The organism is Pseudomonas sp. SJZ080 (assembly GCF_007828295.1).
In the GTDB taxonomy this organism is placed as follows: Bacteria; Pseudomonadota; Gammaproteobacteria; order Pseudomonadales; family Pseudomonadaceae; genus Aquipseudomonas; species Aquipseudomonas migulae_A.
The window spans coordinates 57322-113320 of sequence record NZ_VIUK01000017.1 but is presented as its reverse complement, the minus strand read 5'-3'; the positions used below and the strand labels follow the sequence as shown (position 1 = coordinate 113320).

Sequence of the window (55999 nt, the reverse complement as noted above, 5' to 3'; positions counted from 1 at the left end):
AACTCGCCGTGCTGGGGCCTGGACAACCGCACCGTAGCGATTCGCGTGCCGACCGGTTCTTCCGATGCCGTGCGTATCGAACACCGCGTTGCGGGCGCCGATGCCAACCCGTATCTGCTGATGGCTTCGGTCCTGGCAGGCGTGCACCACGGTCTGACCAACAAGATCGAGCCGGGCGCACCCGTGGAAGGCAACTCCTACGAGCAGAACGAGCAAAGCCTGCCGAACAACCTGCGTGATGCATTGCGCGAGCTGGACGACAGCGAAGTCATGGCCAAGTACATCGATCCGAAATACATCGATATCTTCGTGGCCTGCAAGGAAAGCGAGCTGGAGGAGTTCGAACACTCCATCTCCGACCTTGAGTACAACTGGTATCTGCATACCGTGTAAGCGGTTGCAGCAAAAACAACGCCGCCGGCTGTTAAAAGCCTGCGGCGTTTTTTTATGGCTGAACACAAACCCTGTGGCGAGGGATATGGAACATCTGCCCGCTCTGCGTACAATGCCCGCTGCCCCGCAGGAGACTCCAATGACGCGCACCGCCACCGTTCGCAAACCCCGCGCCCGCAGCCAGGCCCGGATCGATTCGATACTCGATGCCGCCCGCACGTTGCTGGCAGCCGAAGGTGTGGCCAGTCTGTCGATCTACAGCGTCGCCGAACGCGCGGAGATCCCGCCCTCCTCCGTCTACCACTTCTTTGCCAGCGTCCCGGCACTGCTCGAAGCCCTGACGGCCGACGTCCACGCCGCGTTCCGCGCGTGCCTGCAAGCGCCCATCGACCACGACGCCCTCGACGGCTGGCGCGACCTGTCGCGGCTGGTGGAACAACGCATGCTCGAGATCTACGACGAAGACGCCGCCGCCCGACAGCTCATTCTTGCCCAGCACGGCCTGACCGAAGTTACCCAGGCTGACCGTCAGCACGACATCGAACTCGGCGACCTGATGCACAAACTGTTCGATCATCACTTCGAATTGCCGAAGCTGCCGACGGACGTTGATGTGTTTGCGCTGGCGATGGAGTTGGGTGATCGGGTGTATGCGCGCTCGGTGCAACAACACGGACAGATCACGCCACGCATGGCCGAGGAAGGAATGCGGGTGTTTGATGCCTACCTGGGACTGTATTTGCCGCCCTATCTGCCCAAGCGTGTTTTGCCAGGCTGATTTCCTTGCTGGCTTCGCTGGCCCCTTCGCGAGCAAGCCCGCCCCCACATTTGATTCTCAGTGAACACAGCATTTGTGTACGGCGCAGATCAACTGTGGGAGCGGGCTTGCTCGCGATGGCCGCGCCGCCGACCCGGCTGATTCACACGCATAAAAAACCCCGAAGGGCTCACGCCCTTCGGGGTTGTGTGCACTGCACGCGATCACAACTTGGCGATCGACACCTCGGTGGATTTCACAAACGCAATCACTTCGCTGCCGACCACCAGTTCCAGCTCCTTAACCGAACGGGTGGTGATCACCGAAGTGACGATGCCGGAAGCGGTCTGAACGTCGATCTCCGACAGCACGTCGCCCAATACGATTTCCTTGATCGAGCCTTTGAACTGGTTACGAACGTTGATGGCCTTGATAGTCATGATGTTGATTCCTGTCGTTGGATGAGGCTTGAGTTATTGAGCCCAACGCAATTGCGTAGGCAATGGTGAAACAGGTTCCGGTGCCGGCGGTTCGCCGGGCAGCGCGAGGACGCGATTGAGGACTTCGGTTTCCAGCGCCGCCAGCCGATGCGAACCCCGAACCCGAGGACGTGGCAGTTCCACGTGCAGGTCGAGGCCGACTTCGCCCTCTTCGATCAGGATCACCCGATCGGCAATCGCCACCGCTTCGCTGACATCGTGGGTCACCAGCAACACGGTAAAACCGTGCTGCTGCCAGAGCCGCTCGATCAGCTGCTGCATTTCAATTCGGGTCAGGGCATCCAGTGCGCCCAGCGGTTCGTCGAGCAACAGCAAGCGCGGTTGATGGATAAGCGCGCGGGCCAGCGCCACCCGTTGCTTCTGGCCACCCGACAGCGCCGCGGGCCATTCATTGGCGCGGTCTGCCAGGCCGACTGACTCCAGCGCTTCCAAGGCTTGCGGACGCCAGTTGCCCTTGAGCCCGAGGCCGACGTTGTCGATGACCTTTTTCCATGGCAGCAAACGCGCTTCCTGGAACATCAGCCGGGTGTCTTCCCGTGCATCGCTCAGCGGTGCGGAACCGGCGAGCAATTCACCCCCCGTGGGTTTGTCGAGACCGGCGAGCAAGCGCAGCAAGGTACTTTTACCGCAACCGCTGCGCCCCACCACGGCGACGAATTGGCCGGCCGGAATGTGCAGATCGATCTCACGCAGCACCCGCCGCGCCCCGAAGGTTTTTTGCAGCTTGCGCACCACCAGCGGAATCCCGCGCAGCAGGCGTGGAGGTTGTTGAGCCGTCATGCTGCACCTCCCTTGGCAACCTGATACGCCGGATGCCAGCGCAACCACACCCGTTCAAGTCCACGGGCCGCAAGGTCGGCGAGTTTGCCGAGCACCGCGTACATCAGGATCGCCAGCACCACCACATCGGTCTGCAAAAACTCCCGGGCGTTCATCGCCAGATAGCCAATGCCGGAGCTGGCGGAAATGGTTTCCGCCACGATCAGCGTCAACCACATAAAGCCCAGTGCGAAGCGCACGCCGACCAGAATCGAAGGCAACGCCCCCGGCAGGATCACCTGACGGAACAGGCTGAAACCGGACAGGCCATAACTGCGCGCCATCTCCACCAGCGCCGGGTCGACGTTGCGAATGCCGTGGTAAGTGTTGAGGTAGATCGGGAACAAGGTGCCCAACGCCACCAGAAAAATCTTCGCCGACTCGTCGATGCCGAACCACAGGATCACCAGTGGAATCAGCGCCAGGTGCGGCACGTTACGGATCATCTGCACCGAACTGTCGAGCAGGCGTTCACCCCATTTCGACAGGCCGGTGATGAAGCCCAAAGCCAGGCCAATACCACCACCGATGATGAAGCCCAGCGCTGCGCGCCAGCCGCTGATCGCCAGGTGAGTCCAGATTTCACCGCTGCGTACCAGGCTCACGCCGGCTTCGATCACCGCGATCGGCGCCGGCAGAATCCGCGTCGACAACCAGCCCGCCGACACCGAGAACTGCCACACCGCCACCAGCAAAATCGGCAACGCCCAGGGCGCAAGGTTATGGATGATTCTGTTCATGGTGCGCCTCAGCTCTGGGACGCGGCTTTGGGAAGAATGTCGTTGGCGACCATCTCGCCGAACGGACTGACGTAATTCGCACCTTTGGGCAGTTCCGGCCGTTCGATGTCGAGGTGCGGGAACAGCAATTCCGCGACTCGGTAGGACTCTTCGAGATGCGGATAACCAGAGAAGATGAAGGTGTCGATGCCCAGGTCCGCGTATTCCTTCACGCGGGCGGCCACGGTCGGACCATCGCCAACCAGTGCAGTGCCGGCACCGCCACGCACCAGACCGACACCGGCCCACAGGTTTGGGCTGACTTCCAGATTGTCGCGGCTGCCACCATGCAATGCCGCCATGCGTTGCTGGCCGACAGAATCGAAACGCGCCAGGGAAGCCTGGGCGCGAGCGATGGTGTCGTCGTCCAGGTGCGAGATCAGACGGTCTGCCGCGGCCCAGGCTTCAGCATTGGTTTCACGAACGATCACATGCAGGCGAATCCCGAAGCGCACCGTGCGGCCGAGCTTCGCGGCCTTGGCTCGAACCTGTTCGATTTTTTCAGCGACAGCAGCTGGTGGCTCGCCCCAGGTCAGGACCATTTCCACTTGCTCTGCCGCAAGGTCTTGCGCCGCTTCCGAAGAGCCGCCGAAGTACAGCGGCGGACGCGGTTGCTGGATCGGCGGATAGAGCAATTTGGCGCCCTTCACGCTGATGTGCTGACCGTCGTAATCAACGGTTTCGCCTTCCAGCACGCGACGCCAGATGCGGGTGAACTCCACCGAGGCTTGATAGCGTTCTTCGTGCGTCAGGAACAACCCGTCGCCGGCCAATTCTTCAGGATCACCGCCCGTCACCAGGTTGAACAACGCACGACCGCCGGACAGACGATCCAGCGTGGCGGCCTGACGTGCTGCCACCGACGGGGAAATGATCCCGGGGCGCAGGGCGACGAGGAATTTCAGACGCTGGGTCACCGGGATCAGCGACGCTGCCACCAGCCACGAGTCTTCGCACGAACGGCCGGTGGGAATCAGCACCCCGCCGAAGCCCAGGCGATCCGCCGCTTGCGCGACTTGTTGCAGGTAACCGTGGTCGACGGCGCGAGCGCCTTCGGCGGTGCCAAGGTAATGGCCGTCGCCGTGGGTAGGCAGGAACCAGAAGATATTGAGGCTCATGGAGTGGTCTCCTTGGGGAATCGAATTACTGCGCTTTGGCAACGGCTGCCGGTGGCGTCCAGATCACGTCTTTGATGCTCAGCTGTTTCGGAATCAGCTTGAGCTGGAAGAAGCTGTCGGCAATTTTCTGCTGGGCGGCGACCACTTCAGGGGTCAGGAACAGTGCGCCGTAGCCCTGGCGTTTCACCGAGGTCAGGGTGATGTCCGCCGGCAGGCCGAGCAGAGGCGAAACCTGTTTGGTCACGTCTTCCGGGTTGGCCTTGGACCACTCGCCGACGGCGCGCACTTCTTCCACGAGGGTCTTGATCACCTCAGGATTTTTCTGTGCGTAAGGTTTGGTCGCCAGGTAGAACTGGTGGTTGTCGACGATGCCCTGGCCATCGCGCAGGGTGTGCGCTTGCAACTGCTGTTCGGCGGCTGCCTGGTACGGATCCCAGATCACCCAGGCATCGACACTGCCACGTTCGAACGCGGCGCGGGCATCGGCCGGCGGCAGGAAAACGGTCTGGATGTCGGTGTATTTGAGGCCGGCGTCTTCGAGCGCGCGGACCAGCAGGTAGTGAACGTTGGAGCCTTTGTTGAGCACGACTTTCTTGCCCTTGAGGTCCTTCACCGATTTGATCGGCGAGTCCTTCGGCACCAGGATCGCTTCGCTGTGCGGCGCTGGCGGTTCGTAGGCGACGTAGAGCAGATCGGCGCCCGCCGCTTGGGCAAATACCGGAGGCGTTTCACCGGTGACACCGAAATCGATGGAGCCGACGTTCAAACCTTCGAGCAGCTGCGGGCCGCCGGGAAATTCAGTCCATTGCACGTCCACGCCTTGGTCGGCGAGGCGTTTTTCCAGGGTGCCTTTGGCTTTGAGCAGCACCAGCGTGCCGTACTTCTGATAACCGATTCGAAGGGTCTCGGCTTGAGCTTGAGTAATGGCGCCGAAGGACACAGCCGCAGCAAACAGAGCGACCAGACCACGACGCAAAATGACAGTGCGCATAGCGCTCTCCTTTTTGCAGTTGGGTTTTGGCTGCACCTGCTTGGCCGTTGACGGCTGAGTAAGGTGAGTACTTCAGAATTCAGGTGTGGCTTAAATGCTCCAGCGAGCACTCAACAGACGTTCGTTCAACAGGTTCGGATCGAGCGGCTTCGGCCGTCGGGCCATGGCGCTGAAAAACAGCTCCAGGGATTCGTTCAGTCGTTCTTCAAGTTCTGGCGCCAGTTGCGCTTGCGCGCTGCCTTCGCCGTAAGCGATCTGGCTGTCCACAGCGAAAATTCCGTGGAGCATTTCCTGGGCCTTCAACGCCGACAACACCGGCTTGAGCGCGTAATCCACCGCCAGCATGTGAGCGATGCTGCCGCCGGTGGCCATCGGCAAAACCACTTTGTGCGCCAGGGCGCGTTCGGGCAGCAGGTCCAGCACGGTTTTCAGTGCGCCGGAGAACGACGCCTTGTAAACCGGCGTGGCGATCAGCAGGCCATCGGCGTTTTCAATTTGTTGCAGCAGGTCGATCACCTTCGGGCTATCGAATCGCGCGTGCAGCAAGTCTTCAGCCGGGAAGTCCCGCACCTGATAACTCACCACTTCCACACCCTGCTCCTGCAACCAGCGCTGGGAGCGCTCCAACAGCACCCCGGAACGGGAGCGTTGGCTGGGACTGCCACCAAGTGAGACGACCAACATTCAGACGATTCCTTGAGCGGTATTGGCGATTCGCCGTGTGCGATCTCGCTTCGATGGAGAGACCTTAACAGGTGATTTATATATCTTTAAATCATATTTATTCATTTGGTTATGCATTTAAGAGATATGCAAAACCCTTTCTTCCGGGCAAAAAAACAGGCCATGAAAACGGCCTGAAATTCCCCTGCTTTATGGATGCCGTTGGATCTGAATCGTGTGGTGTCTGATAAGCCGTCTTCGCGAGCAAGCCCGCTCCCACATCAGATCGCGGTCAACCTGTGGGAGCGGGCTTGCTCGCGAAGGCGATTTCAGCCACACCCGAAAACTATCGGGTCACTTGTTCGGCTGTGGCGTCAAACGCAGGTAAGGCTTCACCGCGCGATTCAAATTCCCTGCTTTATGGATGCTGTTGGATCTGAATCGTTTGGTGTTTGATATGCCGTCTTCGCGAGCAAGCCCGCTCCCACATTAGATCGCGGTCAACCTGTGGGAGCGGGCTTGCTCGCGAAGGCGATTTCAGCCACACCCGAAAACTATCGGGTCACTTGTTCGGCTGCGGCGTCAAACGCAGGTAAGGCTTCACCGCGCGATTCAAATTCCCTGCTTTATGGATGCTGTTGGATCTGAATCGTGTGGTGTCTGATAGGCCGTCTTCGCGAGCAAGCCCGCTCCCACATCAGATCGCGGTCAACCTTTGGGAGCGGGCTCGCTCGCGAAGGCGATTTCAGCCACACCCGAAAACTATCGGGTCACTTGTTCGGCTGTGGCGTCAAACGCAGGTAAGGCTTCACCACGCGATAACCTTTTGGAAAGCGTTTCTTGATTTCCTCCGGGTCCTGCAGCGACGGCACGATCACTACTTCTTCACCGTCCTTCCAGTTGGCCGGGGTGGCCACCTTGTAGTTGTCGGTGAGTTGCAGCGAGTCGATCACCCGCAGGATTTCATGGAAATTACGGCCAGTGCTCGCCGGGTAGGTGATGGTCAGCCGAACCTTTTTGTTCGGGTCGATCACGAACAGCGAGCGCACGGTCAGGGTGTCGTTGGCGTTGGGGTGGATCAGGTCGTACAGGTCCGAGACCTTGCGGTCAGCGTCGGCCAGGATCGGGAAGTTGACGACGGTGTTCTGGGTTTCGTTGATGTCCTCGATCCACTTGTGGTGCGAGTCCACCGGGTCTACGGACAGCGCGATGGCCTTGACGCCGCGCTGGGTGAATTCGTCCTTGAGCTTGGCGGTGAAGCCCAGCTCGGTGGTGCACACCGGGGTGAAGTCTGCCGGGTGGGAGAACAGCACGCCCCAGCTGTCGCCCAGCCATTCATGGAAACGGATGGTGCCGGCGCTGGAATCCTGCTCGAAATCGGGGGCGATGTCGCCGAGTCTGATGCTCATGGTGGGCTCCTGATGAGTGTGTTGTAGAACTCAACTGTAGCTCGTGTTTGGGATTCTATAAAAAGAATAAATATCGCGATTATTAGATCTTAAAAGAATATTAAAGATCTGTTCACTGGACCTTCAAAGCCATCGCGACGACTATCACTTCCAAGGTTCGAGAAGGCCTTGAGTCGCTGCAAAGGGCGTTCCAGGACGGGATTACGGGGGTGACCCCGCCCTGGAAACGCAAAAGCCCCGCCCGGCGTGATGCCGGGCGGGGCTTTTTTTCAGCGGTTACGCGAGCGCTATTACAACAGCGGGATCGAGTAGCTGACGATCAGGCGGTTTTCGTCCTGGTCGCGTTGACCTGGAACATCGTTACGCCACGAAGCGTTTTTCCACATCAGGCCCAGGTTCTTCAGCGGGCCTTCCGGTACGACGTAACCGATGGTCAGGTCGCGTTCCCACTCGGAACTGTCGGAGCCGTTCTCGCGACCGTTGGAACCGACGGTGTCGATGTTGTCGCCACGCAGATAAACCACACCGGCAGTCAGGCCCGGTACGCCGACTTTGGCGAAGTCATACGAGTAGCGAGCTTGCCAGGTGCGTTCGCCGGCACGGGCGAACTTGGCAATCTGCATGTCGGTAGTGATGTAAGCCGACGAGCCGTCGCCCTGGTTCAACCAAGGGAAATCGCTGTTACCGTTGCTGGCCTGATAGCCGCCGCCGAAGGTGTGACCGGCAACGGTGTACAGGAACAGGCCGCTGTACAGGTTGTTGTCGACCTTGCCTTTACCACTGGCGAAACCAGTGTCATTACCAGTGGTGTAGTAAGCCGAATCGTGACCGTTGGCACCGTCATCGGAGCTGTTGAAGTAACGGAAGTCAGACTTCAACACGCCCGGACCGATTGCCCAGTTGTGCACCAGACCCAGGAAGTGCTGCTTGTAGAAATCTTCCAGATTGCCGTAGTAGTACTGGGCAGTCAGGTCTTTGGTGATTTTGTAATCACCACCACCATAGATGAACTTGTTGCTGTCACGACCGGCTGCGGTGTGAGCGTTGGCACCCGCAATCGACAACTCTTCGTTGTTGCTGGAGTTACGGCCCTTGGCGTGCTCGATCTGACCACCGACCAGTGTCAGGTCCTTGATGTCGTTCGAAGTGATCTGGCCACCCTGGAAGGTTTGCGGCAGCAAACGACCGTCGTTGGTCACGATAACCGGCAGTTTTGGCTGCAGGGTACCCAGCTTCAGTTCGGTCTGGGAGATCTTGGCTTTGGCAGTCAGGCCCAGGCTGGAGAAGTTATCAACCGCTTCACCGTTGGATTTGCTTGGGAAAACGGTGCCGCCGTACGAAGTTGCAGTTGCGCCGTTAGTACCGCCCCCGGAATCCAGACGCACGCCCAGCAGGCCGATAGCGTCGATACCGAAACCGACAGTGCCTTGGGTGTAGCCGGAGGTGAAGCGCAGATCGAAGCCTTGGCCCCATTCTTCGTTTTTGCTCTGAACGCCGGACGCAGTGGCGGCAGCGTGGTCACGGTTATCCGTGTTGATGTAGAAGTTACGCAGCCCCAAGGTAGCCTTGCTGTCTTCGATGAAACCGGCGGCGCTTGCCTGCTGCGCCAAAACCCCTACGGCCACAGCCATGGCCAAGGTGGACTTGTTCATTGTTTCGCTCCTCTCTTTTCTAATTTTTTCGGTCCTGAGTCGAATGCCCTGGATCCTGAAATGTGCGTGTACCGCTGACCGCTATCCGCGCGCCAATCGACCGATGCGTCTAAATCAAGGGTCGACGGCGGCGAATGGGCCGGCATGGTAAACGTAAAAAAATCATCTCATTCTTTTTTCATGCCGTTCTGGAATAAAAAAAAGCATTTTAATTGCTACGGGACACAAGGTATCGGCCCCGGCGGGATGCACTTTAGGGCTTTATTTTAAAAGCTAAAAAGAATAATAAATTACTAAGCAATACCCAATTAGCATATGAAAAAAAACGCAAAAAAAGCCCCGCCAACCGGCGAGGCTTTCTTGCGAAGCTTTTACAGGAAGCTGTAGGTGTAGTTGAAGATCAGACGGGTCTGGTCCTGGGCGTTAATGTTGGGAGTGTCACCACGGTAAGTGCCGTGACGCAGCGTTGTCCCGAATCCTTTCAAGGCGCCCGTTTGAATCACGTAATCCACACGCAGGTCGCGTTCCCACTCGGTCTGGTCTTTACCAATGCCGTTGGCCGCTTTGATGTTCTCGCCGCGCAGATAGGCAGCCGAGGCTTTCAAGCCCGGAACCCCCAGAGAGGCGAAGTCATAAGTGTACTGGCCGAAAGTGGTGTTCTCGCCGGCACGCACGAAGCCGTTGATCATGGCGTCGGTGAACAGGTAGAAGCTCGAGCCGCCAGCGCCTTCATTGCGGCCATTGCCATCGACCACGTTGCCCTGGTTCAGATAAACGAAACCACCGTCATCGCTGACACGCTGGTGACCGACCAGGAAGGCGTTGCCACCCAGGGTGTAGGTGAACATGGCGCTCCAGGTCGTGTTATCAACCTCGCCCGGCGTCTTGGCATAACCACCGTTGTTGTTGAAGCGATAACCCGCATCACCATTCTTGCCGTCGGAACTGCTGTCAAAGTAGCGCAGGTCGGTCTTGAAAGACTGGTTGTTGCTGATCGGGAAGACGTGCACGAGGCCGAAGAAGTTTTGCTTGTAATAGTCTTCCAGATTCGCGTGGTAGTACTGCAGCGTCAGGTCTTTGGTGACCTTCCAGTCAGCACCGGCGTAACGGAACTGGTTGCTTTCTTTCGCATTGCCAATGGTAGAGACAGCCAGGCCGGTGGTGTTGGACGAGGCACGACCCGCTGCATGCTCAAGTTGACCCAGGTTGAACGTAAAGTTGTCGATCTCCTTCGATGTGATGGTGCCACCTTCAAAGGTCTGTGGAAGCAAACGGCTGTCGTTCGCGACCAGAATCGGCATGTTGGGTTGCAGCGCGCCACCCAGATGGGCCTCGGTTTTCGAGATGCGCGCCTTCACGTTACCTGCTACACGGCTCCATGGGTCAGATGCCGAGCCGTCAGTGTCGCTGGGGAAGAATGTGTTGCTGTCCGGGTGATGACCGCGACCGCCGTCCAGATGGATGCCCACCAATGCCTGGGCGTCAAAACCAAAGCCCACCACGCCTTGGGTAAAACCGGACAGGTAATCGAACTTGAAGCCCTGAGCAGTTTCTCGCTGATTGTTGGCAGGAGTAGAAGCACCCTCACGGGCATCGGCGTTGTAATACATCGTGCGAGAACTGACGGATGCCTTGCTGTCTTCGATGAAACCGGCGGCGCCTGCCTGCTGCGCCAAAACCCCTACGGCCACGGCCAAGGCCAAGGTGGACTTGTTCATTGTTAAGCTCCTCTCGTTTCTAATTCTTGTAGTCCTGGCCCCGAGTCAAACGCCCGGGATCCTAGGATTGGCGATTAGCGCCAGACCGTGACCCACAAGTCAATCGTAACTATGTGTGTCTACGACCATGGTCTAACCCCCGCCAATTCGGTCCATGCAGGTTTACGAGCGCGTCATAAACCTAAAAAGAAGTGTTCGTTTCTTTTTCATACCCTTTGGGAATTGGCTCATTGAAAAAACGCTTCATAAGCTAATTCCCAAAAGGTATTTATTTGTATTTTTTTAGATCGATTAGATTTAAAGCATCCGCATTCAATCTCATCGAAGGCAACGCCATGACGACCAAGCGCGCACTATCCAAGTCAATTGTTACAGTTTGTGTATCGGTATTATTTTCTTTTTCTGCCCATGCCGCGAACCTCACCGTGGGTTATCAAACCGGCATAGACCCCAGCAAAGTCCCGCAAGCCGATGGCCTCTACGAGAAAACCATCGGCCAGAAAATCGACTGGCGCCGTTTCAACAGTGGCCCGGAAGTGGTGACGGCGATTGCCTCGGGTGATGTGCAGATCGGCAACCTCGGTTCAAGTCCGCTGGCTGCGGCCGCTTCGCGCAATTTGCCAATCGTCGCGTTCATCGTTTCTGCCCAGATCAACGCTGCTGAAGCCCTGGTGGTGCGCAATGGCAGCGGCATCGATAAACCGGAAGATCTGATCGGCAAGACCTTCGCCACGCCGTTCGTTTCAACCTCTCACTACAGCTTGCTCGGTGCCTTGAAGCACTGGGGCCTGGACGCCTCGAAAGTCAAAGTGGTGAACCTGCAACCGGCGGAAATTGCAGCCGCCTGGAAGCGCGGCGATATTGATGGCGCGTTCGTCTGGTCGCCTGCGCTGGGGGAAATTCGCAAGACAGGCAAGACCTTGACCGACGCCGCCCAAGTCGCCCAATGGGGCGCACCGACCTTCGAAGTCTGGGTTGCGCGCAAGGATTACGCCGAGAAGCATCCGGACGTCGTGGCCAAATTCGCCAAGGTTACCCTGGACTCCTTCGCCGATTACGCCGCGCATAAAGACAGCTGGACCGCTGATTCGGTACCGGTGCAGAAAATCGCCAAACTGACCGGTGCCAATGCCGCCGATGTGCCGGAACTGCTGGCCGGCTCGGCCTTCCCGGACGCCAAGGCACAACAGACCACCGCGCTGCTGGACGGCGGCACGGCGAAGGCGATTGGTGAGACGGCGAAGTTCTTGAAGGAGCAAGGCAAGGTAGAGACGGTGCTGCCGGATTATTCGCCGTATGTCAGCGCGAAGTTCGTCACCGAGTAATTTGGGCGGTTGCTTTGCAACCGATCGCCAGCAAGCCGGCGCCTACAAGGAATCACCTGAATCCTGTAGGAGCCGGCTTGCTGGCGATGGGCGCGACACGGTTACAGGGCTTTTTCGAAGATCTTCGAATTACGCTGATAGTTGTACAGCGACGCCCGCGCCGATGGCAGACGCTCGACGCTGCTCGGCACGAAACCACGCTCACGGAACCAGTGGGCAGTCCGGGTGGTGAGGACGAACAGAGTCTTCAACCCCTGAGCCCGGGCGCGGGTTTCGATCCGCTCAAGCAGCTCATCCCCACGACCACCATGGCGGTACTCCGGGTTCACCGCGAGGCACGCCAGCTCCCCCGCATCCGAATCGGCAATCTGATACAGCGCCGCGCACGCGATGATCATGCCTTCGCGCTCGACCACGCTGAACTGCTCGATCTCGCGCTCCAGCACTTCGCGCGAACGACGCACCAGAATTCCCTGCTCTTCCAGCGGGCTGATCAGGTCCAGCAAACCGCCGACGTCTTCAATCGCGGCCTCGCGCACCACCTCGAATTGCTCCTGCGCCACCAGCGTACCGCCACCGTCACGGGTGAACAGCTCGGTCAGCAGTGCACCGTCTTCGACGTAACTGACGATATGACTGCGCGCCACGCCGCCACGGCAAGCTTCAGCCGCGGCATCCAGCAATTCGCCCTGATAGTTATTGCCCAGACGCTGCAAATGCGCCGGCACTTGCTGCGGACGCAGTTCACGAACCAGACGACCGTTTTCATCGATCAACCCCAGGTCGGCGCCGAACAGCAGCAGTTTATCGGCCCCCAGGTCGATGGCCGCACGGGTCGCCACGTCTTCACACGCGAGGTTGAAAATCTCACCCGTCGGCGAGTAGCCCAACGGCGACAACAGCACGATGGAGCGCTCGTCCAGCAGGCGATTGATGCCTTTGCGGTCAACCCGGCGCACTTCGCCGGTGTGGTGATAGTCGACGCCTTCGAGTACGCCGATCGGCCGTGCGGTCACCAGATTGCCGCTGGCCACCCGCAGGCGCGAGCCCTGCATCGGCGACGAGGCCATGTCCATCGACAGCCGCGCTTCGATGGCAATGCGCAGCTGGCCGACCGCATCGATCACACACTCGAGGGTCGCCGCATCGGTGATGCGCATCCCATGGTGGTAATGCGGGGTCAGGCCGCGCGCGGCCAGGCGGGTTTCGATCTGCGGACGGGAACCGTGAACCAGCACCAGTCGCACGCCGAGGCTGTGCAGCAGCACCAGGTCGTGAACGATGTTGCCGAAGTTCGGATGTTCCACGCCGTCACCGGGCAGCATGACGACGAAGGTGCAATCACGGTGGGCGTTGATGTAAGGCGAAGCGTGACGAAGCCAATTAACGTATTCGGGCATGAACCTGGGCCTGTAATAAATAGCAGCCAAAAAATGGGCGAAGCAGAAAACGCACAGCGGGCTGATGGTTATCGTCGGAACAGGCTTGGCGACACGCGAGCTCTCCTCATGAATACGGGTTTAAACATCGGTTATTTACGTAACCTGTAGGAGCCGGCTTGCTGGCGATCCAGACGCTGCGGTCCATCAGGTGAATCGCGTTATCGTTCATCGCCAGCAAGCCGGCTCCTACACAGGTCACATTTTGGCCGGTGTCAGGCAGTAATGTTCAATCAACTGCCTTAATAGATGCACGGTAGGCTGCAAACGTGACATTTCGAGGTATTCCCCGGGTTGGTGCGCGCAGGCAATGTCGCCCGGGCCCAACACCACTGTTTCGCAACCAAGACGCTGAAGATAAGGCGCTTCGGTGCCAAACGCCACTGCTTCGGCGCGATGACCGGTGAGCTTTTCCGCAATGCGGACCAACTCGGCATCTTCGTCCTGCTCGAAGGGCGGCACTTCGGGGAACAGTGGCGCGTAATCGATCTTTACCTGATGGCGCTCGGCGATCGGGTCGAGCTTCTTCAGAATCTCCGCACGCAGCACCTTGGGGTCCATGCCCGGCAGCGGACGCAGATCGAATTCCAGCGAGCACTGACCGCAGATGCGGTTGGGGTTATCCCCGCCATGGATGCAACCGAAGTTCATGGTCGGCGTCGGTACGCCGAACTGCGGATTACGGTATTCGCGTTGCCACAGCAGACGCAATCCACGCAATTCGCCGATGGCATCGTGCATGGCTTCGAGGGCGCTATGACCGAGGCGCGGGTCCGAGGAGTGGCCGCTCTGACCGAGGATGTCGATGCGTTCCATCATGATGCCTTTGTGCATGCGGATCGGCTTCAACCCGGTCGGCTCGCCGATCACCGCCGCCCGACCCAATGGACGTCCTGCTTCGGCCAAGGCACGAGCCCCGGACATCGAACTTTCTTCATCGCAGGTGGCAAGAATCAGCAACGGCTGCTTGAACGGCCGGTCGAGCAAGGGCAGGACGGCTTCGATGGCCAGGGCGAAAAAACCTTTCATGTCGCAACTGCCCAAACCGACCCAGCGGCCATCGACCTCGGTCAGCTTCAGCGGATCGGTCTGCCACAACGCGCCATCGAACGGCACAGTATCGCTATGCCCCGCCAGCACCAGGCCACCGGGGCCGGAACCAAAACTGGCCAGCAGATTGAATTTTCCGGGGCTGACCTGCTGGATATCGCAGGCAAACCCCAGGTCGCCGAGCCACGTCGCCAGCAAATCAATCACCGGACGGTTGGATTGATCGAGGCTGGCCTGGGTACAACTGACCGACGGCGCGGCAATCAGCGCAGCGAACTGATCTTTCATGGACGGCAAAGACATCGCTGACTCCAACTCGCGAATTGAAGTCCATCATAGAACCATCCGGCGACAGGAATAAACCGTCGCGGCGCGGAGTGTCGGCCAGTCCTGTACACTGCACGACCTTGGCAGCCACACATTCCCCCGGCTGCGCTCCCGATCCTGGATTTTCCGGCCATGCAGAAAGAAACCGAAATCAAACTCCGCGTCAGCCGCGAAACCCTCGCCGCCCTGCGCGAGCACCCGCTACTGAAAAAACGCAACAAAAGTGGCTGGGAACGCCGTGAACTGATGAACCAGTACTTCGACACGCCTGAGCGTGACCTGGCCCGCGCCAAGGTTGCCCTGCGCCTGCGCCGCGATGGCGAAGAAGTGATCCAGACGCTCAAGACCCGTGGCCAGAGCGTTGCCGGTTTGTCCGAGCGTAACGAATACGACTGGAACCTGCCCAAAGCCAAGCTCGACGTGAAGAAACTCGACGGCGAATGCTGGCCTGAAGAGTTGGCCGAGCTGGACAAGAAAACCCTCAAGCCGATTTTCACCACCGACTTCGTGCGTGAACGCGCCGAAATCGCCTGGGGCCGTGGCAAGACCAAAGTGGTGATCGAAGCCGCGCTGGACCTGGGCCACGTTGTCGTCGGCAAACAGAAAGAAGAAATCTGCGAACTAGAGCTGGAGCTTCGCGAAGGCGAACCGGCCGCGCTGCTGGAACTGGCCGCCGAACTGGCTGCAACCCTGGCCCTGATGCCCTGTGACATCAGCAAGGCCGAGCGCGGTTATCGTTTGTATGACGCCAACAGCTACTCGCTGAGCCTGGCGGCGCCGCAAATCACTGCCGAAACACCGCTGGACGACGCGTTCGCCGCGCTGAGCTGGCACTTGCTGAGCAGCAGCCAGCGCCTGGCCGAGCAATATCGCTTCAATGGCCATTGGCGCCTGTTGCAGGACTGGGTCGAAAACCTCGCTGAATTGCGCGCGTTGCTGAGCAGCCTGGGCCAGGCCGCCCCGCGTCAGTCGACACACGACCTGCGCCTCGCGCTGGATGCGTTGCTCGAAGACTGGCGCCCACTGGTGCAAGCCGGTCAGGACGACGAAGACGTGCGTAAAGCCGCGCCGGAGCAGTTCCTCGAAGAACTCGAAGACCCGCGCTGGGGCCAGTTCTCGCTGAACACTTCGCGCTGGTTGCTGGCCCGCACCTGGGCGGCCGATCGCAATGTTCGCGGCAATCGCCAGGGCGCTGCGCAGTTGGGCAGCTGGTTGCCACGCCTGTTGGGTGAAGAAGCCACATCACTGCAATTGCAGCGTTACCAGCAGCAGCCGGAAGATCTGGCCGAGCAACTGCCGCGCATCGAGCGCATCCAGTCTTGGCTGCACCACGCCCGCCACGTGCTGGAGATCCCGGAAATGGATCGCCTGTACGGCGAGTTGAAGCAGCTTGCTCTGTTAGCGAACGAGCCGATCACCGATGAGTCGCTGGATGCACGCAAGCAGCAGGCGATTGCGGTTTATCAGAATCGTGCCTGGAAGATGTTGCTGCGCATGTAATACCGCTTTCGCGAGCACGCCCGCTCCCACATTTGACTTCGTCGTACACAGAGATTGTGTTCACTGAAAATCAAATGTGGGAGCGGGCTTGCTCGCGAAGAGGCCCGCACACTCACCACGAAACCCTAGACCGGCAAACTGGTGGTCGACTTGATCTCCGACAACGCCACAATCGAGTTCACCTCCTGAATCCCCGGCACCATCGACAGCTTCTCGAAGAAAAACCGCTCATACGCCTCGATGTCCGCTGTCACAATCCGCAGCAAGAAATCCACCGACCCCATCAGCACATAACACTCCAGCACCTCGGGAAAGCCGCGAATCGCCTCGGTGAATTCGGTGAAGTTCGAGCGTCCATGGGCGTTGAGTTTGACCTCGGCAAAAATCTGCGTGTTAAGCCCGATCTTCTTCCGGTCCAGCAGCGTCACCTGCCCACGAATGATCCCCTCCTCCTTCATCCGCTGAATCCGCCGCCAGCAGGGCGATTGCGAAAGCCCCACCTGTTCGGCGATCTGTGCGCTGGAGAGCGAAGCGTCCTCTTGCAGCAACGCGAGAATCTTGCGGTCGTAGCCATCCAGCTCGCTTTGCATAAAAAAACCTGTAATTGATATTTTGTTGAATTACACGATTCGATAGATCGCCAATAACCCCCATCATAGATAAGAAATACCCGGCATCGAATGTAAAAATTCCTCCACTGATTTTGGAGACCGATCATGCCGCATCTCGAAGCCGTGAACACCCCGCCCACCCGAGCCGATGTCTGGAACGTCAGCAATGTCCACTGCGGCGTCCACTATCAACTGCTGGCCGAGGCCGAACCGGATCTGCTGTGCCGTGCGCTCAACCTGTTCGCGTTGCAATGCCTGACGCCGCAACAGGTCAACGTGCAGCGCATGGACGATTTGCTGTCGATCGACATCGTTATCGACGGGCTGAGCTGGCACCGTGCGCAAGTGATTGCGGAAAAATTACGTAACCTGATCAGCGTCTGTTCGGTTGAACTGCAAGCGGCTGATTCTGCGTGGGTTGACGCGACTCAGGCGACAGGCTGAAAAAAGCCGATACGGCTTCGTCGGGTAGTGGCCCAACGGTCAGCGGGTCCACGACTATCCTTTGCGAACTGTTGTTCACGAGGAGCCCGCATGTCCGTTCAACTTGCCATTCAGGACCGCTGGCTGGATCTCAATGATTTGCTGCGCGAACTGGTCGCCCAGGGCTTTATCAGCCAGGACTCGGCCGAGCACGCGCTCAACGCCCGCCGTCGTCACGCCACCCATGGCCAGATGCACCCGCTGGAGTTCATCGCCAGCCAGCAGCTGGACGATCTCAGTCGTCCCGGTAAACACCTTGACCTGGAAAGCCTGACCCTGTGGCTGTCGCAGCAGGCCGGCCAGCCCTACTTGCGCATCGATCCGCTGAAAATCAACGTCGCGGCCATTACGCCGCTGATGTCCTACGCCTTCGCCCAGCGCCACAAGATTCTCGCGGTGTCCATTGATCGCGACGCGGTGACCGTGGCCAGCGCCCAGCCTTACGTCAAAGGCTGGGAAGCCGACCTGACCCACGTTCTGAAGCTGCCCATCAAGCGCGTGGTGGCCAACCCGATAGACATTCAGCGCTTCAGCGTGGAGTTTTTCCGTCTGGCCAAATCGGTCAGCGGCGCGACCAACAACGATCAACAGACCAGCACCCTGGGCAACTTCGAACAACTGCTCAACCTCGGCGCCAGCGACCAGGAGCCGGACGCCAACGACGCGCACATCGTCAACATCGTCGACTGGTTGTTCCAATACGCCTTCCAGCAGCGCGCCAGCGATATCCACATAGAACCCCGTCGCGAGCAAGGCACGGTGCGCTTTCGCATCGACGGTGTGTTGCACAACGTCTATCAATTCCCGCCGCAAGTGACCATGGCCATCGTCAGTCGCCTGAAGAGCCTGGGACGGATGAATGTCGCGGAAAAACGCAAACCCCAGGATGGCCGGGTGAAAACCAAAACCCCGGACGGTGGCGAAGTCGAGCTGCGACTGTCGACGTTGCCAACGGCGTTTGGCGAAAAAATGGTCATGCGGATCTTCGACCCGGAAGTGCTGCTCAAGAACTTCGATCAGCTGGGCTTTTCCGCCGATGATTTGCGCCGCTGGCAGGACATGACGACTCAGCCCAACGGCATCATTCTGGTGACCGGGCCGACCGGTTCGGGCAAGACCACCACGCTCTACACCACCCTGAAAAAACTGGCGACGCCGGAGGTCAACCTCTGCACCATCGAAGACCCGATCGAGATGGTCGAGCCAGCGTTCAACCAGATGCAGGTCCAGCACAACATCGACCTGACCTTCGCCGCCGGTGTGCGCGCACTGATGCGACAAGACCCGGACATCATCATGATCGGCGAGATCCGTGATCTCGAAACCGCTGAAATGGCAATCCAGGCCGCGCTCACCGGTCACCTGGTGCTCTCGACGTTGCACACCAACGACGCGCCCAGCGCCATCAGCCGCCTGCTGGAACTCGGCGTGCCGCATTACCTGATCAAGGCGACGGTGCTTGGCGTCATGGCGCAGCGACTGGTCCGTACGTTGTGCCCGCACTGCAAGGCACCACTGACACTGAGTGAAGAAGACTGGCAAACCCTGACCAAACCCTGGCAGGCACCGCTACCGGGCAACGCCCAGCGCGCCATCGGTTGCCTGGAATGCCGCGACACCGGTTATCGCGGCCGCGCCGGGGTCTACGAAATCATGCAACTGACGGATGGCCTCAAAGCACTGATCAACCCCGACACCGATCTGCTGGCGATCCGGCGTCAGGCGTTCAAGGAAGGCATGCGCAGCCTGCGACTGTCGGGCGCGCAGAAAGTCGCCGCGGGGCTGACGACGATCGAGGAGGTGCTGCGGGTGACACCGCAGAGTGAGCAGAAGTAGCTACGCGGCGCGGTGTATTTATCGATGTGAGGCCCAACCACCCAGCCGCACGAAACGTGCGATCCGCGCAGCAGCGCAATTTACACACTCCGGTAAACGGTGAAGCCAACCACCAGGAGACACGCCAGCCCCAATGCACCAAAACGCCAAGGCTGGCGCAACATCCGCCGACGCCAGCCGGGAATGCATAGCCCAATCAACAACGTGGGGAGGCCAATGAACATAAGGAGCAAAATGTTCATTACGGTGACGTAAAGCAGTGCGTCAATAGACAAGGGAAGCATCCGTGCATCGAAAACAATCAGCCATGGTGCCAAACAAAACCTGCTGGCTCCAACGTGTTCAGCAAGTCACCGGCAAGGGACAGTTGTGCGAGCGACAGGGCTGACGATCCATCCGGGAACTCCATTGGGTAATTGGCAATCAAAGCCCACGTAGTTAACCCAGTGGAGTCACCCATCATGCGTTTCAAACTTGCTGTCGCTACCATCGCCGTGTTGTCCCTTCCAGTCGGTTCGGCGATGGCCGACAGCTTTTGGCGTAACGTCATCTCGTCCGGTGCAACCACCGGTTCGACTTACCTGACGTTCAAGGATCACAAGCTGATCATTGCCGCACAGGACGATGCCGGCAGCTTTGTTGCCAGTGACGGCGGCATCCGCGGCCCGTATCTGGAAGCCGCGATGCAAAAGGTCCGCGCCGACAATCCTGGCCTGCAGGCCACGGACATGGAGCTGGCGAATGCGATCCTGGCGAAGAATGCCGTCGCTTCCGAGTAAGCTTTTCAGCTGAACAAAAATGCCGCTCATATGAGCGGCATTTTTTTGTGAACCCGATTTAATGCGGGAGCGGGCTTGCTCGCGAAAGCGGTGTACCAGTCGACATCATTTTTGAATGTCAAACCGCTTTCGCGAGCAAGCCCGCTCCCACATTTGATCGGCGTCGCCCTCAGCGGTAATCGTCCACGGGCACGCACGCGCAAAACAGGTTCCGATCCCCGTAAACGTTATCCACCCGATTCACCACCGGCCAATACTTGTGCGCCTTGGTGTGCGCGTCCGGTGTCACCGCTTGTTCGATACTGTACGGCCGCTCCCAAACCCCGGTGATGTCGGCCAGCGTGTGCGGTGACCGTTTCAGCGGGTTGTCCTCGACAGGCCAGTTGCCGTTCTGCACCTCGGTGATTTCTGCGCGAATGCTCAGCATCGCCCCGATAAAGCGGTCGAGCTCAGCTTTCGACTCACTTTCGGTCGGCTCGACCATCAAGGTCCCCGGCACCGGAAACGACATGGTCGGCGCATGGAAGCCATAGTCCATCAGACGCTTGGCCACGTCCTCTTCGCTGATGCCGGTCAGTGCCTTGAGTGGCCGCAGGTCGAGAATGCATTCGTGAGCCACCCGCTCGTTGCGCCCGGTGTAGAGCACCGGGAATGCACCGGACAAATGTTGCGCCAGGTAATTCGCAGCGAGGATCGCCACCTCGCTGGCATCTGCCAGTTGCGGTCCCATCATGGCGATGTACATCCAGCTGATCGGCAGTATGCTCGCGCTGCCCCAAGGCGCCGCGCTGACTGCGCCGTTCTGCGGCAGCGGCCCTTCAATCGCCACCACCGGGTGATTGGCCACGAACGGCGCCAGATGCGCCCGCACACCAATCGGCCCCATCCCCGGCCCGCCACCACCATGGGGAATGCAAAAAGTCTTGTGCAGGTTCATGTGGGAAACGTCTGCACCAATGTCTGCCGGCCGCGCCAACCCGACTTGCGCATTGAGGTTGGCGCCATCCATGTACACCTGGCCGCCATGGCTGTGGATAACTTCACAGATCTCACTGATGCCTTCCTCGTAAACGCCGTGGGTCGATGGGTACGTCGCCATCAGGCAGGCAAGTTTATCGCCCGCCTCGGCAGCCTTGCCTTTCAGGTCGTCCAGATCGACGTTGCCTGCCTCGTCACACTCGACGATAACCACGCGCATTCCAGCCATTTGCGCCGAGGCCGGGTTGGTGCCGTGGGCTGATGACGGAATCAGGCAGATATCTCGCGCACCCTGATGACGACTCTCGTGATATTTGCGGATCGCCAGCAACCCGGCGTATTCGCCTTGGGCGCCGGAATTGGGCTGCATGCAGATCGCATCGAAACCGGTGATCGCGCAGAGCCAGCGCTCCAGCTCTTCAATCATCAGCGCATAACCGGTCGCCTGCTCCTTCGGCACAAACGGGTGCAGGTTGGCGAATTGCGGCCAGGTGATGGGGATCATCTCGCTGGTGGCATTGAGCTTCATGGTGCAGGAGCCCAGCGGGATCATGGACTGGTTGAGGGCCAGGTCCTTGTTTTCGAGCTGCTTGAGGTAACGCAGCATCTCGGTTTCGCTGTGATGTGCGCTGAACACCGGGTGACGCAGGTAAGGCGAGGATCGTTGCAGTCCGTCGGGGATGCCGGAAGGAAGCGTTTCAGCGTCGAGGTCGTCGACATTCAGTCCATGGTCGGCACCGAGGAATACATCGAACAGCTTCGCCACAGTGCTTTCGTCAGAGGTTTCGTCGAGGCTCAGCCCCAACTGACCGCGTCCGAGAATGCGCAAATTGATTTGCGCGGCCTGGGCGCTTTCGATGATCGCCGTCTGGGTGCCGCCCACCTCCAGCGTCAAAGTGTCGAAAAAGTGCGTGTTGAGGCGCGGAATGCCGTGGCGCTCCAACCCTGCAGCGAGGATGCACGTCAGTCGATGAACCCGCTGGGCGATGCGTTTCAGCCCTTCCGGCCCGTGATAGACCGCATAGAAACTGGCAATGTTGGCCAGCAGCACCTGGGCGGTGCAAATGTTCGAATTGGCCTTCTCCCGGCGAATGTGTTGCTCACGGGTTTGCAGGGCCATACGCAAAGCGGTGTTGCCGCGAGCATCTTTGGATACGCCGATGATCCGCCCGGGAATCGCCCGCTTGTATTCATCACGACTGGCAAAAAAAGCCGCGTGCGGTCCGCCGTAGCCCATGGGCACGCCGAATCGCTGGGATGAGCCGAACACCACGTCGGCGCCCAACTCTCCTGGCGGCGTCAGCAACAACAGGCTCAACAGATCGGTCGCGACGCAGGCCAGTGCTTGTTGGGCATGCAGGTGATCGATCAACGGACGCAGGTCGCGAATCTCGCCGTGGGTGTCGGGGTATTGCAGCAGCGCGCCGAACACCTGGTGCTGTTTCAAGTTATCCACAGCGTCGATGATAAGCTCGAAACCGAAACCTTCGGCACGGGTCTGCACCACGGAAATGGTTTGCGGATGACAATTCTCATCCACAAAAAACAGATTGCTCCTGGACTTGGCGACCCGCTTGGCCAGGGCCATGGCTTCTGCCGCCGCCGTGGCTTCATCCAGCAGCGAGGCGTTGGCCAGCTCCAGGCCAGTCAGATCGATAGTCAATTGCTGGAAATTCAGCAACGCTTCGAGTCGGCCTTGGGCAATTTCCGGTTGATACGGCGTGTAAGCGGTGTACCAACCGGGATTTTCCAACACGTTGCGCAGGATAACGGCGGGCGTGATCGTCCCGTGGTAACCCATGCCGATCAGGCTGGTCCAGACCTGGTTCTGCTCGGCGTAACCACGCAGTTTGGCCAGCGCGGCTTCTTCGTCGAGGGCGGGCGGCAGGTCGAGCGCCCGGTTCAGGCGAATCCCCGGCGGCACCGTCTGCTCGATCAGCTCGACGCGGCTGCCGACGCCTAGGCTGTCGAGCATCGCCTGCTGCTCGGCGGCATCAGGCCCGAGGTGGCGGCGAAGGAAGGCATTGGGGTCGCGTAACTGGCTCAGGGACGGCAACTGGGACATGACGGGCTCTCTCTTGACTGGCGCTCAACGTCGATGCAGCTCGGTCAAACCAGCATAGCTCTCCTGCGCGCGGCATGGCGTCTTAGGACGCGGCCCATCCCTGAAGCATACAAAACACGCAAGACTTTGAGGCTCTTTCATTCCAGCGATATATGCATCGCCGATAGTTATAAATAGTTATTCTTACTCGCCAAAAATAAAACCCTTCGTAAGTACTCGCGCAACGGCGCTTGCAAACAGGTGAAAAACCAACACTTATTAAAACAGCCAAACTCTTAAAAAACCAATCGCGATAGATAGAATCAAACCATAGCCAATAGATCTATAGCGCAATAATCCGCATGCTATGTTTGTTGAGGACTGGGCAACGGAACCAAAAAGCCACTACCCAGTTACAAACAACTCAAGCTACGCTTTATTCGAAATGAAATGGAGTTCAAAAATGAGCCAGCAAATAATCTTGTTCATCGAAGAAGATCAACTGATTGCCCAAAAAGAAAACGGCTACAGCCTTTATCTAGCCAAAAAGGTAAATGAAGATTTTACTGTTATCTGGCAATCAAAAGGCGCGGTGGCCACCACCCGCAATCCTAGCTATCAGTACAAAAACACGTTCGATATCACGACACCGTCCTTCAATGTCAACTTTACGAACGATTCGGTCAAACAAGGCGATGTCACCTTTACCTCCGGTGGTAAAAACCTGCCCATCACTACCGGCCAAACGACAACGCTCGATGAATACGGTGTTTTTTCACCAGCCAGAAACGGCGGCGTGAAATCAGAAATTCTTATCAACAACGAACTGAAAGGCAATCCCCACGAGATACTGCTGGATTCCAAGGGCAATAATATCTGGGTCAATCGCCAGAGTGGCATGAACATCGGCACCGCTACGCTGACACCATTAGACCAATACCAACTGTGGTTCGGAAACCTTCAACAAACAGGCTCGCTGATTGCCCAAAATCTATCCAATCCCTATGTGGCAACCTTGAAGGCCGGAGACAGCTTCATCCTCACCTATAACAACGAAGGCGACTGGGTGACTGGCGAGCCGGCCAAACGCCTCAGCGACAAGGAAGTCGCGGCGCTGCATGCCCGAGTGGAGAGCAGAGTAGCGGCATAGCATGGAGGGCGAATCGAGCACCGTTTGCACAATGGACTGAAAGCACTTCGTCTTACCGTTGACAGTCTTGAACGCGCAAACATGTTCAAAAAACCCTGTAAATCCTGGATCTACAGGGTTTTTTATTGACAGTACAAACGCCACAGCGAATCAGGTGAGCCTGGAAGCCCACCATAAAATACTCCGCTGGATGAATGGAAAACAGCCATGAGCCAACAACAAATTATTGTTTATATCGAAGAGGCACAACTGATCGCCCAAAAAATCAACAACCACAGTCTTTATCTGGCAAAAATGGTAAACAACAGCTTTACCGTCATATGGTCAGCAAGGCTCCCCAAAGCCACAACAAACAACTCCAGTTATCAATACAAAAATACATTCGACATATCCACCCCCTCTTTCATGGTCAACTTTACAAACACACCAATGCAAGAAGGTGATATTACATTCACTTCAGGAGGTAAAAATCGTCCCATCAATACCGGACAAAAAACGACACTCGATGAATATGGTGTATTCAGCCCCGCCACAAATGGCGGTATCCCTGAAGATATTTTAATCAACAACCAATTACCGGCCAACCCTCGGGAAATTTTGCTGGACTCCAAAGGTTATTGTATTTGGGTGAACTGTTCAGGCGGAATGAGTATCGGTGCAACGACCATGACGCCAAAAAACCAGTTTCAACTATGGTTCGGCACAACCCAAGTGACGGGTTCTTTAATCCCAGGCAATGTATCCAACGCTTACGTCGTTACGGTCAATGACGGAGAATCCAAAACGATCACCTACAACGACAGTGGTGCCTGGGTTCCGGGCGAACCGGCAATACGTCTGACAGCAGACCAAATAACGGCGCTTCACGCCAGGGTAAACAAAGCGGTAGCAATGGCGGCATGAATGGTCAGCAAACCGTCACAGCAATACCTCACCACACGGCATAAAACAAAAACGCCGCGTTCTCCAGGAAAGGAAAACGCGGCGCTCTTGTACGGATCGCTTTTGGCGATGTTTACTCGCCGATGGCGGCCTTGTAGCCCGCTGCATCGAGCAGCTTGTCCAGATCGCCAGCGTTGCTTGGCTTGAGTTTGAAGATCCAGGCACCGTACGGGTCGGAGTTGAGCAGTTCCGGATTAGCGCTCAGTTCTTCGTTGATCGCAATCACTTCACCGGCAACCGGGGAGTAGATGTCGGACGCGGCTTTGACCGACTCAACCACGCCGGATTGACCACCGGCAGCGAAGACGGTTCCGACTTCGGTCAACTCAACGAATACCACATCGCCCAAGGCTTCCTGAGCGTGATCGCTGATGCCCACGGTGACGGTGCCATCGGCTTCCAGACGGGCCCATTCGTGACTTTCGGCAAAACGCAGGTCGGCAGGGATATCGCTCATATTCTGTGTCCTCAAGAAAATTGTCAGCGGTCGTTGCCCGCCAGAAAAGGTTAGATCAAGGTTTTGCCATGGCGTACGAAGGTCGGTTTGACCACTCGGACCGGGTACCATTTGCCACGGATTTCCACTTCTGCGCGGTCGGCAGTCGCCATCGGCACGCGCGCCAGTGCAATCGACTTGCTAAGCGTAGGAGAGAAACTACCACTGGTGATCTCCCCTTCGCCAACATTGGCGATGCGAACCACTTGATGAGCGCGCAAAACCCCGCGCTCTTCAAGGACCAGACCGACCAGTTTGTGCTTCACGCCGCCCGCCCGTTCAGCTTCGAGTGCATCGCGGCCGATGAACTGACGCGACGCCGGCTCCCAGGCGATGCTCCAGGCCATGTTCGAGGCCAGCGGTGAAACGTCCTGATGAATGTCCTGACCGTACAGGTTCATGCCGGCTTCGACACGCAGCGTATCCCGTGCCCCGAGGCCAATTGGCGAGATGCCTGCACCCACCAGATCGTTGAAAAAACCCGGGGCCTGATTGGCTGGCAGAATGATTTCCAGGCCGTCTTCGCCGGTATACCCCGTGCGTGCGATGAACCAGTCACCGTCGGGCTGGCCTTCGAACGGCTTGAGCGACTGGATCAGGTTGCCGCGAGACTGGGTGACCAGCTCGGAAATTTTGTGTCGGGCATGGGGGCCTTGAATGGCCAGCATCGCCATCTCGGCGCGCTCGTTGAGCTGCACATCGAAGCCGTCGAGGTGCGCCTGCATCCAGGCCAGGTCCTGATCACGCGTGGAGGCGTTGACCACCAGGCGATAACCGTCGTCGAGGCGATAGACGATCATGTCGTCGACGATGCCGCCATGCTCGTTGAGCATGGTGCTGTACAAGGCACGGCCGGAGCTGTGCAGACGCTCGACGTCATTGGCCAGCAAATGCTGAAGCCAGGCTTTGGCCTGAGCGCCGCTGACATCGATCACGGTCATGTGGGATACATCGAAAACCCCGCAGTCGCGGCGCACCTGATGGTGTTCCTCGACCTGCGAGCCGTAATGCAGAGGCATATCCCAACCGCCAAAATCGACCATCTTCGCGCCGAGGGCGAGATGAAGGTCATACAGAGGCGTACGCTGTCCCATGGGTTTCTCCTTCCGGGCGTGGCGAGGGTGCGGGCCGATGCTGCACGGGGTGAAAGCCTTGAAATAGAAGGCTTTCAGCCGATTTCAGCGAACGGGTCTGTAGGACGGACCGCACCGAATGCCGCGCATTGTAGCCTCAAGGTGTAGGACTGACACCTAGGTGTTTCGATGCGCCGAACGTCGAATCAATCCGATGACCGGTAATAACCCGACCAGAACCAGCGTCAACGCCGGCAACGATGCCCTCGCCCACTCGCCTTCGCTGGTCATTTCAAAGATGCGCACGGCCAGCGTGTCCCAGCCAAACGGGCGCATCAGCAGGGTTGCGGGCATTTCCTTGAGCACATCGACAAACACCAGCAGCGCAGCACTCAACGTGCCGGGCAGCAATAACGGCAGATACACTTTGAAAAACAGTCGTGGCCCACTGACCCCAAGGCTACGTGCCGCTTCGGGCAAAGATGGCCGTATTCGCGCCAAACTGCTTTCCAGTGGCCCATAAGCTACCGCGATGAAACGCACCAGATAGGCCAGCAACAAGGCCGACAGACTGCCCAACAGCAACGGTTTTCCGGCTCCGCCCAACCATCCCGACAGCGGAATCACCAGCTCGCGATCCAGATAACTGAAGGCCAGCATGATCGACACCGCCAGCACCGAACCCGGCAACGCATAGCCGAGGTTGGCCAGGCTGACACCGGAACTAATCGCCCGGGTTGGCGCCAGGCGCCGGGCAAACGCCAGCACCAGCGCCACACTGACAGTGATCAACGCCGCCATGCCGCCCAGATACAGCGTATGGACAATGAGCCCGGTGTACCGCTCATCCAGGTCGAAACGGCCGCGCTGCCAGAACCACACCACCAGTTGCAGCACCGGAATGACGAAGGCGCAGGCAAACACCAGCCCGCACCAACTCATCGCCGCCAACGCCTTGAAGCCACGCAGGTGATACAACGCCTTGACCCGCGGCCGCTCATTGCTCGCTCGATTGGCGCCACGGGCACGGCGCTCGCCGTACAGCACGACCATCACCACCAGCAGCAACAAACTGGCCAGTTGCGCGGCGGTGGAGAGGCTGAAGAATCCGTACCAGGTCTTGTAGATAGCGGTCGTGAAGGTGTCGAAATTGAACACCGACACGGCCCCGAAATCCGCCAGGGTTTCCATCAGCGCCAGCGCAACGCCAGCACCGATGGCCGGCCGCGCCATCGGCAAGGCGACTCGCCAGAACGCTTGCCACGGCGATTGCCCCAGGACTCGCGCCGCTTCCATCAGGCCTTTGCCCTGCGCCAGGAACGCGGTGCGGGCCAACAGGTAAACGTAGGGATAAAAGACCAGCACCAGAACGAGGATGACACCGCCCGTGGAGCGCACTCGCGGCAACCGCAGGCCAGTGCCGAACCATTCGCGCATCAGGGTTTGCACGGGGCCGGCGAAATCCAGCAGGCCGACGAAAACGAAAGCCAGCACGTAGGCGGGAATGGCGAACGGCAGCATCAACGCCCAATCCAGCCAGCGTCGACCGGGAAATTCACAGAGGCTGGTGAGCCAGGCGAGACTGACGCCCAACAGCGTTACACCGGCACCGACGCCGAGTACCAGGGTCAGCGTGTTGCCCAGCAGCCGCGGCAACTGGGTGTCCCAGAGGTGGGACCATATTTGATGATCGATGGTTTGCCAGGACATCAGCAAAACGCTGAGGGGCAGCAGGACCAGCGCAGCAATGACGAAGACCAGGGGATACCAGCGGCGTTGGGCGGGGTGGGCCAAGGACGGTCTCTCGCAGGGAAATCGTGAAGTGTAGGGAAAACGCAAAAAGATCGCAGCCTTCGGCAGCTCCTACATTGGGATGGTGTACACCCGGTAGGAACTGCCGAAAGCTGCGACCTTTTGCTCTTTAAAGCAGCAGACTCAGTTCCAGCCAGCTCGATCCATCAAGCGAATCGCTTCGGCCTGACGTTTACCGGCGACTTCCACAGGCAACGTATCGGCGACGAACTTGCCCCAGGCGGCGACTTCCGCGGACGGCGTCACCGCAGGGTTGGCCGGGAACTCCTGGTTCACGTCGGCAAAGATCTTCTGCGCCTCAGGCGTGGTCATCCACTCCACCAGAGCCTTGGCGGCTTCCGGGTGCGGCGCGTACTTGGTCAGGCCGATGCCCGACAGGTTCACATGCACGCCACGATCAGCCTGGTTAGGCCAGAACAGCTTCACCGCCAGGTCAGGTTTCTGCTTGTGCAGACGGCCGTAGTAGTAAGTGTTGACGATGCCGACATCGCATTGGCCGGCGTTGATGGCTTCCAATACCGCGACATCATCGGAGAACACGTCGGTGGACAGGTTGTTGACCCAACCCTTGAGAATCTTCTCGGTTTTGTCGGCGCCATGCACTTCGATCATGGTGGCAGTCAGGGACTGGTTGTAGACCTTCTTCGCCGTACGCAGGCACAGGCGGCCTTCCCAGTTCTTGTCGGCCAGACCTTCGTAAGTGGTCAACTCGCCCGGCTTCACCCGGTCCGTGGAGTAAGCGATGGTTCGCGCCCGCAGGCTCAGGCCGGTCCAGGCATGAGAAGCCGCGCGGTATTGCAGCGGGATGTTGGCGTCGATGGTTTTCGAAGTGAAGGGTTGCAGGATGCCCATCTGCTCGGCTTGCCACAGGTTGCCGGCATCGACGGTCAGCAGCAGGTCGGCGGTGGCATTCTCGCCCTCGGCCTTGATGCGCTGCATCAGCGGCGCTTCCTTGTCGGTGATGAACTTCACCTGCACGCCGGTTTTCGCGGTGTAGGCATCAAACACCGGTTTGATCAGCTCGTCGATACGCGAGGAGTAAACCACCACTTCGGCAGCGGCCTGGGCGGCAGTGCTGCCAATCAGAGTCAGAGCGAGTGCGGTCAGTAGACGCTTCGGTGCCAACATGGGAGCGATCTCTCGATTTGAAAAGTGAGGGCAAATGATAAGGACTCACATTTACGTTCTCAATCGATCAGTTTGCGGAGGCGTTACCAGATGTTGCACGATCAGAGTGGCTGCCCCGTGGCGAGGGGATAAATCCCCTCGCCACAGGAGCGCGCCCACTTCAGGCCTTGGCAAGCGCCGGCAGATCCCCGATCAACCCCAACGCCTCACGCACAAACAACGCTTTGGCCTCCGGCATCTGATCAACCATCTTCAAGCCGGCATTACGCAACCAGCGCACCGGCAACGGATCGGCCTGGAACAAACGCTCAAAGCCTTCCATCGCCGCCATCAACGCCAAATTGTGCGGCATGCGCCGACGCTCGTAGCGGCTCAACACTTTCATCTCCGACAACCGCTCACCCCGTTCAGCCGCTTGCAGCAGCACTTCGGCGAGCACGGCGGCATCGAGGAAGCCGAGGTTCACGCCCTGCCCGGCCAATGGGTGAATGGTGTGCGCCGCATCGCCGATCAGCGCCAGGCCCTCAGCCACATAGCGCTTTGCATGGCGCTGCCGCAGCGGCACGCAAAGACGCGGATCGGCGCTCAGCACCGAACCCAAACGGCCTTCAAAGGCTTGCTCCAACTCGCGACAGAAGTCTTCATCATCAAGCGCCATCAAGCGTTCAGCCTCACTCGGCGTGGTCGACCAGACGATCGAACACCAATCCTGGCGACCGTCCCGCTCCAGCGGCAGAAACGCCAATGGGCCGTGATCGGTGAACCGCTGCCAGGCCGTCATTTGATGAGGTTGTGAGCTGCGCACGCTGGTGACGATTGCGTGGTGCATATAATCCCACTCGCGCGTGGCCACGCCGGTCAGGCGCCGCACCGCCGAGTTGGCACCGTCCGCCGCGATCACCAACGGCGCACGCAGGGTGCGGCCATCGGCGAGGGTCAGCAGCCAGTCGTCGCCGGAGCGGCGCATCTGCTCCAGACGCGCATTGGCCAGCATTCCCAGGTCGCAGTCGTGCAAGCGGTCGAGCAAGGCGTCCTGAACCACGCGGTTCTCGACGATATGCCCGAGCACATCGGCGTGAACGCTGGTGGCCGAGAAGTGGATCTGCCCGGTGCCGCTGCCGTCCCAGACGTGCATGTCGGTGTAAGGACTGCTGCGCCGGCTGGCGATGCCATCCCAGACTCCCAGCCGCTCGAGAATTCGCTGACTGGCGGCCGACAAGGCGCTCACTCGCGGTTCGAACGGCGCCTGCCCGTCGAAGGGTTTGACGCTCATCGGGCTGCCGTCCAGCAGCAGGACTTCCAGCCCGCTGTCCTGTAACGCCAACGCCAGGGCGCTGCCGACCATTCCGGCCCCGACAATCAGCAGATCTGCGCGCATTTCCATGCTTTAAGCCTGTCTCGCTTGCGGCTTGAGCCGCACGTAAAGGGTTTTCTGGACCCGCGCCACCAAGGTGCCGGCGCCGTCGTGGATATCGACCTGCAATTGCGGCAGGTATTTTTCGCCGTTCGCCGTTTGCTGGCGGATCTCGTCGAGCAAGGCTTCATCGATCCTGAAGCTGGCGAATACCGGGCCTTTGCCCGGCGAGATGAAATCGATGTCCGCGGATTTGTCCCAGACGATGAACCGACGGCCGAGGTTTTCCATCAGCATCAACATATAGAACGGATCAACCATCGAATACAGGCTGCCACCGAACTGCGTGCCGACGTAGTTGCGGTTGTACCAACCCAATCCCATGGACACCTTGATGTCCCGAAAATCATCGCTGATGTGCCGCACGCGAACCCCCGCGCCAAGGTACGGCGGGTAGAACGTCATGAACCAGCGCATCAAACGTGCTTTGCCGAACGTACTCGTCAGCCACTTAAGCATCGGGACGCGTACCCAGGCCCATGGCCTGCCGGGCGAACCAGCGCTTGGCCGGCGGCAGCAGATCGAGGCCGAGCAGGCCAATGTTTCGACCTAGCGAGACCAGTGGTTGAGTACTGCCGAACAATCGCGTGACCTGATCGGAAAAGCCCACGGTCAGGTTCTGATCCAGGCGCTGGCGCTCGCGGTAAGCCTGCAAGGTCGCAAAGTCGCCGGGGGCTTTCTCGCTCGCCAGCAGCGCATCCGCCAACGCCTGCGCATCACGCAGGGACAGGTTGAAACCCTGGCCGGCAATCGGATGCAGGCTGTGGGCGGCATTGCCGAGAACCGCCAGATGCGGACGCACCTGCTCCTCGGCTTCAATCAGTGTCAGCGGATAAAGATGCCGCGCGCCGACCTGCTTCAAGGTGCCGAGGCGATAACCGAACACGCCCTGCAATTCGCTGAGAAAGCTGCGTTCATCGAGGGCGGCCAACCGTTGTGCGTCCATGCCCAGACGGGTCCAGACCAGGGCGCAGCGGTTTTCCGGCAGCGGCAACAACGCCATCGGGCCTTCGTCGGTGAAACGTTCGAAAGCCATGCCGTTGTGCGCTTCGCTCGGGGTGATGTTGGCGATCAGCGCGCTCTGGTTGTACGGGCGTTTTTTGATACCAATCCCCAGTTGCTCGCGCAGGCCGGAGCGGCCGCCATCCGCCAGCACGGCGAGGTCGCATTCCAGGGTGGTTTCATCATTGAGGGTCAGGCGATAGCCATCGGTCAGCGGCTCCATGCGCGTGACTTCCGCCGGGCAGCGCCAGGTGACCACATCCTTGTCCAGACCTTGCCAGAGGCATTGGCCGAGCCAGGCGTTTTCCACCACATAGCCCAGCGCCGGCACGCCCTCTTCCATCGCCGACAATCGCGCGGTGGAGAAACGACCACGGTCGGAGACGTGAATCTGCTTGATCGGCTCGGCGCGGCGGGAGATTTCCTGCCACACGCCCAACCGTTGATAAATCTGCTTGGCGCCATAGGACAGCGCCGAAGAACGGGCGTCGTAGCTCGGTTGGTAAGTGTGGCCGGGGGCGAACGGTTCGATCAGCACGATCTTCCAGCCGCGAGCCTTGGCTCCCGCCTGCAACGCCAACGCCAGGCTCGCGCCAACCAGGCCGCCACCGATGATTGCCAGATTGACTCGACTCATGCCGCTTTTGTCCGCGCTTCAGCCATCAATGCCTCGATCTCGGCGACCGTTTTCGGTACGCCGCTGGTCAGGATTTCACAGCCGGTTTTGGTCACCACGACGTCGTCCTCGATGCGCACACCAATGCCGCGCCATTTCTTCGCTACGTTCTGGTTGTCCGGGGCAATGTAGATCCCCGGTTCCACGGTCAGCGCCATGCCGACCTCCAGCACGCGCCATTCGCCGCCGACCTTGTACTCGCCGACGTCATGCACATCCATGCCCAGCCAGTGGCCGGCGCGGTGCATGTAAAACGCTTTATAGGCTTCGCTGGCGATCAGCTCGTCGACGTCGCCCTGCAACAAGCCCAGTTTCACCAGCCCGGCAGTGATGACTTTAACCGTGGCTTCGTGCGCCTGGTTCCAGTGTTTGTTCGGGGCGATTTCGGCGAATGCCGCTTCTTGCGAAGCCAGCACCAGCTCGTAGATCGCCTTCTGTTCCGCGGAATACTTGCCATTGACCGGCCAGGTGCGGGTGATGTCGCTGGCGTAGCAGTCGATCTCGCAACCGGCGTCAATCAGCACCAGATCGCCGTCCTTGAGCACGGCGTCGTTCTGCTGGTAATGCAGGATGCAGCTGTTGCGCCCCGCCGCGACGATCGAACCATAGGCCGGCATCTTCGCCCCGCCCTTGCGAAACTCGTAATCGAGCTCCGCTTCCAGGCTGAACTCATGCAACCCGGCCCGGCTGGCCTGCATCGCTCGGATATGCGCCTGAGCGGAAATCCGCGCGGCTTCGCGCATCACCTTCACTTCTGCCGCCGATTTATACAGACGCATGTCGTGCAGCAGATGATCCAGCGCAACGAATTCGTTCGGCGGCTGGGCGCCGAGGTGCGCCTTGGAGCGGATCACGTTGATCCAGTCCATCAGGTGTCGATCGAACTCCGGGTTGCTGCCCATGGCCGAATACACCCGGTCGCGGCCTTCAATCAAGCCCGGCAGGATGTCGTCGATGTCGGTAATGGGGAAAGCGTCGTCAGCACCGAAGTCGCGGATCGCGCCTTCCTGACCGGCACGCAGGCCGTCCCAGAGTTCTCGCTCGGCGTTGCGTTCACGGCAGAACAGCAGGTATTCGCCATGTTCACGGCCCGGCATCAGCACGATAACGGCTTGTGGCTCAGGGAAACCGCTGAGGTACTGGAAATCGCTGTCCTGGCGGTAAACGTGCTCGACATCACGATTGCGGATGGCGACCGCGGCGGCGGGCAAAATGGCGATGCTGTTGGGTTCCATCTGCGCCATCAAGGCCTTGCGGCGACGGCTGTATTCCGATTTCGGGATATGAATCATGGGCAGATGGCTTTTCCTGGCTCGCGATTAATGCAACGACGGTTTGGCGGCAGCCGACGCGTCCGGCTTTTTGGTTTCGGAGAACAGCAGCAACGGCGCGACACGCAGGTATTCCATGACTTCCATGTAGTCGCTTTCGCCGTCATCGGACTCTTCCAGCGCGTCCTGTACCTGGGCGATGGCCGCCAGATCCTGCAACACTTCGGTAGCCTCGGTGCTCAGCATGCTGCTGTCACGGCAGTTCAGGCCGAAACCGCTGAGGAAGCCCTGGCACCATTGGCCCAGTGCAGCGGCGCGATCAGCCAGCGGTTCGTCATCGGTCGGCAGCAGCAGAACGACGGTCACGTCGTCGCCGGTGAGCTCGCCCTTGACCATCTCTTGCAGGCCGATCAAGGCATTGCGAACGTTGTCTTGCGGCTCGCCTTCGAGCAGCTCGGCGGCATCGACCAGCCAGCCTTCGGCATCGAAGCCGGCACCGGCGCAACTGCGCCCGAGCAGCAAGCCATGCAGTTCGGCAGGCGAGACGTTATGACCGCTGGAAGTCAGCAGGGTGGCAAAGGCTTGGTACGGAGAATTCTGAATGGGCATGGGCAGCTAGGCGCCAGACGGCGCTATGTCTAGAATGAAGGCCTTGTATCCTACATCGACTCCTCTGCAGGAGCGAGCTTGCTCGCGATGAAGCCCAGAACGCCGCGGGTGTCAGGGACCCAGCGTTATCGTTGGCGACCATCGCGAGCAAGCTCGCCCTGCAGTTCAACACCCATCAGACATTTTCAGTGGACACAATGGAAGACACCGACCTGCAAGCGCTGATGGCCAGACTCGAACTGCTTATTAATCGGGTCGAGCAACTTAAGAGTCAAAACGGACTCCTATTAGCTCAGGAAAAGACCTGGCGCGAGGAACGCGCGCACCTCATTGAAAAAAACGAAATCGCGCGGCGTAAGGTCGAATCGATGATTTCGCGCCTCAAGGCCCTGGAGCAAGACTCATGAGTTCAAGCAATAGCGTTACCGTGCAGATCCTCGACAAAGAATATTCGATCATCTGCCCCCAGGAAGAACGCAGCAATCTGGTGAGTGCTGCCCGCTACCTGGACGGCAAGATGCGCGAAATCCGCAGCAGCGGCAAAGTCATTGGCGCCGATCGCATCGCCGTGATGGCCGCGCTGAACATCACGCACGACCTTCTGCACAAGCAAGAAAGTCCGGATGTGCAGGTCAGCGGCTCGACCCGTGAGCAGGTGCGCGACCTGCTGGATCGCGTCGATCTGGTGCTCGCCACCGATCCGGACGTCACCAAGGGCTGATTCGTCGAACCGCTTGGGTTATACTCGCAGCACTCCCTGGGGTGCTTGCCAGTTGACCACGTCCCTGAGCCGATTCGCACTACCCTGGAAGTTGCACGTTGGGCTGGTGTGCATGTCCGCTAGACGGAAAGCCTTAAAGCCTACTGCATCTTCCACCTTGAACTTTCGGGTTCAAGGGCTAAGTCAGCAGCGGTTCATCCGGGGAGCCTGATTCCAGTCCGATGCCGGTTTAAATACCGGCATCGGCTTTTTTACGGGTACGCTTTGTGTACCCGCACTGCCGAAGCCCGAACCCATGACCGAACCTGCGCTGCTGCCCCGCCCGCAACTTCGACGCATGCTGCGCAAGGCCCGCCGCGCACTGACCGCCAGTCAGCAGCGCCAGGCCGCTCGCGGGTTGTACAAGCAATTGGCTCAGCAGCCATTGTTCCGCCGCGCAAAACATATCTCCCTGTACCTGCCCACCGACGGTGAAATCGACCCGCGCCTGTTGCTGCGCGCCGCTCAACGGCGAGGCAAGGCGACTTACCTTCCAGTGCTCAGCGCCTGGCCACGCACCAAAATGGTGTTCCAACGGATTCGTCCAGGCGAAAAACTCAGGCCCAACCGTTTTCGCATTCTCGAGCCCAGGCATAACCTCGCCAGGCAACGCAAAGTCTGGGCGCTCGACCTGGTGCTGTTGCCCTTGGTGGGATTCGATGATGTTGGCGGCCGACTCGGCATGGGCGGCGGCTTCTACGATCGAAGCCTGGCGTACCTGGCGCGACGCAAAAACTGGCGCAAACCGACGCTGTTGGGGCTGGCCCATGAATGTCAGAAGGTCGAACGCTTGGCTCAAGCGAGCTGGGATGTGCCGTTGCAAGGAACGGTGACGGACAAGGCCTGGTATTACGCAGGCTAGACGCCACTGGAGTCAGCGGCGTCGAAAAGCAGGCTCAGCGTTTGAAGGCAGACGGCTGTTGTTGCTGCGCGATGTCAACCGGCGCATCGGTCTTGTTGCTCCACAGGCTTTGGGCATAGCCAGTGGTCACGACGCCAAGGCCGAACAAAATAACCAATATCCATAGTAAATCCGGTTTGCGTTTCATCGATTGCCCCCCAAAGGCACATCAACACGATGACAGCAGCGGTTTCCGTTGTAGGTGTAGGCCGTGCAGCAGCGTCAAGCTTAGAAGGCCGGCATTTTGCGACAACGTGAACCGACACGCAAACGCTGGCGTCAACCGACTGTCGGTTTGTCATAAAATTGCCTGACAACATGTCCACCTGACTCGCAAGGAGCAAAAACCATGGCCTATTGGCTGATGAAATCCGAGCCCGACGAGCTCTCGATCAAAGGTCTGGAGCAGCTTGGCACCGCTCGCTGGGACGGGGTTCGCAACTATCAGGCGCGGAATTTTCTGAGGGCCATGGCGGTCGGCGACGAGTTCTTCTTTTATCATTCCAGCTGCCCCGAGCCCGGAATTGCCGGCATCGGGAAAATAGTCAAAGCCGCGTACCCCGACCCGACAGCGCTGGAGCCGGAGAGTCATTACTACGACCCGAAGGCCACCGTCGAGAAAAACGCCTGGAGCGCGATTGATGTGGCCCACGTCGAAACGTTCGCGAACGTCCTGAAACTCGACTACCTGAAACAACAAACAGCGCTGGCCGAGATGCCCTTGGTGCAGAAAGGTTCGCGGCTGTCAGTGATGCCGGTAACCGCCGGGCAATGGGCGGCGGTCCTCGATTTACGTTAAATACAGCAGAACTACCGGTCATTCTCTTTCCCCCTCAATAGGGTTAGGTTTGACCCTCAGTTGACTGGCATCAAATCGCCTTGGCGTTTGATCAGTCAGACTAGTACGTAACATACGCAGGATGCTCGCATGTCTACGCACAGCCGCTCTTCGATTTTTTTCGCCAGCTCTTTAATGGTTCTGCTGCTGGCCGCCGGCGGTTTTGGCTACTGGAAATCGATGCATGACCGTCTGCCCGAAGGGTTGTATGTCGGCAACGGCCGCCTCGAAGCCACCGAAGTGCAGATCGCCAGCAAAACACCAGGGCGACTGGCCGAGGTGCTGGTCGATGAAGGCGACAAAGTCACCAAGGGCCAACTGCTGGCCCGGATGGACACTCGCACCCTAGAAGCCCAACGCAGCCAGGCGGAAGCAGAAGTGTTGCGCGCCCGGGAAAACCTCGCCGCCGCACAAGCCAACGTGCAATTGCGCCTGAGCGAGCAACTGCTCGCTCAACAGGAACTCAATCGCTCCCAGGCGCTGTTCAAGCATGGTTTCGTCAGCGGTCAGATCATCGATCAACAGCAGGCGCGTATCGGCACGGGCAATGCCGCCGTCACTGCCGCTCGCGCGCAAGTGTCCGCGGTGGGTGCGGCGATTGGCGCCGCTCAGGCACAAGTCGCACAGTTGACCAGCGAAATCGATGACAGCAGTTTGCGAGCCCCTATCGACGGGGTGATCCAGCTGCGCATGGCCGAGCCCGGCGAAGTGTTGGGTGCCGGCGGGCGCGTATTGCTGCTGATCGACCCGAACGATCAATACATGAACCTCTACCTCCCGGCCTCCGTAACCGGACGCTTGGCAGTGGGCGACGAAGCGCGGGTTATGCTCGATGCCCTGCCTGATCACCCATTGCCGGCAAAAATCAGCTTTGTGGCAGCCAAGTCGCAATTCACCCCTAAAGAAGTCGAGACTCGCGACGAGCGGCAAAAACTGGTATTCCGCGTCAAGTTACGCCTGACGGATCCCAGTGCCGTGCCCCAGGCCAAACCCGGCATGCCCGGCGCCGGCTATGTGCGCACCGCCCCTGTTGGCTGGCCGGCCAATCTGCAATGACTGGCCTGGCGGTTCAAGCGACCGGGATCAATCACCGCTACGGCAAACAACAGGCGCTGAGTGACATCGCGTTCAGCCTGCCCGCCGGGACCCGTTGCGGCTTGATCGGCCCCGATGGCGCCGGCAAATCGAGCCTGCTGGGGCTGATCGCCGGGGTGAAAACGCTGCAGCAAGGACAACTGGAGGTGCTCGGCGGCTCGATCCAGGATCGCCGCCATCGCAACACCCTCTATGCGCGCATCGCCTTCATGCCCCAAGGTTTGGGCGGCAACCTTTATCCCGAGTTGTCGATCAGCGAGAACATCCACTTTTTCGCCACCCTGTTTGGCCTGTCAAAAGCCGAATGCAATCAGCGCATGCGCAATTTGTTACTGGCCACCGACCTTCTGCGTTTTGCCGATCGCCCCGCGGGCAAACTGTCCGGCGGCATGAAACAGAAGCTGGGCCTGTGTTGTGCGTTGATCCATGAGCCGGACCTGCTGATCCTCGACGAACCGACCACCGGCGTCGACCCCTTGTCCCGCCGGCATTTCTGGGAGTTGATAGACGATGTGCGGCGTCAGCGGCCGCAACTGACACTGCTGGTCGCCACCGCGTACATGGAAGAGGCCGAGCAGTTCGAACATTGCCTGATGCTCGATGGCGGCAAGCTGATTGCCACGGGCTTGAGCAAGGAATTGGCGGCAGTCACCTCGAGCGGCAAACTCGATGAAGCCTTCACCCACTATCAGGGCGACAGCAGCCACGACAATCAGCCCCTGGTGATCCCTCCTCGCACCGGCACCACCTCCGACATTGCCATCGAAGCCCACGATCTGACCCTGCGTTTCGGCGACTTCACAGCGGTAGACAACGTCAGCTTTGCCATCGGTCGCGGCGAAATTTTCGGCTTCCTCGGCTCCAATGGCTGCGGCAAGACCACCACCATGAAAGTCCTCACCGGGCTGATGCCCGCCAGTGCAGGCAGTGCCACGTTGCTGGGCAACCCGGTGAATGCCAAGGACCTGGCCACCCGTAAACGGGTCGGGTTCATGTCCCAGAGTTTCTCGCTGTATGGCGAACTCAGCGTGCGGCAAAACCTGGATTTGCACGCACGGCTGTTCGATTTGCCAAAAACCGACAGCGCACAACGCATTGACGAGCTGATCCAGCGCTTCAATCTGGGCAGCGTTTGCGATCAGCCGTCCGGGGCGCTGCCTCTGGGCTTGCGCCAACGGCTGTCACTGGCGGTGGCGGTGCTGCATCGCCCGGAAGTGTTGATCCTCGACGAACCGACTTCCGGCGTCGATCCGGCGGCACGGGACGACTTTTGGCGACTGCTGATCGAGCTGTCGCGCGAGCAAGGCGTGACGATTTTCCTCTCCACCCATTTCATGAACGAAGCCCAGCGTTGCGATCGCATCTCGCTGATGCACGCGGGCAAAGTGCTTGCCTGCGATACGCCTACAGCGCTTCAACAGCAGTACAAGGGCGAGACACTGGAAGCTGCATTCGTCACGTGCCTGGAACAGGCCCAGGAAACCCCCGAACCCTCAAAACCGTCAGAGCCTGCGAATGCGCCCGCCATGCCGGCGGTGCCAACCAAGGAACGCGGCTTCAGCCCAGGACGCCTATTGGCGGTGGCGAGTCGTGAAGGCAAGGAACTGCTGCGCGATAAAGTGCGGATGGCCTTCGCCTTGCTTGGGGCCATTTTCATGATGGTGATCTTCGGCTATGGCATTTCTCTGGACGTAGAGAAACTCGCCTTCGCCGTCTATGACCAGGATCAGACGCCACAGAGCCGCGCCTATCTGGAAGCCTTTCGCGGCTCTAGGTACTTCGACGAACAGCCCCCCATCGGCGATGCCAAAGAGCTGCATCGCCGCCTTCAGCGCTCGGAAATCAAACTGGCGCTAGAGATACCGCCCGGTTTTGGCCGGGATCTGTACGCCGGGCGCCAACCGGCCGTGGCGGCCTGGCTCGATGGCGGCATGCCGTTTCGCGCCGAGACCAGCCGTAACTACGTCGAAGCCGTGCACCAGGCCAATATCGAACAATTGGCCGAACAGAGCAGCCCCGCGCTGAACCGGCCAGCTGCCGCCCGACTGGAAACCCGCTTCCGCTACAACCAGGACGTGGTCAGCGTCAACGCCATCGGCCCCGGGGTCATGGCGCTGATCCTGGCGTTCATCCCGGCCATGCTGACGGCGCTGGGCATCGTGCGCGAGAAGGAGTTGGGGTCAATCACCAACTTCTATGCCACGCCGCTGACCCGACTCGAGTTTCTGCTGGGCAAACAGGCACCGTATCTGGCTGTCAGCCTGATCAACCTCGCGGTACTGGTCGCGATGAACCGATGGCTGTTCGGGGTGCCGTTCAAGGGCAGCATCCTGACGCTGGCTTTCGGCGGGCTCCTGTATGTGCTGGCGACAACCAGCATGGGCCTGTTGATCTCGGCATTCACCCGAACCCAGATCGCCGCCATTCTCGGCACCATGATCATCACCAGCCTGCCGACCATCCAGTTTTCCGGACTGATCGTGCCGCGTTCATCCCTCGAAGGTGCGGCGGCAGTGATGGGGATGCTGTTTCCAGCAGGTTACTTCCTCGACATCGCCGTCGGCACGTTTACCAAAGCGCTGGACCTGCGACAGTTATGGCTGCAATGCCTCGCATTGTTCGGGTTCTTTCTCGCATTCACCGGGCTCAGCCTGGTCATGCTGAAAAAGCAGGAGGCCTGATGTATAAGCTCGCGCACATCCTGCGCCTGGGCCTCAAGGAACTCACCAGCCTGCGGCATGACAGCGTGCTGCTACTGTTCCTCTTTTACGCCTTTACGGTAGCGATCTACATGCCGGCGGCGGGCTCGGTGATCGGCGTGCATAACGCCAGTGTGGCCATCGTCGACGAAGATCACAGCCTGCTGTCGCGACAACTGGCGCAGGCGCTGCAACCTCCGGAATTCCAACGCCCGGTCCCGCTGCCCTATGGGCAACTGGACCAGGTCATGGACAACGGCAAGTACACCTTTGTCATCAATGTACCGGCGAGTTTTCAGACGGATCTGCTGGCCGGTCGTCAGCCCGCCGTGCAAGTCAACGTCGACGCCACCGCCATGAGTCAGGCGTTCATGGGAGCAGGCTACATAGGACGAATTTTCCAGCGCGAACTGTTGAATTACAGCGGCCAGGGCGATATGGCGAGTAAAACACCGGCGCTGCTGACCACTCGCGCGCTGTTCAACACCAATCTGGAAGGCGGCTGGTTTCTGGCGGTGATCCAGATCGTCAACAACATCACCATTCTCGCCATCATCCTGACTGGCACCGCACTGCTGCGTGAGCGCGAACACGGCACCCTCGACCATTTACTGGTGCTGCCGCTGACGGCACTTGAAATCATGCTGGCGAAAATCTGGAGCAACATGCTGGTGGTGGTGCTGTGCACCTGGCTGTCGCTGGAGGTCATTGTCAAAGGCGCGCTAGGCGTGCCGCTGGCCGGCTCCCTGAGCCTGTTTTTAATGGTGACCGCGGTTTATCTGTTCGCCAGCACGGCGCTGGGGATTTTTCTCGCGACCCTGGCTCGCTCGACGCCCCAATTCGGTCTGCTGGCGATTCCAGTGATCATTCCGATGTTGCTGCTGTCCGGTGGCAGCACGCCGCTGGACAGCATGCCGCAATGGCTGCAGTGGGTGATGCAGGGCTCGCCGTCGACGCATTTTGTCAGTCTTAGCGCTGCGATATTGTTTCGCGACGCCGGCATCACTGTCGTCTGGCCCGATTTGCTGGCGCTCACGGCCATCGGCCTGCTGTTTTTCGCGATTGCGCTGATGCGATTTCGCAAGAGCCTGGCGTCCTGAAAGACCGTGTCGCCCCTATCGCGAGATGGCTCGCGAAGGGGCCCACCCGGACAGCAAAGGCCTTACTGAATGATGAGGTTGTTGAACAACAAGTCCTCGACCACCGGCTTGCCGGTTTCATCGCTCATGATCTGCTGGGTCTGCTTCAAGGCTTCCTGACGCAGCTTTTCCTTGGCTTCGACGTTGTTCATCGCCTCGGTCGTCTGCTGCGCAAACAACGCCACCAACTGGTTGCGGATCAACGGCTCGTTGGCTTTCACCAGCTGCGTCGCTTCATCGCCAGTCACCCGCAGTGCCACATCAGCCTTGTAGACCTTGAGCTTCTGCGAACCGTCCAGCCCGTAGTTACCCACAAACGGCGGGCTCAGGGTGATGTAGTTAACCTTCGGGGCAGCACCTTCTTTGGTTTCTTCAGCCACGGCTGCCACAGGCAGAGACAGGGCCAGCAACAACATGATCCACGTTTTCACAATTCACTCCTTATCCGGTTTGCGGCCTAGCATAACGACCCGCCGCGCAAGCACAAGCTTATGGCTGACTATCAGGGCGGGGCATGCTCGTTGACCCGTCGACTCACACACCTACACTTATCGGCCATCACTCCCAAAGGAATAGCCCTGATGAAAGCCGTGCTGTGCAAAGCCTTCGGCCCTGCCGAATCGCTGGTGCTGGAAGAGGTCGCCAGCCCTGTCGCGAAGAAGAATGAAATCCTGCTGGACGTGCACGCCGCCGGGGTGAATTTCCCGGACACGCTGATCATCGAGGGCAAATACCAGTTCAAGCCGCCCTTCCCGTTTTCCCCGGGCGGCGAAGCGGCCGGCGTCGTCAGCGCGGTTGGCGAGAAGGTCAACCACCTGAAAGTCGGTGACCGGGTCATGGCCCTGACCGGCTGGGGGAGTTTCGCCGAGCAGGTCGCGGTCCCGGGCTACAACGTGCTGCCGATCCCGCCCTCCATGGACTTCAACACCGCTGCTGCTTTCAGCATGACGTACGGCACGTCGATGCACGCGCTCAAGCAACGGGGCAACCTGCAACCGGGTGAAACCCTGCTGGTGCTGGGTGCGTCTGGCGGTGTCGGCCTGGCCGCCGTGGAAATCGGCAAAGCCATGGGCGCCCGGGTGATCGCCGCCGCCAGCAGCGCCGAAAAACTGGCCGTGGCCAAGGCGGCCGGCGCCGACGAACTGATCAACTACACCGAAACCAGCCTCAAGGACGAAATCAAACGCCTGACCGATGGCCAGGGCGCGGACGTGATCTACGACCCGGTCGGCGGCGACCTGTTCGACCAGGCCATCCGCGCCATCGCCTGGAATGGCCGGTTGCTGGTGGTCGGCTTCGCCAGCGGACGCATTCCGGAGTTTCCTGTGAACCTCGCCCTGCTCAAGGGCGCAGCGGTGGTTGGCGTGTTCTGGGGATCGTTTGCCCAGCGTCAACCTCAAGACAATGCGGCGAATTTCCAGCAGCTGTTTGGCTGGTTCGCCGAGGGCAAATTGAAGCCGCTGGTGTCGCAGGTGTATCCGCTGAGCAATGCGGCGCAGGCGATCAACGATCTTGGCCAGCGCAAGGCGGTCGGGAAAGTGGTGGTGCAGGTTCGCTGAGCCGTCGCTGACACAAAAAAGGCCAGAACAACTGAGGAGGTTGTTCTGGCCTTTTTGATACGCCACTGGAAAACACTCAGCGCTCCATGTTTGCAGTTAAAGCAACTCTCGAATTTCCTCTGGAAGAAAATGCACATAGCGCGACGCCGGATGCGAATTACAACGGCGAATAATTGAAGGGACACTTTTGTTGAGTTTTGCGATGAGAGCCAGTCGCTCCGCCTTCGGCAATTGCTCAGATGCAATCGAGTGGGTCAGATAACTGCGGGTGTACCTGAATACCACCATATCCAGCCAGAAATTATCTGCGAAGTGCCGTGCTTCCCTGCTGACGTCTCCACAAGTCAGTTGCTTCAGCTCTTCGTTAGCATCGATCGGCAAATTGCTGTCCAGCCTGAAGGACATTGGCAGAATAACCTCGATCTCTGCCGGTCTGTCGCCATTGACGTCCCATGGCTTGAATCGCCATCGGTTGACCGCCGTCAGAGAGGCTTCCACAAGCTCGGCGTGAGCATCTCCTGGGAAAGCCCTCACCTTGTTGACTGATCCATCGGCGCTGACGGTCAGGCCGACCCGAACGTCACCCGTGATACCTGTCAGGTAAAGCGCCCTGGGATACTTCGGCTTGGGATTATCCGCCGGAATGAGGATTACCGGGCCAGCGCTGACGCCGCTGGAAATCACACATAAAACCGCCAACACAAACCACCGCATAAACCCCACTCCCTTCACCACTGAAAAGCCAGACCTGGCATCAGCACAAAGGTTAAGGCTCGATGGCTTTTTACATAACGCCGCGACTTCCCATTCAAACGAAGGACATTTCCCAAAGCCCTGCCTTACTCTGGACAGAACCGCGTCATCAAGGATCGCCAGGTAACAATTCCCACAGCGCCCTTCATTTATACCTGAGCGACATGTTCGTAAAAGAACATGCGATCTCCAACATTTCCGCTGTTTGTCGATGCGAACCGATGCTATTTTCGGTAATGAAACTGTAACATTCGCATCCGCAGTCAAAACAAGAAATCTGGAGCTCTTGAATGTTTGCTTTCTTTCGTCCTGCCACACATCAGGCTCCATTGCCTGAAGACAAAATAGACAGCGCTTACCGACGCCATCGCTGGCAGATCTTCGCCGGCATATTCATCGGGTACGCGGGTTACTACCTGCTGCGCAAAAACTTCTCGCTGGCCATGCCCTATCTGATCGAAGAGGGTTATACCCGCGGTGAGCTGGGCCTGGCGTTGTCGGCCATTGCTATCGCCTACGGCTTGTCCAAGTTCCTGATGGGCATTGTTTCCGATCGTTCCAACCCGCGCTTCTTCCTGCCATTCGGTTTGCTGGTTTCGGCCGGCGTCATGTTCATTTTCGGTTTCGCGCCCTGGGCCACGTCCAGCGTGACCATCATGTTCATCCTGCTGTTTATCAATGGCTGGGCGCAGGGCATGGGTTGGCCGCCGAGTGGGCGGACCATGGTGCATTGGTGGTCGCAGAAGGAACGCGGTGGCGTGGTGTCGTTGTGGAACGTGGCGCATAACGTGGGTGGTGGCCTGATCGGTCCGCTGTTCCTGCTGGGTATGGGCCTGTTCAATGACTGGCACGCAGCGTTCTATGTGCCGGCTGCTGTGGCCATGGCCGTCGCGGTGTTCGCTTTCGCCACCATGCGTGACACGCCACAATCGGTTGGCCTCCCGCCGATCGAGAAGTACAAGAACGATTACCCGGAAGGCTACGACGCCAGTCACGAAGAAGAATTCAGCGCCAAGGAAATCTTCGTCAAATACGTGCTGCGCAACAAAATGCTCTGGTACATCGCCATGGCTAACGTCTTTGTCTACCTGCTGCGTTACGGCGTGCTGGACTGGGCACCGACCTACCTCAAGGAAGCCAAGGGCTTCAGCGTGGATAAAACCTCGTGGGCGTATTTCCTCTACGAGTGGGCAGGTATTCCCGGAACACTGTTGTGCGGCTGGATGTCGGACAAGATCTTCCGTGGCAACCGTGGCCTGACCGGCATGGTGTTCATGGCGTTGGTGACTGTGGCGACGCTGGTCTATTGGCTCAACCCGGCCGGCAACCCGACGGTCGACATGATCGCGCTGATATCGATTGGTTTCCTGATCTACGGCCCGGTGATGCTGATCGGCTTGCAAGCGCTGGAACTGGCGCCGAAGAAAGCCGCCGGTACGGCAGCGGGTTTCACCGGTCTGTTCGGTTACCTGGGCGGTTCAGTCGCGGCCAGTGCAGCGATGGGCTACACCGTGGACCATTTCGGCTGGGACGGCGGTTTCGTCTTGCTGATCGGCGCATGCCTGCTGGCGATGGCGTTCCTTGCGCCAACCTTGTGGCACAAGCAAGTCGCCAGTCAGACCCGCGAAGCCATCGCCTGATCGGCTTTTGATTTGCAACGCTTGAGCCGCGCCTCCAGATTCCGGTCTGGCATGGCGTGGCTACGCAGGGCGTTGGCGGTCTGCTCGACATAATCGCGAGTGGTGCCGTAACGCCCGCAAGCGTTTTCGAACACATGGCTCAGCACGTGATCCGGCAAGTTGCCGGCATAGCTGGGCAGGTGGCGCTCCAACACGAATCCCAATGCCTGAACCTGGCTTCCGTCTTCGAGTCGGCAGTTGAGCCAGTGTGGGCGATAAGACGGAAATGGCATTTCGCGTTGCCACAGTGCGTAGAGGGACGCTTCGAGTTGTTCTTCGGGCAAACGATAGGCGAAGCCGCTGCAAGAGCCGCCGCGATCCAGACCAAACACCAGCCCCGGCACTTCCGGTGTACCGCGATGTTCGTGGGACCACAGATACAAACCGCGATGATAACCATGCACCCGGCCGCGAACGCGTTCGACTGCGGGGCATTCAGGGCGCCAGATCAGCGAACCATAAGCGAACAGCCAGACCGGCCCACCCTTGTGGCGCGCCATGGTCGACTGCATCGAGCTGAGCAATTGTTCGTGCGTAAGCTGCGGCCCCAGATCGAGCCGCGGAGGGTAAGCCAGATTCATAAAAGCAGATTCAATGGCGCTCATGGCGAATAGCGTTCAGCTCCCCGCGGGTAATGAATTACTTAATAGAACGCACCGCTGTAACAATAAGGCACATATGTTTTAAGGCAATTTAAGTGCCATGGCACAGTTTTAGATAATTGCCTGAATTAGATATAACTTACCGGTATTTATAGAAATGTATAAATACCGATCGGCTATATATGAAGTTATATGCCTGTAGGAGCGAGCTTGCTCCTACAGGGGGGCATCATCAGGATCTAGGCGCGTACGCAAACACATCCGCGCGCATCTGATGAGCATCCATCCCGGCTTCAACCAGCGCATCCAGCGTGCCATACACCATGGCAGGAGAGCCGCTGGCATACACGTGCAAGGACTTCAGGTCCGGGAAATCCTCACACACCGCTTCATGCAGCATGCCGCAACGCCCGGGCCAGCCACATTGATCGCTGACGACCTTATGCAGGAACAGATTGGGCAATTTCAGCCACTCGTCCCAATGTTCGATTTCATAAAAGTCTTCGGGACGACGCACCCCCCAATACAGATGCACCGGATGCTTGAAGCCCGAGGCCCGGCAATGTTCGATCAGGCTGTGGATCTGGCCCATGCCCGTACCCGCGGCGATCAGCACCAACGGACCGTCCGGCAGTTCCGCCAAATGGGTGTCGCCGAATGGCATTTCGATCCGCACCATCGGGTTGCGTTGCAGCTGTTCGATCAGGCTCAGCGCACTGCTTTCGCGCGCCAGCACATGGATTTCCAGATCACGCCCCGCATGGGGGGCCGAGGCCAGGGAAAAGGCGGACTTTTCGCCGTTTTCACGCTCGATCAACAGGTACTGACCGGCGTGATAACGCGGTGGCTTGCCGGCCGGTGCTCGCAGACGCACACGCCAGGTATCGCCGCCGACGTCCCCGCACTCAATGACCTGGCATGACAAGCTGCGCACCGGCAATTCTCCCAGCGCGAGCACGCCATCCCACAGCACGATGCAGTCTTCCAGCGGCTCTGCTATGCAAGTGTAGAACTCGCCATGGTCGCGCACACCGCCTTCCTGTTCGACCCGCCCTTCCACCAGCAGCGCGGCGCACACGTGGCAATTGCCGTTGCGGCAGCTTTGCGGGCATTCATAGCCCAGACGCCGTGCGCCATCGAGAATCCGCTCGCCGGGCAGAATCTCAAGCACCGCTCCGGAGGGCTGCAAGGTTACACGCATCAATCTATTCCTAACTGATTCCAGATGGCATCGATCCGCTGGGTCACGGCATCATCCTTGACGATCACCCGGCCCCACTCGCGAGTGGTTTCGCCAGGCCATTTATGCGTGGCATCGAGCCCCATCTTCGAACCCAGGCCGGAGACCGGCGAGGCAAAGTCGAGGTAGTCGATCGGCGTGTTGTCGATCATCACCGTGTCGCGCTTGGGGTCCATGCGCGTGGTGATGGCCCAGATCACGTCGTTCCAGTCCCGTGCGTTGATATCGTCGTCCGTGACAATAACGAACTTGGTGTACATGAACTGTCGCAAAAACGACCAGACACCGAGCATTACCCGCTTGGCATGGCCGGGATACGACTTCTTCATGGTCACGATGGCCATGCGGTACGAGCAGCCTTCGGGCGGCAGGTAGAAGTCGGTGATCTCCGGGAACTGCTTCTGCAGGATCGGCACGAACACTTCGTTCAGTGCCACGCCGAGGATCGCCGGCTCATCCGGCGGACGGCCGGTGTAAGTGCTGTGGTAGATCGGTTTGATCCGATGGGTGATGCGCTCGACGGTGAACACCGGGAAACTGTCGACTTCGTTGTAGTAACCGGTGTGATCGCCGTATGGACCTTCGTCGGCCATTTCGCCCGGATGAATCACGCCTTCGAGGATGATTTCGGCGGTGGCCGGCACTTGCAGGTCATTGCCGCGGCACTTCACCAGTTCGGTGCGGTTACCGCGCAGAAGACCAGCGAAAGCGTATTCGGAAAGACTGTCCGGCACCGGCGTCACGGCGCCGAGGATAGTTGCCGGGTCAGCGCCGAGCGCCACGGACACCGGGAACGGCTGGCCGGGGTGTTTCTCGCACCACTCGCGGTAATCCAGCGCGCCGCCACGGTGGCTCAGCCAGCGCATGATGACCTTGTTGCGCCCGATCACTTGCTGGCGGTAGATGCCGAGGTTCTGGCGGTCCTTGTTCGGACCTTTGGTGACGGTCAGCCCCCAAGTGATCAGCGGGGCGACGTCGCCGGGCCAGCAGGTCTGCACCGGCAGTATCGCGAGGTCGACGTCGTCGCCTTCGATGACCACTTCCTGGCACACCGCGTCTTTGACGACCTTGGGCGCCATGGCGATGATCTTGCGGAAGATCGGCAGCTTGGACCAGGCGTCTTTCAGGCCTTTCGGTGGCTCGGGTTCCTTGAGAAACGCCAGCAGCTTGCCGATCTCGCGCAGTTCGCTGACCGCTTCGGCGCCCATGCCCATGGCGACCCGCTCCGGGGTGCCGAACAGGTTGCCAAGCACCGGAATGTCATAGCCGGTGGGGTTCTCGAACAACAGTGCCGGGCCTTTGGCCCGTAGCGTGCGGTCGCAGACTTCCGTCATCTCCAGCACTGGAGAGACGGGAATCTGGATGCGTTTCAACTCTCCGCGCTGCTCAAGTTGCTGCACGAAATCCCGAAGGTCCTTGAATTTCATTGAAGATGCCACCCCGAAAATAGGCGTACATCCTACCTGCTCTGGCGTTAAAACAGCACGATCAATTGTGATTTGCACCCAGCAGCATCGGCGTAAACAGCGGGCTCAGTCGGGCGCTGCCAGTGTCCGAAAGATGGTCCTCATCCTTGTACTTCGAATGACCATTGACCTCGATGCTGCAGACTTGGTCCGCACACATCAGTGGCGTTGGATCAATGACATGCACACCAGGGTCGGCGGCGCTCATCGAATCGAACAAGCGGCTGAGAAAATGCTGGCGAGCCAGGTGCTCTTCGAGCGGCCGCCCCAGTCCGTCGGCGGAACGCCCGATCCGGGCCAGGCTCGTCAATCGGCTGATCGCACCCTTGCGCTGCAGCGGTACTTCCTTGAACAGCCAGACTTGCGCGCCCGCGGCCCTGATCGCCGCCACCCGCGCTTCGATCGCCAAGGCCATGCGCGCCTCGGCCTGGGCCGTATTGTCGTGGGCGTTGAGTAAGACCTTTTTATCGCCGTCTTCACGCCCGTAAACGTAAAGACTCCAGTTGGATGCCAGCACCACATCCTTGATCTGCAGGCGACGAACCTGCTCCATGGTCTGTTCGTTGAAGTCCTTGCAGCGCTGGCGCGGGTCATCGCTGAGGATCGGCGGGCAGGCGCTCATGCTGTAAAGCCACACCGGGCGCCCCTCACGCTTGGCACCACTTTCGATCGCCGGCATCAGCGCCGCAGCGTGGCTGTCACCCCAGACCAGTCGGGTCGCCGGGACCTCTGGGTTGCCACCGAGCAGACAAGCCTTGTCGAATTTCTTGTCCTTGGTCACCAGCATGCATTTCATCTGCCCGGCCTGCCATTCCCGAGCCTGCGCATATTCCAGCGCTTTGCCGGTCAGACGTTGAGGGAAGCCCTCTTGCGAACGCACGACGGAACCCGTCACCGCGAGGACAGCCATCGCTATCAAGCCGCCGACCAGCACGGGCTTGCGTCCGGCCAGCAGGCGCTTTTCACGGAACGGCAACTCGACGAAGCGCCAGCTCAACCAGGCCAGGCCCAGCGCCAGCAACATCCAGCCAGCAGCCTCCCAGGGCTGAATACCATCGATGGAAATGGCATTGGCGTAGACGTAGACCGGCCAGTGCCACAGATACAAGGAATAGGAAAGTAAACCGATCCAGACAAAAACACGCGCACTCAACAGCTGGCCGGCCCAGGTCGAACCCTGGCCGCCCGACCAGATCAGCGCGGTGGCACCGAGTACCGGCAACAACGCGGCCCAGCCTGGAAACACCGTACCCCGGTCAAACGTGAACACCGCCAGTAGAACAGCCCCCAACCCGGCCGCACCCACAGACTGGGCGAGCCAGGGTCGAACAGCGTGCTTGCGCGCTGGCAGAACCGCGAGCATGGCCCCGCACAACAACTCCCAGGCACGCGTTGGCAGCGAGAAGAACGCCACGTCGGGTTTGCGCTCGATATAGGCGATGTTCAGCCCGAAAGAGATCAACAACACAGCAAACAGCATCCAGCGCCAATGGCGAACATGGCGCATCAACAACACCATCAGCAGCGGAAAGAAGATGTAGTACTGCTCTTCAACGGCCAGGGACCAGGTATGAAGCAACGGTTTCAAATCCGACGCGGGTTGGAAGTAACCGTCTTCGCGCATGAACAGAATGTTTGAAATGAACAGCGACTGATAACGAACCGTCCTTCCCAGCTCGGAGAAGTCCTTGGCCGTCAGCAACAACCAGCCGAGTGCCAACGTCACCAATAGCACCACGCTTAGTGCCGGAATGATGCGTCGGGCGCGCCGCGCCCAGAAATCGACGAAGCTGAAACGCTGCGCGCTGATGTCGCGGAACAGGATGCTGGTAATCAGGAATCCGGAAATGACAAAGAAAACATCAACACCGACGAAGCCACCGCTGAACGTGCTGAAACCGAAGTGAAAGAGCACGACCGGAATAACGGCCAGAGCCCGCAAGCCGTCAATGTCACGGCGACTGCCAAATGTGTGCATAACATCCCTTGTCGTATCTGATACAAAAACGATCCGAAAGGGACATCGTGGCGGCATGAAAGTTATCAATCAAGACACAAATCTCATGCACAAAAAAAAAGCGCCCGGTTAGGGACGCTTTCTTTGCAGCGGACTGCGTGTTACTTGCGTTTCATCGACAGGAAGAACTCGTCGTTGGTCTTGGTCGTTTTCAGCTTGTCGACCAGGAACTCGATGGCGGCGATTTCGTCCATCGGGTGCAGCAGCTTGCGCAGGATCCACATGCGCTGCAACTCGTCGTCGGCGGTCAGCAACTCTTCGCGGCGGGTGCCGGAACGGTTGATGTTGATGGCCGGGAAGACACGTTTTTCAGCGATACGACGATCCAGCGGCAGTTCCATGTTGCCCGTGCCTTTGAATTCTTCGTAGATCACTTCGTCCATCTTCGAGCCGGTTTCAACCAGCGCGGTGGCGATGATGGTCAGCGAGCCGCCTTCTTCGATGTTCCGTGCAGCACCGAAGAAACGTTTCGGTTTCTCCAGGGCGTGGGCATCGACACCACCGGTGAGCACTTTGCCGGAGCTCGGGATCACGGTGTTGTAGGCACGAGCCAGACGGGTGATGGAGTCGAGCAGGATCACCACGTCTTTCTTGTGTTCGACCAGGCGCTTGGCCTTCTCGATCACCATTTCGGCAACCTGCACGTGGCGGGTCGGCGGCTCGTCGAACGTCGAGGCAACCACTTCGCCACGCACGGTGCGCTGCATTTCGGTCACTTCTTCCGGACGCTCGTCGATCAGCAATACGATCAGGTGAACTTCAGGGTTGTTACGTGCGATGTTCGCCGCGATGTTCTGCAGCATGATCGTTTTACCGGCTTTCGGCGGTGCAACGATCAGACCGCGCTGGCCTTTGCCGATCGGAGCGCACAGGTCGATGACACGACCGGTCAAGTCTTCGGTGGAACCGTTACCGGCTTCCATCTTCATGCGCACAGTCGGGAACAGCGGGGTCAGGTTCTCGAAGAGAATCTTGTTTTTCGCGTTCTCGGGACGATCGTAGTTGATCGTGTCGACCTTGAGCAGCGCGAAATAACGCTCGCCTTCCTTCGGAGGGCGGATCTTGCCAACTATGGTGTCACCGGTGCGCAAGTTGAATCGGCGGATCTGGCTCGGCGAGACGTAGATATCGTCCGGGCCGGCGAGATAGGAAGCGTCAGCGGAGCGCAGGAAGCCGAAGCCGTCCTGGAGAATCTCCAGCACGCCATCACCGGAGATTTCCTCGCCGCTTTTAGCGTGCTTTTTGAGCAGGGAGAAAATCACGTCCTGCTTGCGCGAACGGGCCATATTTTCTATGCCCATCTGTTCGGCCAATTCGAGCAGTTCGGTAATCGGCTTTTGCTTGAGTTCAGTCAGATTCATATAGGAATGACGTAATCATTTATGGAGGGGGGGAAATTAAGCTTTTGGCTTAATGAGGCCGCGCCGCAGAGAAGGCGACAGGATCGCGTACTTATTCGAAAAGGAGTGCGTCGGCGACGGCTAGCAGGGGGCAGTGGAGAAACCAGTGCGGGGCCGAATGTAACACCTGAGTTTCGGAGCGTCTAGCCCTCAATAACGAAAAAGCCCCGCAATATGCGGGGCCTTTTTTCGGACACTTTACAAACGACGCTTAGATGTTGGCGTCGAGGAAAGCAGCCAGTTGCGACTTCGACAGTGCGCCGACCTTGGTCGCTTCAACGTTGCCGTTCTTGAACAGCATCAGGGTCGGGATACCACGCACGCCATGCTTGGCCGGGGTTTCCTGGTTTTCGTCGATGTTCAGTTTGGCAACGGTCAGCTTGCCTTTGTAGGTTTCAGCAATCTCGTCCAGAACAGGAGCGATCATTTTGCAAGGGCCGCACCATTCAGCCCAGTAGTCGACCAGTACAGCGCCTTCGGCCTTGAGTACGTCGGCCTCGAAGCTAGCGTCGCTAACGTGTTTGATAAGATCGCTGCTCATGGAAGTCTCCAGGTTGTAAGCAAAAAAACGTGGCCCATCATAGCCGCCCTTCCTTCGTTCAGGAAGGTGCAGATGATTGAGTCTCGCTATGGTGGTGCATGAGTTTGGGTATAGCTCAAGTCAGGACGTGGCGGGAGCGACGAAGGCAATGCCGGTACGCAGGGCGGCGTTGCGCACATGTTCGTGCATGGCCTTCTGCGCCGCGCCGGACGAGCGCCGGGCCAGCGCGCGGAGGATTTTGCGATGCTCCTGCCAGGTTTCCATGGCCCGCTCTGCCCGGATGAACGGTAGCTTCTGGCTTTCCAGAAAGATGTCGGCGCTGGCGCTGAGAATGCTCAGCATCGCCTGATTGCCGCTGGCCAGCAGGATGCGCCGGTGAAATTCGAAGTCCAGGCGTGCCGCCGCCTCAAAATCGCCAACCTTCAATTCATTGCGCATCGCGGCGACGTTGTCCTCCAAAGCATCGAGCTCATCGGTGCTCAAGGTCACGGCAGCGAGACCGGCGGCAAAACCTTCAAGGGCATAACGCAACTGGAAGATATCCAGCGGCGAAGCCTGGGCCGCGAAGGGCCAGCCCGGTGCCGCATCGGATCGAGGCAATTCCACCGGCGCCTGCACGAACACGCCCTTGCCCGGCTGAATGCTGATCACACCCAACGCACTCAATGACGACAACGCCTCCCGCAACGACGCCCGGCTCACCCCCAACTGCACCGCCAGGTCGCGTTGCGAGGGCAAGGCATCCCCCGGCCCGAAACCTTGCTCGGTGATCAGTTTGCGGATGGCTTGCAGCGCCACTTCAGGTACGGCTCGAGAGATCGAGTTCATGGTTTTCAGATGAACCAGGCGAATGAGCGGCTAGTTTTAAAGCTATTCGTGGCGCCCGGCAAGTCGTGCCCCACTGGGGTTCGGCGAGGGTCGAAGATGCGCTATCGGAGTGCGTAACGCGGCGCGACTGTTCAGACCAGTAAGACCGTACAACGCCAGCAAAACCGTGGCTTAGCACCGCTAAAACCCGATGTTGGCATGGCCCGTGCTCTGTCGATCCGCAGAATTCTTTCCTCGCCGATCCGGAGATTTGCCATGACCCTGCGTTACAGCGCCCTCCTCGCTTCACTGTTTGCCAGCCTGATGCTGAGCCAGATGCCCGCCCACGCCGATGGCCTGGAGGAGGTGGTCAAACGCGGCGTCCTCAAGGTGGCCGTGCCTCAGGACTTCCCGCCGTTCGGCTCGGTCGGCCCGGACATGAAACCCCGCGGCCTCGATATCGACACCGCGAAACTGCTGGCCGACCAGCTCAAGGTCAAACTCGAACTGACGCCGGTCAACAGCACCAACCGCATCCCGTTCCTCACCACCGGCAAAGTGGATCTGGTGATTTCCAGCCTCGGCAAGAACCCCGAACGCGAGAAAGTCATCGACTTCTCCAGCGCCTACGCACCGTTCTACCTCGCCGTGTTCGGTCCGCCGGATGCCGATATCAAAGGCCTGGACGACCTCAAGGGCAAAACCGTCAGCGTCACCCGTGGCGCCATCGAAGACATCGAGCTGACCAAAGTCGCGCCTGAAGGCGTGACCATCAAGCGCTTCGAGGACAATAACTCGACCATCGCCGCCTACCTCGCCGGCCAGGTCGACCTGATCGCCAGCGGCAACGTGGTGATGGTGGCGATCAGTGAGAAAAACCCGAAACGCGTGCCGGCATTGAAAGTGAAACTCAAGGATTCGCCGGTCTACGTGGGCGTGAACAAGAACGAGCCGGCGCTGCTGGGCAAGGTCAACCAGATCCTCGCCACTGCCAAGACCGACGGTGCGCTGGAAAAGAATTCACAGACCTGGCTCAAAGAGCCACTGCCGGCCGATCTCTGATCGTCGCTCGGGAGACTTGATATGTCTTATCAGTTCGACTTCATACCGGTGGTGCAAAACACCGACCTGCTGCTGCGCGGTGCGCTGTTCACCCTTGAGCTGACGGCCATCGGCGCGGTGCTCGGCGTGGGCCTGGGCATCGTCGGGGCGCTGGTGCGGGCCTGGAATATCCGCCCGTTCTCGGCGATTTTCGGGGTCTACGTCGAGTTGATCCGCAACACACCGTTTCTGGTGCAGCTGTTTTTCATTTTCTTCGGTTTGCCATCGCTGGGCCTGCAGATTTCCGAATGGCAGGCGGCGGTGCTGGCGATGGTGATCAACCTCGGGGCTTACTCCACCGAGATCATCCGCGCCGGCATCCAGGCGATTCCCCGCGGACAACTGGAAGCCGCTGCGGCGTTGGCGATGACCCGGTTCGAAGCCTTCCGCCACGTGATCCTGCTGCCAGCGCTGGGCAAAGTGTGGCCGGCGTTGAGCAGCCAGATCATCATCGTCATGCTCGGCTCGGCGGTCTGTTCGCAGATCGCCACCGAAGAGCTGAGTTTTGCCGCCAACTTCATTCAGTCGCGCAACTTTCGCGCCTTTGAAACCTACGCCCTGACCACGTTGCTTTACCTGTGCATGGCGCTGCTGATCCGCCAATTGCTGAACTGGATCGGCCGTCGATACATAGCGAGGAGTGGCCAATGAGCGATTT

The 55999-nt window shown here is 59.2% G+C and carries 53 protein-coding genes and 1 other RNA gene (2 of these 54 running past the window's edge); 22 read left to right on the top strand and 32 right to left on the bottom strand.

Annotated elements, in window-relative coordinates:
* Both FBY04_RS21300 and FBY04_RS21295 read left to right on the top strand, forming a co-directional pair.
* Window positions 1-393: the final stretch of a glutamine synthetase family protein gene (locus FBY04_RS21300; protein ID WP_017341358.1), read on the top strand. Its footprint begins 984 nt before the window's first position; 393 of the gene's 1377 nt are visible here — the last part of the coding sequence; its start codon lies beyond the left edge, outside the window; it ends in the stop codon at window positions 391-393.
* Window positions 394-532: 139 nt separating this feature from the next.
* Window positions 533-1171, top strand: a complete 639-nt coding sequence (locus FBY04_RS21295; protein ID WP_084320347.1) for a TetR/AcrR family transcriptional regulator — start codon at window positions 533-535, stop codon at window positions 1169-1171.
* A 203-nt stretch (window positions 1172-1374) separates the two neighbouring features.
* Here FBY04_RS21295 and FBY04_RS21290 read toward each other — a convergent pair whose 3' ends face one another.
* The 9 genes from FBY04_RS21290 to FBY04_RS21250 all read right to left on the bottom strand — a co-directional run bounded on the left by FBY04_RS21290 (window position 1375) and on the right by FBY04_RS21250 (window position 10799).
* Window positions 1375-1590 (bottom strand): molybdopterin-binding protein, encoded by a 216-nt coding sequence (locus FBY04_RS21290; RefSeq protein WP_003229256.1) that lies wholly within the window; start codon window positions 1588-1590, stop codon window positions 1375-1377.
* A gap of 33 nt (window positions 1591-1623) precedes the next feature.
* Window positions 1624-2430, bottom strand: a complete 807-nt coding sequence (gene ssuB, locus FBY04_RS21285) for an aliphatic sulfonates ABC transporter ATP-binding protein (protein WP_084320345.1) — start codon at window positions 2428-2430, stop codon at window positions 1624-1626.
* Window positions 2427-3209 (bottom strand): aliphatic sulfonate ABC transporter permease SsuC, encoded by a 783-nt coding sequence (gene ssuC, locus FBY04_RS21280; protein ID WP_145316724.1) that lies wholly within the window; start codon window positions 3207-3209, stop codon window positions 2427-2429. The genes ssuB and ssuC overlap by 4 nt, the downstream gene beginning before the upstream one ends.
* 8 nt (window positions 3210-3217) lie before the next feature.
* Window positions 3218-4366 (bottom strand): FMNH2-dependent alkanesulfonate monooxygenase, encoded by a 1149-nt coding sequence (gene ssuD / locus FBY04_RS21275; protein ID WP_145316722.1) that lies wholly within the window; start codon window positions 4364-4366, stop codon window positions 3218-3220.
* Between the two features lie 25 nt (window positions 4367-4391).
* Window positions 4392-5357: a sulfonate ABC transporter substrate-binding protein gene (locus tag FBY04_RS21270; protein WP_084320341.1), complete on the bottom strand. Its 966-nt coding sequence runs from the start codon at window positions 5355-5357 to the stop codon at window positions 4392-4394.
* Window positions 5358-5447: 90 nt separating this feature from the next.
* Window positions 5448-6041, bottom strand: coding sequence for an NADPH-dependent FMN reductase (gene ssuE, locus FBY04_RS21265; protein ID WP_084320340.1), 594 nt, complete (start codon window positions 6039-6041; stop codon window positions 5448-5450).
* 749 nt (window positions 6042-6790) lie between these two features.
* Window positions 6791-7429: a peroxiredoxin gene (locus tag FBY04_RS21260; RefSeq protein ID WP_145316720.1), complete on the bottom strand. Its 639-nt coding sequence runs from the start codon at window positions 7427-7429 to the stop codon at window positions 6791-6793.
* Between the two features lie 290 nt (window positions 7430-7719).
* A complete protein-coding gene (locus tag FBY04_RS21255) occupies window positions 7720-9081 on the bottom strand; it encodes an OprD family porin (protein ID WP_145316718.1) in 1362 nt (453 codons plus the stop codon).
* A gap of 371 nt (window positions 9082-9452) precedes the next feature.
* Window positions 9453-10799 carry an OprD family porin gene (locus FBY04_RS21250; RefSeq protein WP_145316716.1) on the bottom strand — a complete coding sequence of 449 codons (1347 nt, stop codon included), beginning with the start codon at window positions 10797-10799 and terminating at the stop codon, window positions 9453-9455.
* Window positions 10800-11134: 335 nt separating this feature from the next.
* Between FBY04_RS21250 and tauA the strand changes: the two genes are divergently transcribed.
* Window positions 11135-12124, top strand: coding sequence for a taurine ABC transporter substrate-binding protein (gene tauA / locus FBY04_RS21245; protein WP_145316714.1), 990 nt, complete (start codon window positions 11135-11137; stop codon window positions 12122-12124).
* Between the two features lie 101 nt (window positions 12125-12225).
* On the opposite strand, the gene argA is transcribed toward tauA, so the two are convergent.
* Together argA and argE are read right to left on the bottom strand one after the other, a co-directional pair.
* Window positions 12226-13524 carry an amino-acid N-acetyltransferase gene (gene argA, locus FBY04_RS21240; protein ID WP_017341369.1) on the bottom strand — a complete coding sequence of 433 codons (1299 nt, stop codon included), beginning with the start codon at window positions 13522-13524 and terminating at the stop codon, window positions 12226-12228.
* A 237-nt stretch (window positions 13525-13761) separates the two neighbouring features.
* A complete protein-coding gene (gene argE, locus FBY04_RS21235; RefSeq protein ID WP_084320334.1) occupies window positions 13762-14916 on the bottom strand; it encodes an acetylornithine deacetylase in 1155 nt (384 codons plus the stop codon).
* 156 nt (window positions 14917-15072) lie between these two features.
* Here argE and FBY04_RS21230 point away from each other — a divergent pair, with 156 nt between their 5' ends.
* Entirely contained in the window at window positions 15073-16440 is a 1368-nt protein-coding gene (locus FBY04_RS21230) for an inorganic triphosphatase (RefSeq protein ID WP_084320333.1), read from the top strand.
* A gap of 125 nt (window positions 16441-16565) precedes the next feature.
* Here FBY04_RS21230 and FBY04_RS21225 read toward each other — a convergent pair whose 3' ends face one another.
* The gene (locus FBY04_RS21225) at window positions 16566-17030 is read right to left on the bottom strand and encodes an Lrp/AsnC family transcriptional regulator (protein ID WP_008024235.1); all 465 of its coding nucleotides are present in this window, start codon (window positions 17028-17030) and stop codon (window positions 16566-16568) included.
* A 126-nt stretch (window positions 17031-17156) separates the two neighbouring features.
* Here FBY04_RS21225 and FBY04_RS21220 point away from each other — a divergent pair, with 126 nt between their 5' ends.
* From FBY04_RS21220 to FBY04_RS21210, 3 genes are all read left to right on the top strand, one after another.
* The gene (locus FBY04_RS21220; protein ID WP_145316713.1) at window positions 17157-17495 is read left to right on the top strand and encodes a hypothetical protein; all 339 of its coding nucleotides are present in this window, start codon (window positions 17157-17159) and stop codon (window positions 17493-17495) included.
* Window positions 17496-17585: 90 nt separating this feature from the next.
* Window positions 17586-19370: a GspE/PulE family protein gene (locus FBY04_RS21215; RefSeq protein WP_145316711.1), complete on the top strand. Its 1785-nt coding sequence runs from the start codon at window positions 17586-17588 to the stop codon at window positions 19368-19370.
* A gap of 461 nt (window positions 19371-19831) precedes the next feature.
* Window positions 19832-20149, top strand: a complete 318-nt coding sequence (locus FBY04_RS21210; protein ID WP_017341376.1) for a DUF2388 domain-containing protein — start codon at window positions 19832-19834, stop codon at window positions 20147-20149.
* Between the two features lie 169 nt (window positions 20150-20318).
* Here the strand turns inward: FBY04_RS21210 and gcvP are convergent, their stop codons facing one another.
* Window positions 20319-23192: an aminomethyl-transferring glycine dehydrogenase gene (gcvP, locus tag FBY04_RS21200; protein WP_145316709.1), complete on the bottom strand. Its 2874-nt coding sequence runs from the start codon at window positions 23190-23192 to the stop codon at window positions 20319-20321.
* A 442-nt stretch (window positions 23193-23634) separates the two neighbouring features.
* Between gcvP and FBY04_RS21195 the strand changes: the two genes are divergently transcribed.
* Both FBY04_RS21195 and FBY04_RS21190 read left to right on the top strand, forming a co-directional pair.
* Window positions 23635-24321: a hypothetical protein gene (locus tag FBY04_RS21195; RefSeq protein ID WP_145316707.1), complete on the top strand. Its 687-nt coding sequence runs from the start codon at window positions 23635-23637 to the stop codon at window positions 24319-24321.
* Between the two features lie 207 nt (window positions 24322-24528).
* On the top strand, window positions 24529-25224 hold the full coding sequence (locus tag FBY04_RS21190; protein ID WP_145316706.1) for a hypothetical protein: 696 nt from the start codon (window positions 24529-24531) through the stop codon (window positions 25222-25224).
* Between the two features lie 112 nt (window positions 25225-25336).
* Here the strand turns inward: FBY04_RS21190 and gcvH are convergent, their stop codons facing one another.
* From gcvH to FBY04_RS21145, 9 genes are all read right to left on the bottom strand, one after another.
* Window positions 25337-25720 (bottom strand): glycine cleavage system protein GcvH, encoded by a 384-nt coding sequence (gene gcvH / locus FBY04_RS21185; protein ID WP_084320327.1) that lies wholly within the window; start codon window positions 25718-25720, stop codon window positions 25337-25339.
* A gap of 50 nt (window positions 25721-25770) precedes the next feature.
* Window positions 25771-26853: a glycine cleavage system aminomethyltransferase GcvT gene (gene gcvT / locus FBY04_RS21180; RefSeq protein ID WP_145316704.1), complete on the bottom strand. Its 1083-nt coding sequence runs from the start codon at window positions 26851-26853 to the stop codon at window positions 25771-25773.
* Between the two features lie 156 nt (window positions 26854-27009).
* A complete protein-coding gene (locus FBY04_RS21175) occupies window positions 27010-28626 on the bottom strand; it encodes an iron ABC transporter permease (RefSeq protein WP_145316702.1) in 1617 nt (538 codons plus the stop codon).
* A gap of 141 nt (window positions 28627-28767) precedes the next feature.
* Window positions 28768-29772 (bottom strand): extracellular solute-binding protein, encoded by a 1005-nt coding sequence (locus tag FBY04_RS21170; RefSeq protein ID WP_084320322.1) that lies wholly within the window; start codon window positions 29770-29772, stop codon window positions 28768-28770.
* A gap of 160 nt (window positions 29773-29932) precedes the next feature.
* Complete coding sequence (locus tag FBY04_RS21165) at window positions 29933-31150, bottom strand: 2-octaprenyl-3-methyl-6-methoxy-1,4-benzoquinol hydroxylase (RefSeq protein ID WP_178118306.1); 1218 nt, start codon at window positions 31148-31150, stop codon at window positions 29933-29935.
* A 9-nt stretch (window positions 31151-31159) separates the two neighbouring features.
* Window positions 31160-31645 carry a DUF4442 domain-containing protein gene (locus tag FBY04_RS21160; RefSeq protein ID WP_084320318.1) on the bottom strand — a complete coding sequence of 162 codons (486 nt, stop codon included), beginning with the start codon at window positions 31643-31645 and terminating at the stop codon, window positions 31160-31162.
* Complete coding sequence (ubiH, locus tag FBY04_RS21155) at window positions 31638-32825, bottom strand: 2-octaprenyl-6-methoxyphenyl hydroxylase (protein ID WP_084320316.1); 1188 nt, start codon at window positions 32823-32825, stop codon at window positions 31638-31640. Before ubiH ends, FBY04_RS21160 begins: the two co-directional genes overlap by 8 nt.
* Window positions 32822-34156 (bottom strand): Xaa-Pro aminopeptidase, encoded by a 1335-nt coding sequence (gene pepP / locus FBY04_RS21150; protein ID WP_084320315.1) that lies wholly within the window; start codon window positions 34154-34156, stop codon window positions 32822-32824. The genes ubiH and pepP overlap by 4 nt, the downstream gene beginning before the upstream one ends.
* A 27-nt stretch (window positions 34157-34183) precedes the next feature.
* On the bottom strand, window positions 34184-34744 hold the full coding sequence (locus tag FBY04_RS21145) for a YecA family protein (protein ID WP_084320313.1): 561 nt from the start codon (window positions 34742-34744) through the stop codon (window positions 34184-34186).
* A gap of 197 nt (window positions 34745-34941) precedes the next feature.
* Between FBY04_RS21145 and FBY04_RS21140 the strand changes: the two genes are divergently transcribed.
* From FBY04_RS21140 to FBY04_RS21125, 4 genes are all read left to right on the top strand, one after another.
* On the top strand, window positions 34942-35151 hold the full coding sequence (locus tag FBY04_RS21140) for a TIGR02449 family protein (protein WP_003213954.1): 210 nt from the start codon (window positions 34942-34944) through the stop codon (window positions 35149-35151).
* Window positions 35148-35465, top strand: coding sequence for a cell division protein ZapA (locus tag FBY04_RS21135; RefSeq protein WP_017341388.1), 318 nt, complete (start codon window positions 35148-35150; stop codon window positions 35463-35465). The genes FBY04_RS21140 and FBY04_RS21135 overlap by 4 nt, the downstream gene beginning before the upstream one ends.
* Before the next feature lie 30 nt (window positions 35466-35495).
* A non-coding RNA gene (gene ssrS, locus FBY04_RS21130) (6S RNA) lies at window positions 35496-35674 on the top strand.
* A gap of 86 nt (window positions 35675-35760) precedes the next feature.
* On the top strand, window positions 35761-36366 hold the full coding sequence (locus FBY04_RS21125; protein ID WP_084320311.1) for a 5-formyltetrahydrofolate cyclo-ligase: 606 nt from the start codon (window positions 35761-35763) through the stop codon (window positions 36364-36366).
* A 34-nt stretch (window positions 36367-36400) separates the two neighbouring features.
* Here FBY04_RS21125 and FBY04_RS21120 read toward each other — a convergent pair whose 3' ends face one another.
* Window positions 36401-36553, bottom strand: a complete 153-nt coding sequence (locus FBY04_RS21120) for a hypothetical protein (protein ID WP_145316698.1) — start codon at window positions 36551-36553, stop codon at window positions 36401-36403.
* A gap of 201 nt (window positions 36554-36754) precedes the next feature.
* Between FBY04_RS21120 and FBY04_RS21115 the strand changes: the two genes are divergently transcribed.
* The 4 genes from FBY04_RS21115 to FBY04_RS21100 all read left to right on the top strand — a co-directional run bounded on the left by FBY04_RS21115 (window position 36755) and on the right by FBY04_RS21100 (window position 42137).
* The gene (locus FBY04_RS21115; RefSeq protein ID WP_084320309.1) at window positions 36755-37204 is read left to right on the top strand and encodes an EVE domain-containing protein; all 450 of its coding nucleotides are present in this window, start codon (window positions 36755-36757) and stop codon (window positions 37202-37204) included.
* Window positions 37205-37333: 129 nt separating this feature from the next.
* Window positions 37334-38299, top strand: coding sequence for an HlyD family secretion protein (locus FBY04_RS21110; protein ID WP_084320307.1), 966 nt, complete (start codon window positions 37334-37336; stop codon window positions 38297-38299).
* Entirely contained in the window at window positions 38296-41019 is a 2724-nt protein-coding gene (rbbA, locus tag FBY04_RS21105; protein ID WP_145316696.1) for a ribosome-associated ATPase/putative transporter RbbA, read from the top strand. The genes FBY04_RS21110 and rbbA overlap by 4 nt, the downstream gene beginning before the upstream one ends.
* The gene (locus FBY04_RS21100) at window positions 41019-42137 is read left to right on the top strand and encodes an ABC transporter permease (protein ID WP_084320304.1); all 1119 of its coding nucleotides are present in this window, start codon (window positions 41019-41021) and stop codon (window positions 42135-42137) included. The genes rbbA and FBY04_RS21100 overlap by 1 nt, the downstream gene beginning before the upstream one ends.
* A gap of 62 nt (window positions 42138-42199) precedes the next feature.
* Here FBY04_RS21100 and FBY04_RS21095 read toward each other — a convergent pair whose 3' ends face one another.
* On the bottom strand, window positions 42200-42607 hold the full coding sequence (locus tag FBY04_RS21095) for a flagellar basal body-associated protein FliL (protein WP_145316694.1): 408 nt from the start codon (window positions 42605-42607) through the stop codon (window positions 42200-42202).
* A gap of 150 nt (window positions 42608-42757) precedes the next feature.
* Here FBY04_RS21095 and FBY04_RS21090 point away from each other — a divergent pair, with 150 nt between their 5' ends.
* Window positions 42758-43735 carry an NADPH:quinone oxidoreductase family protein gene (locus tag FBY04_RS21090; protein ID WP_145316692.1) on the top strand — a complete coding sequence of 326 codons (978 nt, stop codon included), beginning with the start codon at window positions 42758-42760 and terminating at the stop codon, window positions 43733-43735.
* A 96-nt stretch (window positions 43736-43831) separates the two neighbouring features.
* On the opposite strand, the gene FBY04_RS21085 is transcribed toward FBY04_RS21090, so the two are convergent.
* Complete coding sequence (locus FBY04_RS21085) at window positions 43832-44449, bottom strand: energy transducer TonB (RefSeq protein WP_145316690.1); 618 nt, start codon at window positions 44447-44449, stop codon at window positions 43832-43834.
* 329 nt (window positions 44450-44778) lie between these two features.
* Between FBY04_RS21085 and glpT the strand changes: the two genes are divergently transcribed.
* Window positions 44779-46128: a glycerol-3-phosphate transporter gene (glpT, locus tag FBY04_RS21080; protein WP_145316688.1), complete on the top strand. Its 1350-nt coding sequence runs from the start codon at window positions 44779-44781 to the stop codon at window positions 46126-46128.
* Here glpT and FBY04_RS21075 read toward each other — a convergent pair.
* From FBY04_RS21075 to FBY04_RS21045, 7 genes are all read right to left on the bottom strand, one after another.
* On the bottom strand, window positions 46104-46772 hold the full coding sequence (locus FBY04_RS21075) for a gamma-glutamylcyclotransferase (protein ID WP_084320296.1): 669 nt from the start codon (window positions 46770-46772) through the stop codon (window positions 46104-46106). The genes glpT and FBY04_RS21075 overlap by 25 nt on opposite strands.
* A 229-nt stretch (window positions 46773-47001) precedes the next feature.
* The gene (locus FBY04_RS21070) at window positions 47002-47970 is read right to left on the bottom strand and encodes a CDP-6-deoxy-delta-3,4-glucoseen reductase (protein ID WP_084320294.1); all 969 of its coding nucleotides are present in this window, start codon (window positions 47968-47970) and stop codon (window positions 47002-47004) included.
* On the bottom strand, window positions 47970-49436 hold the full coding sequence (gene ubiD, locus FBY04_RS21065; RefSeq protein WP_145316686.1) for a 4-hydroxy-3-polyprenylbenzoate decarboxylase: 1467 nt from the start codon (window positions 49434-49436) through the stop codon (window positions 47970-47972). Before ubiD ends, FBY04_RS21070 begins: the two co-directional genes overlap by 1 nt.
* Before the next feature lie 61 nt (window positions 49437-49497).
* Window positions 49498-51453, bottom strand: a complete 1956-nt coding sequence (locus tag FBY04_RS21060; protein ID WP_145316683.1) for an acyltransferase family protein — start codon at window positions 51451-51453, stop codon at window positions 49498-49500.
* Between the two features lie 140 nt (window positions 51454-51593).
* Window positions 51594-52853, bottom strand: a complete 1260-nt coding sequence (gene rho, locus FBY04_RS21055) for a transcription termination factor Rho (RefSeq protein WP_007942421.1) — start codon at window positions 52851-52853, stop codon at window positions 51594-51596.
* A gap of 250 nt (window positions 52854-53103) precedes the next feature.
* The gene (gene trxA, locus FBY04_RS21050; protein WP_003206727.1) at window positions 53104-53433 is read right to left on the bottom strand and encodes a thioredoxin TrxA; all 330 of its coding nucleotides are present in this window, start codon (window positions 53431-53433) and stop codon (window positions 53104-53106) included.
* A gap of 120 nt (window positions 53434-53553) precedes the next feature.
* Complete coding sequence (locus FBY04_RS21045; RefSeq protein ID WP_084320288.1) at window positions 53554-54261, bottom strand: FadR/GntR family transcriptional regulator; 708 nt, start codon at window positions 54259-54261, stop codon at window positions 53554-53556.
* Window positions 54262-54516: 255 nt separating this feature from the next.
* On the opposite strand from FBY04_RS21045, the gene FBY04_RS21040 reads away from it, so the two are divergent.
* The 3 genes in view from FBY04_RS21040 to FBY04_RS21030 are tightly spaced (at most 21 nt apart) and all read left to right on the top strand, a layout consistent with a single transcriptional unit that may run on beyond the window.
* Window positions 54517-55302 (top strand): transporter substrate-binding domain-containing protein, encoded by a 786-nt coding sequence (locus FBY04_RS21040; RefSeq protein ID WP_084320286.1) that lies wholly within the window; start codon window positions 54517-54519, stop codon window positions 55300-55302.
* Window positions 55303-55323: 21 nt separating this feature from the next.
* Complete coding sequence (locus FBY04_RS21035; RefSeq protein WP_084320284.1) at window positions 55324-55992, top strand: amino acid ABC transporter permease; 669 nt, start codon at window positions 55324-55326, stop codon at window positions 55990-55992.
* On the top strand, window positions 55989-55999 hold the start of the coding sequence (locus FBY04_RS21030; RefSeq protein ID WP_084320282.1) for an amino acid ABC transporter permease. The gene runs 640 nt beyond the window's last position; the window shows 11 of its 651 coding nt (coding positions 1-11); its start codon is at window positions 55989-55991; the stop codon falls past the right edge of the window. Before FBY04_RS21035 ends, FBY04_RS21030 begins: the two co-directional genes overlap by 4 nt.

What these genes read in the sequence shown, in the direction of transcription:
- ssuB (WP_084320345.1), bottom strand. Translation starts at nt 2,430, where the DNA reads ATGACGGCTCAACAACCTCCACGCCTGCTGCGCGGGATTCCGCTGGTG.
- ssuC (WP_145316724.1), bottom strand. Translation starts at nt 3,209, where the DNA reads ATGAACAGAATCATCCATAACCTTGCGCCCTGGGCGTTGCCGATTTTG.
- FBY04_RS21225 (WP_008024235.1), bottom strand. Translation starts at nt 17,030, where the DNA reads ATGCAAAGCGAGCTGGATGGCTACGACCGCAAGATTCTCGCGTTGCTG.
- argA (WP_017341369.1), bottom strand. Translation starts at nt 13,524, where the DNA reads ATGCCCGAATACGTTAATTGGCTTCGTCACGCTTCGCCTTACATCAAC.
- FBY04_RS21045 (WP_084320288.1), bottom strand. Translation starts at nt 54,261, where the DNA reads ATGAACTCGATCTCTCGAGCCGTACCTGAAGTGGCGCTGCAAGCCATC.
- FBY04_RS21100 (WP_084320304.1), top strand. Translation starts at nt 41,019, where the DNA reads ATGTATAAGCTCGCGCACATCCTGCGCCTGGGCCTCAAGGAACTCACC.
- FBY04_RS21120 (WP_145316698.1), bottom strand. Translation starts at nt 36,553, where the DNA reads ATGAAACGCAAACCGGATTTACTATGGATATTGGTTATTTTGTTCGGC.
- pepP (WP_084320315.1), bottom strand. Translation starts at nt 34,156, where the DNA reads ATGATTCATATCCCGAAATCGGAATACAGCCGTCGCCGCAAGGCCTTG.
- FBY04_RS21270 (WP_084320341.1), bottom strand. Translation starts at nt 5,357, where the DNA reads ATGCGCACTGTCATTTTGCGTCGTGGTCTGGTCGCTCTGTTTGCTGCG.
- rho (WP_007942421.1), bottom strand. Translation starts at nt 52,853, where the DNA reads ATGAATCTGACTGAACTCAAGCAAAAGCCGATTACCGAACTGCTCGAA.
- FBY04_RS21295 (WP_084320347.1), top strand. Translation starts at nt 533, where the DNA reads ATGACGCGCACCGCCACCGTTCGCAAACCCCGCGCCCGCAGCCAGGCC.
- gcvH (WP_084320327.1), bottom strand. Translation starts at nt 25,720, where the DNA reads ATGAGCGATATCCCTGCCGACCTGCGTTTTGCCGAAAGTCACGAATGG.
- FBY04_RS21145 (WP_084320313.1), bottom strand. Translation starts at nt 34,744, where the DNA reads ATGCCCATTCAGAATTCTCCGTACCAAGCCTTTGCCACCCTGCTGACT.
- ssuE (WP_084320340.1), bottom strand. Translation starts at nt 6,041, where the DNA reads ATGTTGGTCGTCTCACTTGGTGGCAGTCCCAGCCAACGCTCCCGTTCC.
- FBY04_RS21290 (WP_003229256.1), bottom strand. Translation starts at nt 1,590, where the DNA reads ATGACTATCAAGGCCATCAACGTTCGTAACCAGTTCAAAGGCTCGATC.
- FBY04_RS21075 (WP_084320296.1), bottom strand. Translation starts at nt 46,772, where the DNA reads ATGAGCGCCATTGAATCTGCTTTTATGAATCTGGCTTACCCTCCGCGG.
- FBY04_RS21140 (WP_003213954.1), top strand. Translation starts at nt 34,942, where the DNA reads ATGGAAGACACCGACCTGCAAGCGCTGATGGCCAGACTCGAACTGCTT.
- argE (WP_084320334.1), bottom strand. Translation starts at nt 14,916, where the DNA reads ATGTCTTTGCCGTCCATGAAAGATCAGTTCGCTGCGCTGATTGCCGCG.
- FBY04_RS21110 (WP_084320307.1), top strand. Translation starts at nt 37,334, where the DNA reads ATGTCTACGCACAGCCGCTCTTCGATTTTTTTCGCCAGCTCTTTAATG.
- FBY04_RS21220 (WP_145316713.1), top strand. Translation starts at nt 17,157, where the DNA reads ATGCCGCATCTCGAAGCCGTGAACACCCCGCCCACCCGAGCCGATGTC.
- gcvP (WP_145316709.1), bottom strand. Translation starts at nt 23,192, where the DNA reads ATGTCCCAGTTGCCGTCCCTGAGCCAGTTACGCGACCCCAATGCCTTC.
- tauA (WP_145316714.1), top strand. Translation starts at nt 11,135, where the DNA reads ATGACGACCAAGCGCGCACTATCCAAGTCAATTGTTACAGTTTGTGTA.
- FBY04_RS21210 (WP_017341376.1), top strand. Translation starts at nt 19,832, where the DNA reads ATGCGTTTCAAACTTGCTGTCGCTACCATCGCCGTGTTGTCCCTTCCA.
- FBY04_RS21125 (WP_084320311.1), top strand. Translation starts at nt 35,761, where the DNA reads ATGACCGAACCTGCGCTGCTGCCCCGCCCGCAACTTCGACGCATGCTG.
- FBY04_RS21195 (WP_145316707.1), top strand. Translation starts at nt 23,635, where the DNA reads ATGAGCCAGCAAATAATCTTGTTCATCGAAGAAGATCAACTGATTGCC.
- FBY04_RS21165 (WP_178118306.1), bottom strand. Translation starts at nt 31,150, where the DNA reads ATGCGCGCAGATCTGCTGATTGTCGGGGCCGGAATGGTCGGCAGCGCC.
- ubiH (WP_084320316.1), bottom strand. Translation starts at nt 32,825, where the DNA reads ATGAGTCGAGTCAATCTGGCAATCATCGGTGGCGGCCTGGTTGGCGCG.
- FBY04_RS21035 (WP_084320284.1), top strand. Translation starts at nt 55,324, where the DNA reads ATGTCTTATCAGTTCGACTTCATACCGGTGGTGCAAAACACCGACCTG.
- FBY04_RS21260 (WP_145316720.1), bottom strand. Translation starts at nt 7,429, where the DNA reads ATGAGCATCAGACTCGGCGACATCGCCCCCGATTTCGAGCAGGATTCC.
- FBY04_RS21230 (WP_084320333.1), top strand. Translation starts at nt 15,073, where the DNA reads ATGCAGAAAGAAACCGAAATCAAACTCCGCGTCAGCCGCGAAACCCTC.
- glpT (WP_145316688.1), top strand. Translation starts at nt 44,779, where the DNA reads ATGTTTGCTTTCTTTCGTCCTGCCACACATCAGGCTCCATTGCCTGAA.
- FBY04_RS21040 (WP_084320286.1), top strand. Translation starts at nt 54,517, where the DNA reads ATGACCCTGCGTTACAGCGCCCTCCTCGCTTCACTGTTTGCCAGCCTG.
- FBY04_RS21090 (WP_145316692.1), top strand. Translation starts at nt 42,758, where the DNA reads ATGAAAGCCGTGCTGTGCAAAGCCTTCGGCCCTGCCGAATCGCTGGTG.
- FBY04_RS21215 (WP_145316711.1), top strand. Translation starts at nt 17,586, where the DNA reads ATGTCCGTTCAACTTGCCATTCAGGACCGCTGGCTGGATCTCAATGAT.
- ubiD (WP_145316686.1), bottom strand. Translation starts at nt 49,436, where the DNA reads ATGAAATTCAAGGACCTTCGGGATTTCGTGCAGCAACTTGAGCAGCGC.
- ssuD (WP_145316722.1), bottom strand. Translation starts at nt 4,366, where the DNA reads ATGAGCCTCAATATCTTCTGGTTCCTGCCTACCCACGGCGACGGCCAT.
- FBY04_RS21170 (WP_084320322.1), bottom strand. Translation starts at nt 29,772, where the DNA reads ATGTTGGCACCGAAGCGTCTACTGACCGCACTCGCTCTGACTCTGATT.
- FBY04_RS21070 (WP_084320294.1), bottom strand. Translation starts at nt 47,970, where the DNA reads ATGCGTGTAACCTTGCAGCCCTCCGGAGCGGTGCTTGAGATTCTGCCC.
- gcvT (WP_145316704.1), bottom strand. Translation starts at nt 26,853, where the DNA reads ATGGGACAGCGTACGCCTCTGTATGACCTTCATCTCGCCCTCGGCGCG.
- FBY04_RS21160 (WP_084320318.1), bottom strand. Translation starts at nt 31,645, where the DNA reads ATGCTTAAGTGGCTGACGAGTACGTTCGGCAAAGCACGTTTGATGCGC.
- FBY04_RS21115 (WP_084320309.1), top strand. Translation starts at nt 36,755, where the DNA reads ATGGCCTATTGGCTGATGAAATCCGAGCCCGACGAGCTCTCGATCAAA.
- rbbA (WP_145316696.1), top strand. Translation starts at nt 38,296, where the DNA reads ATGACTGGCCTGGCGGTTCAAGCGACCGGGATCAATCACCGCTACGGC.
- trxA (WP_003206727.1), bottom strand. Translation starts at nt 53,433, where the DNA reads ATGAGCAGCGATCTTATCAAACACGTTAGCGACGCTAGCTTCGAGGCC.
- FBY04_RS21255 (WP_145316718.1), bottom strand. Translation starts at nt 9,081, where the DNA reads ATGAACAAGTCCACCTTGGCCATGGCTGTGGCCGTAGGGGTTTTGGCG.
- FBY04_RS21250 (WP_145316716.1), bottom strand. Translation starts at nt 10,799, where the DNA reads ATGAACAAGTCCACCTTGGCCTTGGCCGTGGCCGTAGGGGTTTTGGCG.
- FBY04_RS21190 (WP_145316706.1), top strand. Translation starts at nt 24,529, where the DNA reads ATGAGCCAACAACAAATTATTGTTTATATCGAAGAGGCACAACTGATC.
- FBY04_RS21085 (WP_145316690.1), bottom strand. Translation starts at nt 44,449, where the DNA reads ATGCGGTGGTTTGTGTTGGCGGTTTTATGTGTGATTTCCAGCGGCGTC.
- FBY04_RS21060 (WP_145316683.1), bottom strand. Translation starts at nt 51,453, where the DNA reads ATGCACACATTTGGCAGTCGCCGTGACATTGACGGCTTGCGGGCTCTG.
- FBY04_RS21135 (WP_017341388.1), top strand. Translation starts at nt 35,148, where the DNA reads ATGAGTTCAAGCAATAGCGTTACCGTGCAGATCCTCGACAAAGAATAT.